This is a genomic window from Streptomyces sp. NPDC093795, from assembly GCF_044764665.1.
In the GTDB taxonomy this organism is placed as follows: Bacteria; Actinomycetota; Actinomycetes; order Streptomycetales; family Streptomycetaceae; genus Streptomyces.
Window position 1 is genome coordinate 1 of sequence record NZ_JBIWIO010000017.1, and the last position, 56257, is coordinate 56257.

The following is a 56257-nucleotide window of genomic DNA, read 5'->3' on the forward strand; positions in this document are numbered from 1 at the left end:
TTCTTCGCCCTCACCGCCACCACCACCGTCCCCACCCAGCAGGGCCCGTCCAAGGAGACCGTCCGATGAGCTCGATCACCCTCGCCGTCCGCGACTCGACCACGATGCTGCGGCGCAACCTCCTCCACGCCCGCCGCTACCCCTCCCTCACCCTCAACCTGCTGCTCACCCCGATCATGCTGCTGCTGCTCTTCGTCTACATCTTCGGAGACGTCATGAGCACCGGCATGGGCGGCGCGGACCGCTCCGCCTACATCGCCTACCTCGTGCCCGGCCTGCTCCTGATGACCATCGGCTCCACCACCATCGGCACCGCCGTCTCCGTCTCCAACGACATGACCGAGGGCATCATCGCCCGCTTCCGCACCATGGCCATCCACCGCGGATCCGTCATCACCGGCCATGTCATCGGCAGCGTGCTCCAGTCCGTGATCAGCGTGGTCCTCGTCGGCGCCGTCGGCGCCGCCATCGGCTTCCGCTCCACCGACGCCACCGCCCTCGAATGGCTCGCCGCCCTCGGGCTCCTCACCCTCTTCGCCCTCGCCCTCACCTGGATAGCTGTCGGCATGGGCATGGTCAGCCCCAACGCCGAGGCCGCCAGCAACAACGCGATGCCGCTGATCTTCCTCCCGCTGATCTCCAGCACCTTCGTCCCGATCGACGCGATGCCGGGCTGGTTCCAGCCCATCGCCGAGTACCAGCCCTTCACCCCCGCCATCGAGACCCTCCGCGGCCTCCTCCTCGGCACCGAGATCGGCCACAACGGCTGGCTCGCCCTCGGCTGGTGCCTCGCCCTCACCGCCCTCGGCTACTTCTGGTCCAAGGCCGTCTACAACCGCGACCCGAAGTAGCCGGAACCCCCGCCCCACGCACGAGGGCGGCGTACCCCGACAGATGTCGGGTACGCCGCCCTCTCCGCGTCCCCGGGACGCGGCACGAAGCTCGCCTGCCGGTCAGTTCCCGGAGATCGACGCCAGGTAGGCGTTCGTCTTCTCCGGCTCGTAGAAGAAGTTCTCGAAGTCGGCCGGGTCGTTGAAGCCGTTCGCGAAGCGGTCGGCGGCCGGCTGGAGCTGGCCGGCCGCGCCGAGCAGGTTCAGGACGTGCTCCGGCGGCGGGGCCAGCATCGCGTTCGTCCACTTGGTGACGTGCTGGGCGGTCTGCCAGTAGCGGTCGAAGGCGCCCTGCATCCACTCCTCGTCGAAGGGCTGCTCGCCGCGCTCGACGATGGCGGCGAGGTACGCGGCGGCGCACTTGGACGCCGAGTTGGAGCCCTGGCCGGTGATCGGGTCGTTGGCGACGACGACGTCGGCGACACCGAGGACCAGACCGCCGGAGGGGAGACGGCCGATCGGGTTGCGGACCGTCGGGGCGTACCGGCCGGCGAGGGTGCCGCCCGCGTCGGTCAGCTCGACCTTGGTGGCGCGCGCGTACTCCCAGGGCGTGAACTTCTCCATCAGCTCCAGCGTCAGGGAGAGGTGTTCCGCCGGGTCCTTGACGCCCTGGAAGGCGTCGAGCGGGCCGCCGGGGACGCCCTCCCAGAAGAGGATGTCGGCGCGGCCGCCCGTCGTCAGGGTCGGCATGACGAAGAGCTCGCCGACGCCCGGGACGACGTTGCAGCGGACCGCGTCGAAGTCCGGGTGCTCGGGGCGGGGGCCGAGGCCGTGGACGTACGCGACGGCCAGCGCGCGCTGCGGCTCGCTGTACGGCGAGCGGGACGCGTCCCGGCCGAACATCGAGACCAGCTCGCCCTTGCCCGCCGCGACCATCACCAGGTCGTAGCTGCGGGAGAAGTAGTCGAGGTCGCCGACGGCCGCGCCGTGTATCACCAGCTGGCCGCCGCGCTGGGCGAAGGTCTCCATCCAGCCGGCCATCTTGACCCGCTGGTCGACGGACTGGGCGAACCCGTCGAGCCGGCCGACCCAGTCGATCACCCGGCTGGAGTCGGGGCCCGCGACGGAGACGCCGAGGCCCTCGATACGGGGGGCCTGGGACTCCCAGAAGTCGAGGCCGAGGTCCCGCTCGTGCTGGAGCGCGGTGTCGAACATGCACTGGGTGGACATGACCCGGCCGGACCGGATCTCGTCCGCGGTCCGGTTCGACATGAGGGTGACCTCGTACCCCCCGGACTGGAGTCCGAGGGCGAGCTGCAGGCCGGACTGGCCGGCGCCGACTATGAGTATCTTCCGCATGGGTGGTGCTCCTGGCGTGACGGGTCGTGACGGGGAGAGCTATTCGGGGGTGGCTTCGAGCGCGTGCGCGACCGTCGCGAGCAGGCTCTCGACGACGCTGTACCGCTTGCGCGCGTCCATGATCACCACGGGTACGTGCGGGGGCACGGTCAGGGCCTCCCTGACGTCCTCCGCCTCGAACAGCTCGGTGCCCTCGAAGTGGTTGACGGCCACGATGTACGGAAGTCCACAGCTCTCGAAGTAGTCGAGGGCCGGGAAGCAGTCCGTGAGCCGGCGGGTGTCGGCGAGCACGATCGCGCCGATCGCCCCGCGCACCAGGTCGTCCCACATGAACCAGAAGCGCTGCTGTCCCGGCGTACCGAAGACGTACAGCACCAGGTCGTTGTCGAGCGTGATCCGGCCGAAGTCCATCGCCACCGTGGTGGTGAGCTTGTCCGGGGTGGCGGTGAGGTCGTCGGTGTCCTCGCTCGCCCGGGTCATCAGCGCCTCGGTCTGGAGCGGGGTGATCTCCGAGACCGCGCGGACGAAGGTGGTCTTGCCGACGCCGAAGCCGCCCGCGACGACTATCTTCGTCGCGATCGGGGCCCGGGTGTGGTCGAGCTGCCAGTCCTGCGCGCCGTCCTCGGCCGTGGGGCCGGCGGTATCCCGTTCGAACAGGTCGACCTGGGGCTGCGCGGGGATGGTCGCGGCCGCCGCCGGTGTTTCGGAGACGGCGGAGGCGTCAGAGACGACGGAGTCCACTCAGCACCCTTTCGAGGAGCGCGCGGTCGGGCTGCCCGGTGCCGTGACCGGTCCCGTACACACGGATCTTTCCCTGGTCGGCCAGGTCGCTGAGCAGCACCCTGACGACTCCCAGCGGCATCTTCAGAAGCGCCGAGATCTCCGCGACGGTCCGCATGCGGCGGCAGATCTCGACGATGGCCCGCATCTCCGGCATCAGACCGCGGGCGCCGGGCCCGCCGTCCGTCAGGACCTTGCGCACGGCGGGCGCTTCGAGCGCCGCCACGAAGGTCTCGACGAGCAGGACATGGCCGAAGCGGGTACGACCGCCGGTCAGCGAGTACGGGCGTACGCGCGCGGGGCGCCGCCCGTCTCCGCGTACCGGCAGGCGATGGGCGTGGTACGCCGGGGATGCTGACGTCACTGGGTGCTCTCCATCGATTTGCGCAGCTCACTGCGGACTTCGGGGGTGAGTACGTGACCGGCGCGGCCCACGAAGAGCGCCATGTGGTACGCGACGACGCTCATGTCGCAGTCGGGCGTGGCGTGCACGCCGAGCAGCGAGCCGTCGCTGATCGACATGACGAAGACGCTGCCCTCCTCCATCGCCACCATGGTCTGCTTGACCCCGCCGCCGTCCATCAGCCGGGCCGCGCCGATGGTCAGGCTGCCGATGCCGGAGACGATGGTGGCCAGGTCGGCGCTGGAGCCGCGCGGTCCGTCGGGACGGCCGGCGTCGGCGGCGGCCGTCGTGCTCTGTTGGATGGCCGGGTCGGACGAGAGCAGCATCAGGCCGTCGGAGGACACGACGGCGACCGAGCGGACCCCGGGTACCTCCTCCACCAGGTTCCCCAGCAGCCATTGCAGGTTGCGGGCTTCCGTGCTCAGTCCGAACGTTCCCGTCGCAGTCAACTGCGTGCCTCCTCGACTGTGTCCCCCGTCATCTCCTCTGTACGTGCAGGCTTTACGTCTTCTATCCGCGCCGGGTCCAGTTCCGCCTCGACGTCACGGCGCCCGGCCTCGGCGCCCTTGTGGAAGCCGCCGAGCCGGCGGCGCAGGGCCTCCGCGTCCACGCCGCCCTGGCGGGGCGCGGTGGCGGGGCCGGCCGGGCGGACCACCTGGGGGGTGCGCTTGGGCAGGCCCTTGTCCGTGACCCGCTCCCACTGGGCGGAGCGCGGGCCGGGAACCGGCTGGTCGGTGACCGGCTCGTCGGTGACCGGCTCGGCGTGCGGGGCGGGGTCGGCAGGGGCCTGGGGCTCCGCGTGGACGGGCTCCGCGTGGACGGGCTCGGCGTGCGGGGCGGGGTCGGCGGCGCGCTCGTGGGTGTCCGGCTCCGGCGGCGGGTCGGGCAGCCGGACCTGGAGCGTGGTCTCGGAGACGGACTCACCGAGGCGGGTGGGCTCTTCGGGTGCGGTCCCGGGCTCGTCGTACGGGAGCTCCTCGGGTGCGCTCCCGGGCTCGTACGGAGCTTCCGGTGCCGGCTCCGGCTCCCGCTGCTCCTTCGCCGCGTTCACCTCCGCCGCCAGGAACGCCCGCTCCGCCGCCTCCACGAGCGGGTCCCGGTTCCGGGACGGCAGCGTGTTGGAGTTGGCCTCCGCGGCCGAACCGGGCAGCTGGAGCGCGGGCGCCGCGCCCGCCACCCGTACGGGCTCCGTCACGGTGGCCGGAGGCGCGGTGGGCAGCAGGGGCTCAGGCAGGACCACGACCGCCGCCGTGCCGCCCGGCTTCTGCTCCCGCAGCTCGACGCGGACGCCGTGGCGGGCGGCGAGCAGGGCGATGACCCGCATGCCGAGGCCCTCGCCCTCGAAGGCGGCCGGGTCGGCGTCGGCCAGGCGCGCGTTCAGCTCGGCGAGGCGGGACGCGGTCATGCCGATGCCCGCGTCCTGCACGGAGAGCATCACCTCGCCGGACTCCAGGAGCCAGCCGGAGAGCTGGACCTCGGCGTCGGGCGGCGAGAAGGAGGTCGCGTTCTCCAGGAGTTCCGCGATCAGGTGGCTCAGGTCGTCCGCCGCGAAGCCGGCGATCTGGGCGTGCGGCGGCAGGGCCTGGATGGTGACCCGCTCGTACCGCTCGATCTCGCTGACGGCGGCGCGCAGCACGTCGACGAGCGGGACGGGCCCGGCGTGGCCGTGGACGTGCTCGTGTCCGGCGAGGACGAGGAGGTTCTCGCTGTGGCGGCGCATGACGGTCGCCATGTGGTCGAGCTTGAAGAGGGTCGCGAGGCGGTCCGGGTCCTGCTCGCGCTCCTCCAGCTTCTCGATGACGCCGAGCTGCCGCTCGACCAGCCCGAGGCTGCGCAGCGAGAGGTTGACGAAGGTGTGGTGGACGGTGCTCCTGAGCCGTTCGAGGTCGGCGGTGAGGAGCGCGACCCGGCCCTGGAGTTCCGCGCGCTGGGTGGCGAGTTCGGCGCCGAGTGCGTCCTTGGCGGCGGCGAGGTCGGCCTGTCCCTCGGTGAGCCGCTCGGTGTGCGCGGCGAGGCCGGAGAGCTTGCCGTGCAGGGTGTTGAGGGAGCGGACGACCTGGGCGAACTCGTCGTTGCGGCCGGTGAAGCGGACCGGCTCCTCGGCGTGCGGCGCGGGGGCGCCGGCGAGCCGGGCGGCGCCGAGACGGAGCACGGCGAGCGGCCGGGTGAGGGTGCGGGCGACGTAGGTGGAGATGCCGATCGCGAGGAGCAGGCAGCCGCCGAGGAAGGCGATGCGCACTTCGAGGGCGGTGACGTCGTCGTCGCGGAGCGCGCCGAGCTGTTCGACCCGCTCGGCGGCGAGGGCGGACTCGACGCCCCGCATCTGCTCGATACGGGCGGAGAGGGCGGCTTCGAGGCCGGCCCGGTCGGTCTCGCGCTCGGCCTCCGTCAGACGGGGCTGGTCGGTGAGGGAGGCGAGGGAACGCTCCGCGCTCTTGACGTCGGGTCCCGCGACGGTGGCGGCGAGGGAGTCGCGGGCGGCGGAGCCCGCGGCCTGGTCGAAGTCGCCGAGGGCGGCGAGTTCGCGGACCCGGGCCTGCTGGGCGGCGGCGGTGAGGATGTCGCGGGTGCGGTCGGCCTCTGCGGTGCCCTCGGGCACCTCGGGGACGTAGGTGTCGGTCTCGGGGTCGTAGACGACGTCCCCGGTGGGCTCGGGCCGCGGTACGGAGAGCGCGGCGAGCAGCAGGCCGCGGGTGGCGGAGGCCTGTTCGACGGCGCGGCCGAGGGCGGCGGGGGCGCGGGTCGTCTCGGTGAGCGCGGTGTCGGCGGCGCGGGCCGGGGTCTGGTCGGCCAGCTCGTCGGCGAGGGCCTGGAGCTTGGTGATGACCTCCGAGTACGCCCGGTGGGCCTCCAGGGCCGTGCCCTTGCCGGTGAGGGCGGCGCGGCGGACGGAGGGGACGCCCGCGAGGTCGCGGCGGAGCTCGGCGGAGGCGGCGGGGCGGATCTCGTCGATCTGCCGGTCGACGCGGGTGGACCGGGTGCTGGTGATCTGGCGCTTGTCCTTGGCGTCGCCGCTCTGGACGTCGCGGCCCGCGGCGATGAACGCGACGACCTCGTCGCGCTCGTCGGCGAGCGAGTGGGCCAGGGTGACGGCCTGCCGGTCGAGTTCGGCGAGGGTGACCAGGCTCTGGGAGTCGGTGAGCGTGGTGGAGGCGGCGAGGACCGCGGGGGCTCCGGCGGCGAGGACCGTGATGCCGACGAGGGCGACGCCGGCGACCAGGCGGTTACGGACGCGCTTGGGACGGCCGGTGGGGGCGCTGCCGGCGGGGGTGCCGGTGCTGCCCGTGGGGGCGCCGGTCGTCGCTCCGGGCGCGGTGGTGCCCCCGGCGGGCGCCGTCGCGGCGCCGTCGTCCGGGGTCGGAGTCACACCGGGGGTCTGGCTCCGCGCGCCGTTCTTGCTCCGAGGCCGCTTCATCTGCACCGGTGCTCGCATTCTTGACTCGTCCGCCCACAAAGCAGAGGTGACGGCCGGTCACATGGAGCGCCCCCACCCCTGGTACGGCTTCCGACCATTCCAGCGCTTCTGGGAAGGGGGCGCGCATCGGCCGCTCCGCCACCCGAACGAGTGAACAACACTCCTGAGTTGGCGAACAACTTCTCCGGGCGGGGCCAGAGGCCCCTGACGGGCCCCCGGTTGGATCTTCCGCGCGGGCTTTGGCAGGATGCCCGCCCGCAGCTCCTCGGAGGGGGCCGTTCCGCCTCTCGGGCCGCTTCCGTCAGGTTGGTACAGGCCTTTTCCGGTCATTTGCAGGTCCGGTGAAGGAGTACGCCGGACGGTTCGCCGGGCCGGGCACACTGGTCGTCATGCGCAGCGATGTCGCCTCCCTCCCCGGCACCCCCGAACGCCCCAACGAGGACTGGGTGGCCGCCGTCCTGCCCGCCTCGGGCAGCGGCGGAACCGTGGTCCTCCTCGACGGCGTCACACCCCCCGTCGGTGATGTCGGTTGTGTGCACACCGTGCCGTGGTTCACCGCGCGACTGGGCGGAGCTTTGACCGAACTGTCCGCTTCCCGCCCGGACATGCCCCTGTCCGGGATCCTGGCGCGGGCAATCCGGCGCACCGCGGACGCCCACCGCGACACCTGTGACCTTTCTCACGTACGTACGCCCCAGGCGACGGTGGTGCTCGCCCGCTGGGGCGCGACCTCGGTCGAACACCTCGTCCTCTCCGACTCCACCCTTCTCCTGGAATCACCGGACGGGACGGTACGGGCGGTGCTCGACGACCGGCTCGACCGGGTGCCGGACGAGATCCTGCGGTCCCGGGCCGCCACGGACCGGCTCCGGAACCAGGAGGGCGGCTTCTTCACGGCGGCGGCCGATCCGGCGGTCGCGGAACGGGCGGTGACCGGGACGACCCCGCGCGCGGAGGTACGGTCCCTGGCCGCGCTCACGGACGGGGCGAGCCGCTGGGTGGACCTGTTCGCCGAGGGCACCTGGACGGAGTGCCTCGGCGTCCTGCGCAAGGAGGGCCCGGTCGGCCTGCTGCACCGGGTGCGGGCCCTGGAGACGGCGGCCGAACGGACGGGCGGGGTGCCTCGCGGGAAACTCCACGACGACGCGACGGCTGCCTACGTGGAACTGCCCAACCTCTGAGCGTCAGCCCTCGAACCGGACGTTGAAGTGGTTCAGGAGGCGGGCGAGTTCGGCGACCTCGGCGCGGTCCCAGTCGGCGAGCTTGCGGACGTACCGCCCGCGCCGGGCGTCCCGTACGTGCCGGAAGCGGTTCCGGCCCTCCTCGGTGAGCCGGACCAGGGAGGCGCGGCCGTCGGCGGGGTCGGGGTCGCGGGCGACGAGCCCGAGGTCCTCAAGGGCCCGGAGCTGCCGGCTCATCGTCGCCTTGCCGACCCCGAAGTACCCGGCGAGCTCGGTGGCCCGCTGCGGCCCGGCGTCGTCGAGCCGTACGAACAGCCCGTAGGCGGCGGGCTCCAGCTCGGGGTGGACCTCACGGGCCATCTCACCGGACTGGGCGCGGGCCCGGCGCAGGAAGACGGCCAGCTCGCGTTCGAGCGCGAGGAAGACCCGGTCGACGCCACCGGCGGGCGGGGCGCCGTGCTCGGCTGCGGCGTCGGGCGGGGTGCCTGGGTCGGCTGCGGCGTCGGGCTGGGGGTCTGACTCGGGTCCGGCCGCGGGCGGGGTGCCGTGGTCATCGGATCCGGCCGCGGGCCGGGTGCCGCGGTCATCGATGGCGGGCGTCGTGTCGCCGACGCCTGCCGCGGGCGGCGGGACCCGGCCTTCACTTCCCGTACCGCTTCCGTGCACGTCAGCACCTCCCACGCGTTCTCCGGTGACCCTCCGGCAGCTTTCCGGCCGCTGAAAGTTTCCTCCGGCCGAGGCCATCGCCGCAGCTTCTCCAGAGTTTCGCAGGCGTAGACCAACGGCGGTGCCCGGACCCCCTTCCGCGTGCCGGGTCTACGTGCGTAGCGTCGTCCCCGGCAGCCGACCCTGACATGTTCACACCAGGGGCCGCCGACCTCGCTCCCCCACCGATCCTTTCGGAGGCACGGAATGCGTGTGCACAGACCCGGAACGACCCTCGCCGGCGCCGCCCTCGCGGCGCTGGCCCTCCTCCTCCCCCTCGCCGGGCCCGCCGGCGCCGCCCAGGACCCGGGCGTCCGCCAGGTGCCCGCGCGGGGCTCCGCCAGCATGGGCATGGGCGTGCTCAAGCACGACGGGCGTGAGGGCGCGCCCGGCGGCATCTCGGTCCAGGCCACCCAGACGGAGGGCGTGGACGTCTCCAGCCACCAGGGGAACGTCGCCTGGTCCACCCTGTGGAACAGCGGCGTCAAGTGGGCCTACGTCAAGGCGACGGAGGGCACCTACTACAAGAACACCTACTTCAACCAGCAGTACACCGGCTCGTACAACGTCGGCATGATCCGCGGCACGTACCACTTCGCCACCCCGGACACGACGACCGGCGCGGCCCAGGCCGACTACTTCGTCAACAACGGCGGCGGCTGGTCGAAGGACGGCAGGACGCTGCCGGGCGTGCTCGACATCGAGTGGAACCCGTACGGGGCGACCTGCTACGGCAAGACCCAGGCCGGGATGGTGGCCTGGATCCGTGACTTCGTGAACCGCTACAAGTACCGGACCGGCCGGGACGCCGTGATCTACACGGCGACGAGCTGGTGGACCCAGTGCACCGGCAACTACTCGGGCTTCGGGTCGACCAACCCGCTGTGGGTCGCGCGCTACGCCTCCACGGTGGGCGAACTCCCCGCCGGCTGGCTGTACTACACGATGTGGCAGTACACCTCGTCCGGCCCGACGGTCGGCGACCACAACCACTTCAACGGCGATCTCTCGCGCGTGCAGGCGCTCGCGAACGGCTGATCCCCGTCCCAGCGCGGCGGTCCCCGGGTGTGCGGTGCGGCACCCCGGGGGCCGCCGCCGCTTTTTCCGTACGCCCTCTTGCCCATTGGTATGGACCAATGCGAGGCTCTACGGCGGATCGCACGGGATTCAACTTCCGTGCGTCCAGCGCGCGTTGCTCGTCCCGTCCTCCCCACGCACGAGAGAGAGCCCCCGCATGCCGTCCTCCCGCCGCACCGCCGCCGGCGTCGCCGCCCTGTCCGCCGCAGCCGCACTCGTCAGCCTCACCCCGACCACCGCGAGCGCCCACGGGGCCGTCTTCAACCCCGTCAGCCGGGTGGCCGCCTGTTACGCCGAAGGCCCCGAGACGCCCAGGTCGCAGGTGTGCAAGGACCTCGTCGCCGACTCCGGCACCCAGCCGCTCTACGACTGGAACGAGGTCAACATCGCGAACGCCGCCGGGCAGCACCAGACCCTCATCCCCGACGGCAAGCTCTGCTCCGCGAACCGTGAGAAGTACCGGGCCCTGGACTGGGCGCGCACCGACTGGCCGGCGACTGCGGTCGCCGCGGGCTCCTTCGACTTCAAGGTCCGGGCCACGGCCGCCCACTCCGGCACCATGACCGTCTACGTCACCAAGCCGGGCTTCGACCCCACGCAGCCCCTGAAGTGGTCGGACCTGGACCAGACCCCCGTCGCCGTGTACAACACCACCCGCACCGCCACCGACGGCTACTACACCTTCACCGGCAACCTGCCCGCCCGTACCGGCCGCCACATCGTCTACAAGGTGTGGCAGCGCAGCGACAGCCCCGAGGCCTTCTACAGCTGCTCGGACGTCACCTTCGGCGGGACGGCGGCGCAGACCCAGGCGCAGACCCAGGCCCAGCCCAAGGCGCAGGCCGGGGCGCAGACCCAGGCGCAGCCCAAGCCTCAGGCCGAGGCCCCGACCGAGGCGGAGATCGCGGCGGGTGCGGCGCTGTCCACCGTGAGCCACGCGGGCCACGGCGGCGACGAGCAGGCGCCGGCCCTCTCCGCCGACGCCGCCGCGGCCCCGTCCTCACCGCTCCCCCTGGCCCTCGCGGGCGCGGGCGGTCTCGCCGTCTTCGCGGCGGGCAGCCTGCTGCTCGGCCGCCGCCGGAACTCGTCCGCCTCCTAGGAGCCGGACGTCCCGACCGGGAAGAGGGCGGTGAGCCGGGGTATCGCCTCCCCCTCCGGGCGAGCCCCCCGGGGCTCGTCGTCCTCTTCCCACTCCGCCGAGAGCTCGTCCGCGAGCTCTTCGGCCGCCTCCTCCACCGCGTCGAGGAACTCCTCGCCGTCGTCGTCCTCCTGGCCGGTCAGTTCGTCGAACGCGTCCTGGGCGACATAGTCGAGCTCCTCCCACTCCGGCCACTCGTCGTCGTCCCACTCGTCCCGGTGGCGCCCCGCGAGGGCCCGTATCCCGGGCAGGTCGGCCAGTGCGTCGGGATCGGCGACGACCGACTCGTACACCTTGCGTCCCTGGCCCACCAGCCACAGCGTGAAGTCGTGGAATCCGTCGTCGGTGCAGGCGCCGCCCTCGACCCGGTTCGCCACCTGCCACACCGCGCGCGTGTCGGCGGCCCCGCACGCGTCCTCGAGCCGCACCTGGAAGACCACGCTCTCGGCCGCCGGTCGCCGGAGCAGCTCCGCCCGCAGCCACTCCAGCCGCTCGTCCCGGTCACCGGGGCGGCGGCTCAACTCGTCGATGAGAGCCCAGAAGGCGTCGTCGTTCATGCGTACGAGCATGCCAGCCCCGACTGACATCCGGGTGGCCAATTACTTCCGGGTACGCGTCTCCCCCCGGGCACGCCGGAGCGGGGCGTCCGCGAAGGACGTCCCGCTCCGGCGCCGGGGAGTCGTCCGGTCAGGCCGCGACCCCTACCGGCACCGCCGCCGGCGTCAGGGCGATCTCCAGGACCTGGCGGACGTCCGTCACCGGGTGGACCTCCAGCTTCTCCAGGATCTCGGCGGGGACGTCGTCCAGGTCGGCCTCGTTCCGCTTGGGGATCACTACCGTCGTGATGCCCGCCCGGTGCGCGGCGAGGAGCTTCTGCTTCACGCCTCCGATCGGGAGCACCCGGCCGGTGAGGGAGACCTCGCCGGTCATGGCCACGTCCGTGCGGACCTGACGGCCGCTCAGCAGGGAGGCGAGGGCGGTCGTCATGGTGACGCCCGCGCTCGGGCCGTCCTTGGGGACCGCGCCCGCCGGGAAGTGGATGTGCACGCCCCGGTCCTTCAGGCCGGTGACGGGCAGCTCCAGTTCGGCGCCGTGCGAGCGGAGGAAGGAGAGCGCGATCTGAGCCGACTCCTTCATCACGTCGCCCAGCTGGCCGGTGAGGGTAAGGCCCGCCGCGCCGGTCTCCGGGTCGGCGAGGGACGCCTCGACGAAGAGGACGTCACCGCCCGCGCCGGTCACGGCGAGGCCGGTGGCGACGCCCGGCACGGCGGTGCGGCGCTCGGCCGGGTCCTGGGCCGACTCCGGCACGTGGTGCGGCCGTCCGATGAGGTCCCGCAGGTCGTCCGGGGTGACCGTGAACGGCAGTGCGCGGTCGCCGAGTTCCGCCTGGGCCGCGACCTTGCGGAGCAGCCGGGAGACGGCCCGCTCCAGGGTGCGGACGCCCGCCTCGCGGGTGTACTCGCCGGCCAGCTTGCGCAGGCTCGCGTCCTCCAGGACGACCTCGCCGGGTTCGAGGCCGGCGCGCTCCAGCTGCCTGGGCAGCAGGTGGTCGCGGGCGATGACGACCTTCTCGTCCTCGGTGTAGCCGTCGAGCCTGACCAGCTCCATGCGGTCGAGGAGGGCTTCGGGGATGGCTTCGAGGACGTTGGCGGTGGCGAGGAAGACGACGTCGGAGAGGTCGAGTTCGACCTCCAGGTAGTGGTCGCGGAAGGTGTGGTTCTGCGCCGGGTCGAGGACTTCGAGGAGCGCCGCCGCGGGGTCGCCGCGGAAGTCGGAGCCGACCTTGTCGATCTCGTCGAGCAGGACCACCGGGTTCATGGACCCGGCTTCCTTGATGGCCCGGACGATCCGGCCGGGGAGGGCGCCGACGTAGGTCCTGCGGTGGCCGCGGATCTCCGCCTCGTCCCGTACGCCGCCGAGGGCGACCCGGACGAACTCGCGTCCCATCGCGTGCGCGACGGACTCGCCGAGGGAGGTCTTGCCGACGCCGGGCGGGCCGACGAGGGCGAGTACGGCTCCGCCGCGGCGGCCGCCGACGACGCCGAGGCCGCGCTCGGAGCGCCGCTTGCGGACGGCCAGGTACTCGGTGATCCGTTCCTTCACGTCGTCGAGGCCCGCGTGTTCGGCGTCGAGGACGGCGCGGGCGCCGCGGATGTCGAACCGGTCCTCCGTCCGCTCGTTCCAAGGGAGTTCGAGGACGGTGTCCAGCCAGGTGCGGATCCAGGAGCCCTCGGGGGACTGGTCGCTGGACCGCTCCAGCTTCTCGACCTCCTTGAGGGCGGCTTCGCGGACCTTCTCGGGCAGGTCGGCCGCCTCCACGCGGGCGCGGTAGTCGTCGGACTCGTCACCCTCGGCCTCGCCGTTGAGGTCGCGGAGTTCCTTGCGGACGGCTTCGAGCTGGCGGCGGAGCAGGAACTCGCGCTGCTGCTTGTCGACGCCCTCCTGGACGTCCTTGGCGATGGTCTCGGCGACGTCCTGCTCGGCGAGGTGCTCGCGGAGCTGGGCGGTGGCGAGCTTGAGGCGGGCGACGGGGTCGGCGGTCTCCAGGAGGGCGACCTTCTGCTCGACGGTGAGGAAGGGCGAGTAGCCGGCGTTGTCGGCGAGGGCGCCGACGCCGTCGATCTGCTGGACGCGGTCGACGACCTGCCAGGCGCCGCGCTTCTTGAGCCAGCTGGTGGCGAGCGCCTTGTACTCCTTGACCAGGTCGGTGACCTGGCCGGGCAGCGGGTCGGGCAGCGTCTCCTCGACGGTGCCGCCCTCGACCCACAGGGCCGCGCCGGGCCCGGTCGTACCGGCGCCGATGCGTACGCGGCCGAGGGCGCGGATCAGTGCGCCGGGGTCGCCGTCGGAGAGCCGGCCGACCTGCTCGACGGTGCCCAGGACGCCGGTCGCGGCGTAGGTCCCGTCGACGCGGGGCACGAGCAGGACCCGCGGCTTGCCCGCTCCGGGCCGCGCGGCGGCCTGGGCGGCCTCCACGGCGGCCCGTACGTCGTTGTCGGAGAGGTCCAGCGGCACCACCATTCCGGGCAGCACGACCTCGTCGTCGAGCGGCAGGACGGGCAGAGTGAGCGGCACGGACGCCTTGGACTCAGAAGCCATGATCTCCCCTTCGGCAGTCAAGTTGAGCTATGTCGACTCAATGCATGTGAGCCCGTGGATGTTCCCGGACGCGCGTTCGCTCTGAGCGATCACCCCTCCCGCCTGCGGGACTCAGCCGCTGTAATGCCTCCATGGATATGGCGTCTATTACATCTGCGTGGGTGGCGGGGTGGACGGTCTCCCGGGGGACCCCGGCCGCCGTCGCCCAGCCCTGGGGGTACCGGATCGACGTGGGCCTCCCCCGGCATGTCGTACGGCACGTCCTGCCCGCCCCGGACGCGGCCTCCGTCGGGGCGCTCTGCACCCGGCTCACCGCCCCGTACAGCTGGCTCAAGGTCATGGCGGCGCCCGAGGACGTGGAGCCGTGGATCACCGAGGGGTGGACGGTCCCCGACGACCCGGGCTTCATGATGGTCAAGCCGCTCGACCCCGGGGCCCGGCCCGCGCCGCCCGAGGGGTACGCCAGGACCACCGAGGTCCGGGACGGTGTCATCCGGGTCCGGGTCCTCGCCCCCGACGGCACCCTCGCCGCGCGCGGCCAGATAGCCCCGACCGGCTCGACCGCCGTCGCCGACCAGATCGAGACCGACCCCGCGCACCGGCGGCGCGGCCTCGGCGCCAACGTCATGCTCACCCTTGAGGCCGCCGCCGCCCAGGCGGGCGCGGAGACCGGAGTGCTCTCCGCGACCACGGACGGCCTCGCGCTGTACGACTCGCTCGACTGGCGCTACCGGGGGCCGCTCACCGGCATCGTCCGCACGGAGCCCCCCACGGAGACCTGACCGCCGGACCCCGGAACCCTGGGCATCCGGCTGCGCGGGGCAGCCCGGACGGGGCATGCTCGGTCCATGGTGCGAGGCGTACGGAAGACTCGGCGAGGGGCACGGGACGCGGGGCGCGGCGTACGGACTCGGCGTGGGGCCCTGCTCCTCGCGGCCGCCCTCACCCTCGGCGCCGGCGGTGCCGTCGGCGCGACCGGCTGCGGGCCGGAGACATCTCCGGCGCCCGGCGGCCCGGCGTCGGCCACGAGCGCGCCGACCGGGCCCACCACCCCGGCCGCGTCCTCCGATCCGGCCACGAGCACGCCCCCCGCGCCCACCACTCCGCCCCGGACCGCCACCCCGCCCGGGACGATCGCGCCCACCGAGGAGCCGCGAGGCCAGGAGGTGCTCGTCGAGGTGGTCGTCAGCGGCGGGCTCGCCGGGGTCCGCAACCAGCTGATCGTCCACTACGACGGCACCTGGACCAGCCGCTCCGGCACGAAGCCGCCCCGGACCGGCCGGATGACGCCCGCCGAGGCCGCCGAACTGCGGGCGGCGCTCGAAGACCCCGCCTACGCGCGCGTGCCGACGCGTCCGACCGGCGACCCGGTCCCCGACGGTTTCCAGTACGTCCTCACCCACCGCCACCGGATCGTCGTCGCGGGCGACGGCGAGCGCCCGCCCGCGCTCCGGCGCGTCTTCGCCGCCCTCCCCGACGGCGGCCCGCCCACCCGTCCATGAGCGCGTGAACCGTACAAGACCCTCCCGGCGATAGAGAGGGCGTGAGACTGTCGCGCCCCACAGGGGGAGGCCCCTCCGGGGGCGACGAGGACGACTCCGCGCTGCTGCGCGCGGTCGCCCGGGGGGACACCGAGGCACTCGCCGTCCTCTACGACCGGCACGCCGGCTGGCTGCACGCCCGGCTCGCCCGGCGCTGCCCCGACGACGAGACCGTACGAGAGGTCCTCCAGGACACCTTCGTCACCGTGTGGCGCTCGGCCGGCGGCCACCGGGGCCGCGGTGAGGCCGGCGGCTGGCTCTGGGTGATCGCGGCCCGTCGCCTGGTGGACGCCCAGCGGGTCGGCGCCCGCGCCGACCGGGCCACCGCGCACGCCGCCGCCGTGCCCTCCGAGTCGCCGGGCACCGCGCCCTCCGCCGAGGAACGAGTGCTCGCGGGCCTGGAGTACGGGGAGGTGGGCGCCGCCCTCGACCGGATCTCGCCCGAGCTGGCGGAGGTCCTGCGGGCGACCGTCGTCGACGGCCTGACGACCCGTGAGACCGCCCGGCTCCTCGGCATACCCGAAGGCACCGTCAAGACCCGCGCCCTGCGCGCCCGCCGCGAGCTGCGTGCCGCCCTCGCGGCCGGGAACCCCGGGGGACCGCACGCCCTGGGAGGCACCGCATGAGGGAACCCCGATCCACACGCCGATCCACACCCGGATCGACACCCCGATACACACCCCCATCCACACCCGGATCCGCACCTCGATCCGCACCCGGCTCCACACCCCGTCTCTCCCGGCCGCCCTGGCACGTCACGGACGCCCTGGCGCTCCGGTACGCGGAGGGCACCGCCCCCGAGACGGACGCCTGGTCCCTGGAGAAGCACGTCGAGTCCTGCACGGTCTGCGCGGCCCGCGTCTCGGCCGCCGTCCGTGCCGGCGCCGCGGGGCCCGCCCTCGCGGCCGTCCGCGCCGAACTCCTGACCTCGCTCGGCCACCGGCCCGCCCCCGCTTCCGCCGACCCCGTACCCGCCGCCGCCATGTCCGCCGCCATGTCCGGTGCCGGAAGCCCCCTGGGGCGGTGGGCGCGGCTCTGGTGGGCCGTCGGGCCCGCCCTCCGCGGGTCCTGGCTGGTGGCCGTGCTCCTCGTCGTCGGCGGGGCCTTCGGCCTCGCCCACGGCGCCGGGTTCCGGGGCGCGGGCGGTCTGCTGCTCGCCGTCTCTCCGGTCCTCCCGCTCGCCGGTGTCGCCGTCTCCTACGGACGGCACGCCGACCCGCTGTACGAGATCACCGCCGCCACCCCCTCGGGCGGGCTGCGGCTGCTGCTCACCCGTACCGCCGCCGTACTCGCCGTGTGCGTACCGCTGCTCACCGCGGGCGGGGCGCTGCTGCCCCGGGCGGCCGGGGCCCCGGGGGCCGCCGCCTGGCTGCTTCCCGGCCTCGCGCTGACCCTGGCCGCCCTCGCGCTCGGCTCGTTCGTCGGCTGCCGGGCGGCGGCCGCGACGCTCGGCGGCGGATGGCTGCTCGCCGTCACGGGCCCTCTCCTGGGAGGGCCGGACGCGGGCGCGGGCCCCGGTTCGGGAGCCGCCGCGCTCGCCCCGTACTTCTCCGGTTCCGCCGCGCAAGGGGGGTGGGCCGCGGCGGCACTCGCCTGCGCGGCCCTCCTCGCGCTGCGACGCCGTTCCTTCGACCACCTGGAGCCCCGGTGAACCCCTCGACCGCCGTCGCGGTGACCGGACTGACCGTCCGTCACCGCCGTACCGTCGCCCTCGACCGGCTCGACCTGTCCCTCGGTCCCGGCGTCCACGGCCTGCTCGGCCCGAACGGAGCCGGGAAGACCTCCCTGATCCGGGTCCTCGCGACCGTCGCCGCGCCCACCTCCGGCCGGGTGGAGCTGCTCGGCGGGGACGCCACGAACCACCGCGACCGGACCGGCATCCGGCGCCGGCTCGGCTATCTGCCGCAGGAGTTCGGCTACTACCCGGCCTTCACCGTGCGCGAGTTCGTCGCGTACGTCGCCTGGCTCAAGGAGGTGCCGGCCGACCGGGTCCCGGCGGCGGTGGAGCGCGCGGTGCGGCGGGTCGGGCTCGCCGACCGGATCGACGCGAAGATGAAGACGCTGTCGGGCGGGATGGTCCGGCGCGCCGGGATCGCCCAGGCCCTCGTGAACGAGCCGGAGCTGCTGCTGCTCGACGAGCCGACCGCCGGGCTCGACCCGGAACAGCGGGTCGACTTCCGCGCGCTGCTGCGGGAGCTGGGCGCGGAGACGACGGTGGTGGTCTCCACGCACCTGGTGGAGGACGTGGCCGCCGCGTGCGGTGAGGTCACGCTCATCGAGGCGGGACGGCTCGCCTTCCAGGGCTCGACGGCCGAACTCACCGCGCTCGGCGGAAGGTCCGAAGGCCCGGACGACTCCACGACCCACGCCGTCGAACGCGGCTACACGGCGGCCCTGCGCGCCCACCGGACACCCGGGGCCCGGACCGGGACCGGGACCGGAACCGGGACCGGAACCGGGACCCGGGCCGGGACCGGGACCGGCACCGAGGCCGAGGCCGGGACTGAGGTCCGGACCGGCGCCCGGACCGGGACCAGGACCGGAACCGAGGCCGAGGCCGGGACTGAGGCCCGGACCGGGACCCGGGCCGAGACCGAGACCGGGACCCGGGCCGAGACCGAGACCGGGACCCGGGCCGAGACCGGGACCCGGGCCGAGACCGGCACCCGGGCCGAGACCGGCACCGACTCCCAGCCCGAGGGCCACTCCAAGGAGGCTCTCCGATGACCGCCACCCTCACCCCGCCCCGTACCGACGGAGCCACGCCCGCGCGTGGGCCCTCGCCGCTGCGGACCGAGCTGCGGCGCGGGCTCGGGCCCTGGGCCGGCGCCGCCGTCGCCCTCACCGTGCTGGTGACGATGTACGGCAAGGCTCCCGGCTGGCAGGGCCGCTGGGCCGACGCCACGAACCTGCTGCACGTCACCGCCGGGCTGCTCGCCGGGCCGCTCACGCTCGCGGCGGGCTGCTGGCAGGGAGGCCGGGACCGGCGGCGCGGCACGACGGACCTGTGGGAGTCCGTCCCTCGCTCGCCCCTGCGCCGTCTGCTGGTCACCGTGGCCCCGTCCGCGCTCTGGCCGGCCGCGGGCATGCTCCTCGCCTCCGCGATCTGTCTCCTCGCGACCTGGCCGTACGTCTCCGGTGGCCGCCCCTACCTGGAGCTCCTCGCCGCCGACGTGGTGGCCGTCGCCGCCCTCGGCGCGCTCGGCCATGTCGTCGGCCGGGTGGTCCACTGGCGGCTCGCCGCACCCCTCCTGGGGATCGTCGGATACGTGCTGCTGGGCTTCGGCGCCTATACGGAGGGCCCGGCGCGCTGGCTCGGTCCCGCGGGCGAGCACCAGTTCTTCTGGGACCGGCCGGTGTGGTGGTTCGGGCCGGTGTCGATGGCGTGGACGGCGGGGCTCGCGCTCACCGCGCTCCTCGCGTACGGGCTGCGCCCGGCCCGGCTGCGGCCGCTCGCCCTGGTCCCGTTGGCTGTCGCGGTCGCCGCAGCCGCCCTGATCCTGCGCCTGCCTGCGGACGAGGGGCCGTGGCGCCCGGACCCGGCCCTGGCCCGGCAGGTCTGCGACGACGGCACCCCGCAGGTGTGTCTGACGGCCGTCGACGCGGGACTCCTGCCGGACGTGTCGGCGGCGCTCGCCCCGCTGAACGCCCGCCTCAAGGGCCTCCCCGGCGCCCCGGTCCGCTGGGTGAGCGGCACGGGCGACACCCTTCCCGGCGACATCGGGCTGCCCGACGCCCGGCAGGACTCGGTGCGCGGCCGGCTCACCCGCCCCGACCTGTATCTGAACTCGGCCGTGAACTGGCTGTTCTCGGACAGCTGCCAACCGGGCGACGGCACGGGCCCGAACGCCGAGCGGGCGAGCGTCATCCACCTCGCCGTCGCCGAGTGGCTCGCGCCCACCCCGGACGACTACGGCCCCGACCCCACCGCCGCCAGGCCGTACATCGACCGGCTCGACGCCAAGTCCCCCGCCGCCCAGCGCGACTACCTGGCCCGTTATCTCGCGGCGAACAGCTGCCGTCCGGACGAGGTGCCGGTCCCGTGAGGCTGTATCTGCGCTCCCGCGCCCTGCCGGCCGCGCTCGCCGCCCTCGTGGGGACGGCGGCGGCCGCCGCCTGGGCGGCCCGGTGGCTGGTGTCGCTGCCCGACTTCGACCACACCGCCCGGCTGCCGGTCGTCGTCCTCGGCCCGCTGCTCGCGGCGGCCGCGGTCGGCGCGAGCCTGCACACCCCGAGCGACGAGCTGGACCGTACGGCGGTCCGCGCGTGGTGGCCGCGGCGGCTCGCCCACGTACTCGCCCCGACCGTGCTCGCCGCCGCCCTGTTCGCCCTGGCGCTGCCGGGCCACACGGAGGCGTACGGGGCGCCCGCCGCCGTACGGAACACGCTCGGGCTGGTGGGGGTGGCGGCCGCTTCCGCCGCGCTCGCCGGCGCCCGGCTGAGCTGGCTGCCGCCGACCTTCTTCGTGGGCGTGGTCTATCTCGCGGCCCCGTCCGAGGCGGGTGGTGCGGCGCAGTGGTGGGCCTGGGTGACGCAGCCGGGCCCGCAGGCCGGCGCGTGGACGGTGGCGGTGGTCGCGTTCGTGACGGGCGCGGGCGGGTACGCGTGGCGGGGCGCGCGGCACATGACCGGCGAGTCCTGAGGAACCGGGGAGTCGGCGACCCCTCCGCGTAACCCCGTGACTCCGTAACGTGTTTGTCCCCGCCGCCCCGCCCCGGGAGGATGGCGGGGACCGTCTGCCGAGCCGACGAAGAACGGAGTGACGAACGATGGCAGAATCCGTGACCCTCGACCGCCGTGTAGGACCGTACGGAGAGGTCGTGCTGCGCCGCCGCCACGAGCACTACGAGATCATCGCCAACGGCACCTTCCTGATGGACACCTCCGACGGGCGCTCCGAGCGGCTCCTGATCGACGCGGCGCGGGACGCCCTGCCCGAGGAGTCCCGGGTCGGGCCGTCCGTCCTGATCGGGGGTCTGGGGGTCGGCTTCTCCCTCGCGCATGCCGCGGCCGATCCCGGATGGAGCCGGATCGCGGTCGCCGAGCGTGAGGAGGCGATCATCGACTGGCACCGGCAGGGGCCGCTCGCCGCGATCTCCGGGAGGGCGCTGGCCGATCCGAGGACGGTGATCCTGCACACGGACCTCGTGGAGTACCTGCGTACCTCCACGGACACGTACGACGCCCTCTGTCTGGACATCGACAACGGGCCCGACTGGACGGTCACCGAGGACAACGAATCCCTGTACGCGGCCGGGGGTTTGGCGGCCTGCGCGGACCGCCTGAACCCGGGCGGAGTGCTCGCCGTATGGTCCGCCCGGCCCTCCGTCGATTTCGAAGGGTCCTTGCGGAATGCCGGATTCAGCGGGGTACGGACGGAAGAGGTCGCCGTTGCCCGGGGCGTCCCCGACGTGATCCACCTCGGCGTACGTCCCGGATAGCTCCTGAGCAGCTCCTGGATAGCCGGGACGCCACACGTACCTCTAGGCTGCTGCACCGACATCGGCGACGCGAGGCGGGGCAATGGAGCAGACACACACCACTCACCACGGTGCGGCGGCCACTCCGGGGGCTCAGCGACGTGTCCTGGTGGTCGAGGACGACGCGACGATCGTGGAGGCGATCTCCGCGCGGCTGCGCGCCGAGGGCTTCGTCGTGCAGACCGCGACCGACGGTCCCGCCGCCGTGGAGGCGGCGGAGGCCTGGCAGCCGGACCTGATGGTCCTGGACGTGATGCTGCCCGGTTTCGACGGCCTGGAGGTGTGCCGCCGGGTCCAGGCCCAGCGCCCCGTCCCGGTCCTCATGCTGACCGCCCGCGACGACGAGACCGACATGCTGGTCGGCCTCGGCGTCGGCGCGGACGACTACATGACCAAGCCGTTCTCGATGCGCGAGCTGGCGGCCCGGGTGCACGTACTGCTGCGCCGGGTGGAGCGGGCGGCGCTCGCCGCGGTCACCCCGCGCAGCGGCATCCTGCGCCTCGGCGAGCTGGAGATCGACCACGCGCAGCGCAGGGTCCGGGTGCGGTCCGAGGACGTGCACCTGACGCCGACCGAGTTCGACCTGCTCGTCTGTCTGGCGAGCACACCCCGGGCGGTCCTCTCCCGCGAGCAGCTCCTCGCCGAGGTGTGGGACTGGGCGGACGCCTCGGGCACCCGGACCGTGGACAGCCACATCAAGGCGCTGCGCCGGAAGATCGGGGCCGAGCGGATCCGCACGGTCCACGGCGTCGGTTACGCGCTGGAGACCCCGGCGCTGTGAGCCGGCGCGGGCCGGACGGCCGGGCGCGCAGGCCGCGCCGGATCGTGATCTCGATCAAGACCAAGCTGGGCGCGCTGGTCGTCGGCGCGGTGCTCCTGACCTCCTGCCTGGCCCTGGTCGCGATCCGGACGTCCACGGAGTTCCGGTACATCACGATCTTCGCGATGATCGCGACCCTGCTGATCACGCAGTTCGTGGCCCAGTCCCTGACGGCGCCGCTCGACGAGATGACGACGGTGGCCGGGACGATCTCGCGCGGGGACTTCAGCCGCCGGGTGCGGGGCGCGGACCGGCGGGACGAGCTGGGCGACCTCGCCTCGACGATCAACCGCATGGCGGACGACCTGGAGGCCGTGGACCGGCACCGCAAGGAGCTGGTCGCCAATGTGTCGCACGAGCTGCGCACCCCGATCGCCGCGCTCAGGGCCGTACTCGAGAACGTCGTGGACGGGGTGTCCGAGGCGGATCCGGAGACCATGCGGTCGGCGCTGAAGCAGACCGAGCGGCTCGGCCGCCTGGTGGAGACGCTGCTGGATCTGTCACGTCTTGACAACGGTGTCGTCGCGCTGAGGGCGAGCCGTTTCGAGGTCTGGCCGTATCTGTCGGGGGTGCTGCGGGAGGCGAACCTGGCCGCGTCGCAGCGCGGTCTCTCGTCGACCTCGGGGCTGCACAACCGTACGGACGTGCATCTGCATCTGGACGTGTCGCCGCCCGAACTGGTCGCGCACGCGGACGCGGAGCGGCTGCACCAGGTGATGGCGAACCTGATCGACAACGCGGTGAAGCACTCGCCGCCGCACGGCCGGGTCACGGTGCGGGCCCGGCGCGGCCCCTACCCGGACTCGCTGGAGCTGGAGGTCGAGGACGAGGGCCCCGGCATCCCGGAGTCGGAGCGGCACAAGGTCTTCGAGCGCTTCAACCGGGGCTCGACCCCGCACCGGCCGGGGCCGGGGAGCGACGGCGGCACGGGACTCGGTCTCGCGATCGCCCGCTGGGCGGTGGATCTGCACGGCGGCGGGATCGGTGTGGCCGAATCATCACGTGGATGCCGCATCAGAGTCACTCTTCCGGGCAGGCTTCCGGTGAGGGATTGACGTAGGGTTCGAACCGGAAGAGCTCGTTCTGCGTGTACGTGGGGGAGACCTCCGTGCAAGTGAGCGGGACGTGATCAGGGGTGCGGCCGAAGCGGGCCGTGCCTGCGCTTTTCCGTACCCTCACAGCAGCGGAACCACGCTTGTTTCCCGCCATTCACGGCTCCGAAACACGTCGTCAAGTGTGACTTGCGCGACGTTGGTGCGCCCGGCCTGCACCTCCCGGCCGGACAGGCGTAGCCTTTATTTCCGCTGTCCATCACCTTGTGAAGCGGAAGAGGGCGGTTGCCGCCGTGTCGTCTCAGTCCCCCAGTACCCCGAGCTCCCCGACCGACCAAGACGGGCAGGGCCAGAACCCTGCAACCGCCTTCGGTGCCAATGAGTGGCTCGTCGACGAGATCTACCAGCAGTACCTCCAGGACCCGAATTCGGTCGATCGTGCCTGGTGGGACTTCTTCGCCGACTACAAGCCCGGAGCGTCGGAGACCCCGACCGCCCCGGCACCCACCACTCAGCAGAGCGCGCCCGCCGCGCCGCAGGCGGGCCCCGCACAGGCCGCGCCTGCCGCTCCCGCGGCTGTTCCGGCTCCCGCGCCCGCTCCGGTAGCGGCCCCGGCTCCCGTGAAGCCCGCGGCGGCTCCTGCCGCCCCGGTCGCCGCGACGCCCGCCGCCGCCTCGCCGGCCCCGGCGAAGCCCGCCGCGGCCGCACCGGCCCCGGCCAAGGCCGCACCGGCCCCGGCGAAGGCCCAGGAGGCCACCACGGCCCCCGCCGGCCCGGAGCTGATCACGCTGCGCGGCCCCGCCGCCGCGGTCGCGAAGAACATGAACGCCTCCCTGGAGGTGCCGACGGCCACGTCCGTCCGCGCCGTCCCGGTGAAGCTGCTCTTCGACAACCGGATCGTGATCAACAACCACCTGAAGCGCGCCCGGGGCGGGAAGATCTCCTTCACGCACCTCATCGGCTACGCGATGGTGCAGGCGATCAAGGCCATGCCGTCGATGAACTACTCCTTCGCGGAGAAGGACGGCAAGCCGACCCTGGTCAAGCCGGAGCACGTGAACTTCGGTCTCGCGATCGACCTGGTGAAGCCCAACGGCGACCGCCAGCTCGTCGTCGCGGGCATCAAGAAGGCCGAGACGCTCAACTTCTTCGAGTTCTGGCAGGCGTACGAGGACATCGTCAAGCGCGCCCGCGTGGGCAAGCTGACGATGGAGGACTTCACCGGCGTCACGGTCTCCCTGACCAACCCCGGCGGCCTCGGCACCGTCCACTCCGTGCCGCGTCTGATGCCCGGACAGTCGGTCATCATGGGCGTCGGCTCGATGGACTACCCGGCCGAGTTCCAGGGCACCTCCCAGGACACCCTGAACAAGCTGGGCATCTCGAAGGTCATGACCCTGACCTCGACGTACGACCACCGGGTCATCCAGGGCGCCGCCTCCGGCGAGTTCCTGCGCGTCGTCGCGAACTACCTGCTCGGCGAGCAGGGCTTCTACGACGACATCTTCAAGGCCCTGCGCATCCCCTACGAGCCGGTCCGCTGGCTCAAGGACATCGACGCGTCGCACGACGACGACGTCACCAAGGCCGCGCGCGTCTTCGAGCTCATCCACTCCTACCGGGTCCGCGGCCACGTCATGGCCGACACCGACCCGCTGGAGTACAAGCAGCGCAAGCACCCCGACCTGGACATCACCGAGCACGGCCTCACCTTGTGGGACCTGGAGCGGGAGTTCGCGGTCGGTGGCTTCGCCGGCAAGTCGATGATGAAGCTCCGCGACATCCTCGGCGTGCTCCGCGACTCGTACTGCCGCACCACCGGCGTCGAGTTCATGCACATCCAGGACCCGAAGCAGCGCAAGTGGATCCAGGACCGCGTCGAGCGCCCGCACTCCCGCGTGGAGCGCGAGGAGCAGCTGCGGATCCTGCGCCGGCTGAACGCGGCGGAGGCCTTCGAGACCTTCCTGCAGACGAAGTACGTCGGCCAGAAGCGCTTCTCCCTGGAGGGCGGCGAGTCCGTCATCCCGCTGCTCGACGCGGTCATCGACTCGGCCGCCGAGTCGCGCCTCGACGAGGTCGTCATCGGCATGGCCCACCGCGGCCGGCTGAACGTCCTGGCGAACATCGTGGGCAAGTCGTACGCGCAGATCTTCCGCGAGTTCGAGGGCAACCTCGACCCGAAGTCGATGCACGGCTCCGGCGACGTCAAGTACCACCTGGGCGCCGAGGGCACCTTCACCGGTCTCGACGGCGAGCAGATCACGGTCTCCCTGGCCGCGAACCCCTCGCACCTCGAAGCGGTCGACCCGGTCCTCGAAGGCATCGTCCGCGCGAAGCAGGACGTCATCAACAAGGGCGGCACGGACTTCACCGTCCTGCCCGTCGCCCTGCACGGTGACGCGGCCTTCGCGGGCCAGGGTGTCGTCGCCGAGACGCTGAACATGTCGCAGCTGCGCGGCTACCGCACCGGCGGCACGGTCCACATCGTCATCAACAACCAGGTCGGCTTCACCGCCGCCCCGGAGTCCTCGCGTTCCTCGATGTACGCGACCGACGTGGCCCGCATGATCGAGGCGCCGATCTTCCACGTGAACGGCGACGACCCGGAGGCCGTGGTCCGCGTCGCGCGGCTCGCCTTCGAGTTCCGCCAGACGTTCAACAAGGACGTCGTGATCGACCTCATCTGCTACCGCCGCCGCGGTCACAACGAGGGCGACAACCCCTCGTTCACCAACCCGCAGATGTACAACCTGATCGACAAGAAGCGTTCGGTGCGCAAGCTGTACACCGAGTCGCTCATCGGTCGCGGCGACATCACCCTCGAAGAGGCGGAGCAGTCGCTCCAGGACTTCCAGGGCCAGCTGGAGAAGGTGTTCGCGGAGGTCCGCGAGGCCACCACCGCCCCGGCCCCGGCGCACGTCCCGGACGCCCGCGCCGAGTTCCCGGTGGGCGTCACCACCGCGGTCTCCGCCGAGGTCGTGAAGCGGATCGCCGAGTCGCAGGTCACCGTCCCGGAGCGGATCACGGTCCACCCGCGTCTGCTGCCGCAGATGCAGCGCCGTGCCGCGTCCATCGACGACGGCACCATCGACTGGGGCTTCGGCGAGACCCTCGCCATCGGCTCCCTGCTCATGGAGGGCACCCCGGTCCGGCTCTCCGGTCAGGACTCCCGCCGTGGCACCTTCGGCCAGCGTCACGCGGTCCTGGTGGACCAGGAGACCGGCGAGGACTACACCCCGCTGCTCTACCTGACCGACGACCAGGCCCACTACAACGTCTACGACTCGCTGCTCAGCGAGTACGCGGCGATGGGCTTCGAGTACGGCTACTCGCTGGCCCGCCCGGACTCCCTGGTCGTCTGGGAGGCCCAGTTCGGTGACTTCGTCAACGGCGCGCAGACCGTCGTCGACGAGTTCATCTCCTCGGCCGAGCAGAAGTGGGGCCAGACCTCCGGCGTCACGCTGCTCCTGCCGCACGGCTACGAGGGCCAGGGCCCGGACCACTCGTCCGCGCGTCCCGAGCGCTTCCTCCAGATGTGCGCGCAGGACAACATGACGGTCGCCATGCCGACGCTGCCGTCGAACTACTTCCACCTCCTGCGCTGGCAGGTGCACAACCCGCACCACAAGCCGCTCATCGTCTTCACCCCGAAGTCGATGCTGCGTCTGAAGGCCGCGGCGTCCAAGGTGGAGGAGTTCACCACCGGCGGCTTCCGTCCCGTGATCGGCGACACGACCGTGAACGCGGCCGATGTCCGCAAGGTCGTCTTCTGCGCCGGCAAGGTCTACTACGACCTGGAGGCCGAGCGTCAGAAGCGCGGTGACACGGAGACCGCGATCATCCGTCTGGAGCGTCTGTACCCGCTGCCGGGTGCCGAGGTCCAGGCCGAGATCGCCAAGTACCCGAACGCCGCGAAGTACATCTGGGCCCAGGAGGAGCCGGCGAACCAGGGTGCCTGGCCGTTCATCGCGCTCAACCTGATCGACCACCTGGACCTGGCGGTCGGCGCGGACATCCCGGCGGGCGAGCGCCTGCGCCGGATCTCGCGTCCGCACTCCTCCTCCCCGGCGGTCGGCTCGGCCAAGCGCCACCAGGCGGAGCAGCAGCAGCTGGTCAACGAGGTCTTCGACGCCTGACCTCGTACGGCCCGAGTTCCACGTACGGAGGCCCGGCACCCCACCAGGGGTGCCGGGCCTCCGGCGTTGCTCCTGACGCTCAGAGGTTGGCCTCGAAGTCCCAGTACGGGCGGTTGCGCTGACGGGCCGACAGGGTGTGGGGGTGCTGGGCGCCGAGGGTCCTGGTGAGGGTGTGCAGCGCGTCCTCCTCCAGTTTTCCGGCCTCGTCGGTCTCGCGCAGGCCACGCAGGTCGGTGGCGAGCGCGACCTGGCAGGAGAGGGTCAGCGGGTGCTCGTTCCCGAGGACGTGCCGGGCGCGGCGCAGGGTGTCGCGGCTGAGTTCGGCGGCTTCGACGACCCTGCCGTTGAAGTTGCGGGCGGCGGTGGCGTTGAGGGCGCAGCCGAGGACCCAGGGGTGGTCGGAGCCGAGGGTGGCGGTGAGTCCGGCGAGCGCCGACTCCAGCATGGTGAGGGCGGAGGCCCGGTCGCCGGATGCCTGCATGACGAGGGCGGTGTTGGCGAGGACGCCGGTGGAGACGGGGTGGGCGGGGCCGAGGAGGGAGCGGTAGCCGGCCTCGGCCTCGGTGATGAGTTCCCGTGCGAGGTCGAGGTCGCCGTGTTCGCGGAGGAAGTTGGCGTAGTTGGTGACGGCCGACAGGGTCACGTAGTGGTCGCGTCCGTAGGCCTGCTCCAGGTGGTCGAGGACGCCGGCCATCATCGTGCCGATGTCCTCCTTGAAGCCGCCTTCGCGGCGCCGGCAGAGCGCCAGCTGGCTGCGCGCGTACAGGGTGTGGAGGTGCTGCGGCCCGAGGATCTTGACGTGCAGCTTGACGTTGGCCTCCTGGCGGCCGAGCGCCTCGCGGTAGCGGCCGAGCAGCCGGAGGTCCTGGGCGACGGCGTTGTTGGAGTTGAGCGTGGAGGCGTGGTGGGGGCGCAGGACGCTCTCGCAGCGGGACAGGGTGTCGGTGTCCTGCTCGTACGCCTCCTGGTAGCGGCCCAGCATCCGCAGCACCACGCCGAGGTTGTGGCGGGCGACGAGGGTGAGGAACTGGGTCTCGCCGAGGAGGCCGCGGGCCTCTGCGAGGGCTTCCCGCTGGAGCTTCTCCGACTCCTGGTACTGGCCGAGGAAGCGCAGGTCGCGGGCGATGGAGACCTTGGTCTGGAGTTCGCCGAGCCGGTCCGTGCTGTCGGCGGCGGTCAGCCGCTCGCGCTGGGCGAGGTCGAGGTCGTACGCCTCACGGAACCGGCCGTAGCGGCGCAGGATGTCGCCTTCGAGGGTGGTGAGTTCCTGCATGTGCGGGGCGAGCGGTTCCATGAAGGAGGTCCACTCGTCGCGGATGCGTCCGGCGAGCCGGATGCCGGCCTTGTACTCGCCGCTGCGGTCGCAGAAGCGCAGGCAGTTGAGGACGGCGACCTGGATGCGCGGGTCGGTGCTGCGGAGGGCTCCGGACGGTTCCAGGTGCGGGAGGAGTTCGGAGTAGCGGGGCCAGTGCCTGCTGTCCGTGGGGTTGCCGGGGTCGGCCTCGGCGAGGAGGGTGCGGACGGCCTTGCGGTGGGCGTCGCGGTGCTCTCCGTCGGTGAGCCGGGCGACGATGTCGTGCACCAGGCGGTGCATGTGGATCGACTCCTGGTGCGGGCCGACCTCGTCGGTGGTCAGGGGGCCGCGGGTCTCGCGGGTGAGCACCGAGTAGTTGACGAGGGTGTCGAGGGCCCGGGTCCAGGCGGGCAGGTCGGTGGCCATCCAGCGGAGGTCCTCGGGCAGCTGGGCCTGGGGGTAGGCGCGGACGATGCCGAGGGGGATGCGGCCGGGGGCGAAGGAGGCGCACAGGCTGAGGATGTCGATGGCCTGCGGCTGGGCGCGGCGGAGTCGGTTGATCAGTATCGACCAGGAGGTGAGGGAGGCGTTGGGCATGCCGTCGCCCGCGGAGGGCTCGTCGACGGTGGAGAGCCGGCCGTCGCGGACCATGCGGAGGTATTCGGGGGCCTCCATGCCGGATTCGCCGAGCCAGGCTGCGGCCTGGACGAGCGGCAGGGGTACGTCTCCGAACTCGGCGGCGACCTCGTCGGCCTCGGCGGCGTTGATCTGGGGGGCCCGGCGCATCAGGTAACCGGTGGACTCGGCCCGGTCGAAGCTGGGGATCTCCAGGACGTCGGTGTGTTCCCGCCAGCCGCGGTTGCGGGAGGTGATGAGGACGTGGCCGGGTCCCTGCGGGAGCATGACGTCGATGCCGTCGGTGTCGTCCCAGCCGTCGAAGACGAGGAGCCAGCGTCCGTGCGGGTCGCCGCGGCGGAGGGCTTCCCGGACGGCGCGGATGCGTTCGCCGGGCTCGCTGCCGGTGGGCAGGGAGAGTTCGACGGCGAGTTCGCCGAAGCGGTCGCGCTGGATGTTCCGGTCGTCGGAGTTGACCCACCAGATGACGTCGTAGTCGGGGCTGAAGCGGTGGGCGTACTCGGCGGCGATCTGGGTCTTGCCGATGCCGGACATGCCGAGCAGGGTGCAGGCGGCGTTGCCGCGCTCGGCGTCCATGAGCCGTTCCTGGAGCTCGGTGAGGAGGTCGTCGCGGCCGGTGAACCGGGGGTTGCGGCGGGGGACGTCGCCCCAGATCTCCGGCGGGGTGTCGGGATAACAGACAGGTGTCCCGTCATCCAGCCGAATCCGAGCGATCCCGTGTGTCACAGCGCCCCCCGCTCCCCGAAACGATGATGGGGAAGGCTAGTCGGTGGGACTGACGGGCGACAGGGGACGGGAGAGGTACGGCCTATCCTTGGCGCATGTACTTCACCGACCGTGGCATCGAGGAACTGGAGAAGCGGCGAGGCGAGGAGGGGGTCACCTTCGAGTGGCTCGCCGAGCAGCTGCGGACGTTCGTCGACCTCAATCCCGACTTCGAGGTGCCGGTCGAGCGCCTCGCGACCTGGCTCGCGCGTCTGGACGACGACGAGGACGACGACGAGTAGGAGCGGGAAGCCGGGCCGCACGCGCGTGCGAGGGTCAGGCCTCCCGCACGCGCCTCCCGTCCCCGCGCGCGCGTCCCACCCGCCGGGTCACGCCTCCCGCAGCCGGTCGTAGGCGAGTCCGAGTGTTCCGTGCGCGACGAGCAGCGCCCCGGCCGTCGCCCAGCCGCCGCTGCGCCGGCCGCAGCCCCAGAGCAGCAGCGGCAGTCCCGCCGCGAGCTGCGCACCGCCGAGTACGCGCGCCTTGGGGCCGCGCAGGTACGGCCCGAGGGGACCGGCCTCCACCACGTCGAGTTCGGCGCGTACGGCGCTTCGCAGGCCGGACGGTTCGAGCTGCTCGGCGCCGTGGGCCAGGGCGACGGAACGGAGCCGGTCGGGGCTCTCGCCGGGGTGGAGTCCGGTCGGCAGGGTGAGCCCGGTGCGGCCGAGGACGGCGATGACGCCGAGGAGCCGACTGGGGGCGTCGGCGTCAGGATCGGGCACCGTGAGCGGTTCCAGGGCCTGTACGTCGAGGACGGGGTCGAGGGCGAGCCGGGCGGCGAAGGTGCGCATGGCCTCGTCCTCGCCGACGGGCGTGCCGTCCGCGAGCCAGGTGTAGCCGACCGCACGGCGGAAGCCAGTGGCGAGCGTGAGCCCGGCCCTGTCCCGGTCCCACCAGAGCGCGACGACGGGCCAGGTCGCGGCCGAGACGGCGAGGGCGGTGGCCCAGCCGGTGACGACCTGTTCGACGGCTTCGCCGCCGTGGAGCCAGGGCTTCCCCTCCGGGACGATCACGCTCCAGACGTCGCCCGCCGGGGCGAGGAGGAGCTGTTCCCCGAGCAGCTGGGCGGACGGGCGGACCGCGGGGGGATCGGCGCGGCAGAGCAGCAGCGCGCCGGCGGGGCTCGGTCCGGATGTCGCGTTCATGGGCCCCACGCTAGGGCAGTTTGTCCGCATTCGGTGGTGATTACGCACCCTGTCAGGGGGTCGGTCAGGGGAGAGTCAGGGTTGACTTCCCTTTGGCGCGATATATCGTGTCTATCGAGATACGCGATATGTTGCGTTGCCGAAACGGGAGGTCAGCACCATGACAGAGTGGTCCGTCACCGAGCCGACGAAGCTGGCACCGGCCGACCCCGTGACCCGCCTCCAGGTCCGCATCGTCAACGGCACGGTGAACGTGGTGGGGACGGACGAGAGTTCCGCCCGCGTGGAGATCTCGGAGATCGAGGGCCCGCCGCTGATCGTCTCGCAGGACGGCTCCACCCTGACCGTGAGCTACGAGGACCTGCAGTGGAAGAGCATCCTCAAGTGGCTGGACCGCAAGGAGTACCGGCGCCGGGCCGTCGTCTCCGTCGCCGTCCCCGCGGGCGTCGACGTCGAGGTGGGGGTGGTCGGCGCCGAGGCCGTCGTCACCGGCATCAGAGGGCGTACGGAGGTGCGCGGCGTCAGCGGCGACACCACCCTCCTCGGCCTCTCCGGCCCGGTCCGCGCCGAGAGCGTCTCGGGCAACCTGGAGGCCCAGTCGGTCACCGGCGCCCTCCGGGTCAACTCCGTGACCGGGGACGTGACGGTGATCGAGGGCGCGGGCGCCTCCGTGAAGGCGGAGACGGTCAGCGGCGACATGGTCATCGACCTGGACCCGGCCGACCTCGACGGGCCGCCGGCCGACATCCGGCTCGCCAGCGTCTCCGGCGAGGTCGCCATCCGGCTCCCGCACTCCGGAGACGCCCGGGTCGAGGCGAGCACCACGAGCGGCTCCCTGGCCAACGCCTTCGACGATCTGCGGGTCGGGGGACAGTGGGGCACCAAGTCCGTCACCGGCACCCTCGGTTCGGGCCGGGGCACCCTCAAGGCGACGACCGTCTCCGGCTCCATCGCCCTGCTCCGGCGCCCCGAGCCGGACGGCGACACCGACTCCACCTCCTCCCCCACCCCCTCCGCGACCGGAAAGGTGCTCTGACATGCCGCCCGTCTTCGCGCACGGCCGCCTCCGTCTCTATCTGCTCAAGCTGCTCGACGAGGCCCCGCGCCACGGCTACGAGGTGATCCGCCTCCTGGAGGAGCGCTTCCAGGGGCTCTACGCGCCCTCCGCGGGCACGGTCTACCCGCGCCTCGCCAAGCTGGAGGCCGAGGGCCTCGTCACCCACGCGAGCGAGGGGGGCCGGAAGGTCTACTCGATCACCGACGCGGGCCGCGCCGAGCTGGCCGGGCGCGGCGCCGAACTGGACGACCTGGAGCGGGAGATCCGCGAGTCGGTGTCGGAGCTCGCGGCGGAGATCCGCGACGACGTGCGCGGCGCGGCCGGCCGGGTGCGCAGTGAGATGCGCGCGGCGGCGGGCCGGACCCGGACGGCGGAGGCCTCCTCGTTCGCCGACGCCAAGGAGGAGCTGCGCCGGGTCGGGCAGGAGTGGAAGGAGCAGGCTCGCCAGGCCCGCGCCGAGGCGAAGTCCGCCCGCCACCAGGCGAAGGAGTTCCAGCGGATCGCCCAGCAGGTGCAGGAGGAGGTCCAGGACCGCTTCTCGCGGGGCGACTGGCCCAAGGGTGTCTGGGAGGGTCTCTCCGGCATCACGGCCCAGCTCGGCGACCTCGTGACGGGCACGACCCACCCGAAGGCCGCCGGTCAGGAGCCGCCGTTCACGACGGCCCCGGCCGGCGAGGTGCCGGAGTGGGCGCGGGAGACGGAGGGCTCGGGCGACCCGGCCCGTGACCTCGACCGGCTCCTCGACCGCTTCCGCGACGAGATCCGGGACGCGGCCCGCGACCACGGGGTGAGCCGGGACCAGCTGGCCGAGGCCCGCGACCAGCTGTCCACGGCGGCGATCAGAATCACCGGTCTGCTGGGGTCGCGCCGCCCCTCGGCGTAGCCCACGTGGCGGTCTCAGCCCCGGGTGGCCGTCACCGTCACCCGGGCGCCCGGGGCCGCGAGGACCAGGGCCCTGCCCGGGGACGTGCGGAGCACGAGCGCCCCGGTCCCGGCCGTCACCCGCCAGGTCCCGGGCGGCAGGGAGAGCTCGGTGACCCGGGGGCCGCGCCGCCCGGCGGAGTCGTACGACAGGCGGTAGGTCCCGGCCCCCGCGTCGTACGTGGCGGAGCGGACCGTCCCGGCGACCGCCTCGGCGTACGGCTCCGCGGTCAGCTCCTTGTTCGTACGGAAGGTCCCGGCGCCGTCCACCGCGCAGTAGCCGCCGCCGTAGCACCAGACGTAGCCCGCCCAGCCGGAGCCGTAGCGGCCGAGGGAGGCCATGGCCTCGCGGTAGAAGCGGTTCATGAGCGGCAGGGAGTTGTTCAGCGGCCCCCACTCCCCCACGACGACGGGCACCTTGTACTCCTGGGGGTACTGGGTGACGGCCTGCTCGTAGGTCTCGATCCAGCGGGCGGCGGGGTCGTAGTCGGCGCCCGCCTCCATGCCGGTGTTGTAGAAGTGCGGCGCGTAGACGATCTTCGGGTCGTCGATGCGCCCGAGTCCGGTGGGCACGCCCTCGCCCACGATCGGGGTCGGCTCGACGAAGACCCAGGTGGACGGGTCGACCGAACGGATCGCGTCCGCGAGGCGGTTGTACATGGGGGTGAGCTGGTCCCGTTCGATGCGCCGGGCCGCCGTCGCCAGGTCCTCGCCCTCCCGCACCTCACCCATCGGCTCGTTGATCAGGTCGTAGCCGATGACGGCCGGGTGGTCCTCGAAGCGGTCGGCGAGCAGCCGCCACATGCGGGCCTGGGCGCGCCGGAGGTCCTCGTCCTCGTAGAGGTGGGTGAAGGCGCGCTGGACGGCGGGTTCGAAGTACTCGGAGAACCAGTCGTCCGGGTGCGGGGTGAAGGGCAGCCCGTCGGTCCTGGTGGCCCACGCGGGCACGCCCCGGTGGCCGAACGCGGTCCCGAAGACGTCCTGGTGGGCGTCGATGAGGACCTTGACGTCGTGCTTCTCGGCCCAGTCCAGGATCCGTTCGATCTTCCGCAGATAGCCCTGGCTGTACTGGCCGGGGCGAGGCTCCAGATCGTCCCAGAAGACCAGGAGGCGGGCGAAGTTGAAGCCCTTGGCCCGCATGTCGCGGAAGTGCCGCTCGGTGATCGCGGAGAGTGCGGCGTCGCCGCGGTTCGCCTTGTCCTCGATGTTCCAGCCGCGCAGGGTGAGGGCGCGGCCGTGCTCGTCGGTGAGGACGGGAATCCCCCCGCCGTCGGGAGGACTCGCGACGGGACCCTCGGCGTGGGCGGCCGTCGGGGCGAGCAGCGCGGCCACCACCGCGCTCACGACCAGGGCGGTTCTCGATACTCGCAACATGCGCAACAAAGGGGACCTCCGGCACGACGAGGTGAGTGATGTTCACGTTTCGCGTTGCCGGAGATCCCATCAGTACTACTGACGAGTCATCAAGAGGTGTTTCAGGAGGTCTTCAGGACGATCTTTCCGAAGAGCTCGCCGGAGGCCATCTTCTGGAAGCCCTCCCGGGCCCGGTCGAGCGGCAGGATCTCGTCGACGACCGGCCGGACGCCCGTCGCCGCGCAGAAGGACAGCAGATCCTCCAGCTCGTCCTTGGAGCCCATGGTCGAGCCGACGACCTTCAGCTCCAGGAAGAAGATCCGGGTCAGCTCGGCGTGCGCGGGCCGGTCGCCGCTCGTGGCGCCCGAGATGACGAGCGTGCCGCCCGGCCGCAGCGACTTGACCGAGTGGGACCAGGTGGCGGCGCCGACGGTCTCGATGACCGCGTCCACCCGCTGCGGAAGCCGCGCGCCCGGCTCGTACGCCTCGACGGCGCCCAGCTCGACGGCCCGCTTGCGCTTGGCCTCGTCGCGGCTGGTGGCGAAGACCCGCAGACCCGCGGCCTTGCCGAGGGCGATCGCCGCGGTGGCGACACCGCCTCCCGCGCCCTGGACGAGCACCGAGTCCCCGGGCCGTACCCCGGCGTTGGTGAAGAGCATGCGGTACGCGGTCAGCCAGGCGGTGGGCAGACAGGCGGCCTCCTCGAAGGACAGCTCCTTCGGCTTGGGCAGCACGTTCCAGCGGGGCACGGTCACCCGCTCGGCGAAGGTGCCCTGGTAGCGCTCGGTGAGGATGGACCGGGGCTCGTCAGGACCGACGCCGTGACCCGTCTGGCCGATCACGGAGTGCAGGACGACCTCGTTGCCGTCCTCGTCGATGCCGGCGGCGTCGCAGCCGAGGATCATCGGCAGCTTCTCCTCGGGCAGCCCGACCCCGCGCAGCGACCACAGGTCGTGGTGGTTGAGCGAGGCGGCCTTGACGGTGACGGTGGTCCAGCCCGGGCGCGCCTCGGGTTCGGGGCGTTCGCCCAATTCGAGGCCGTTCAGCGGCTGGTCACGGTCGATTCGGGCAGCGTAGGCAGCGAACATGGCCCCGACCCTAGGGCGCCGCGGACGGCGAGGGGAACCACGCCCCGGTGTGACCCATGTCGCCCGGAGGCCGCCGCCGCCCCGCCCCACACGAAAGGGCCCCGTCCCGACGTACGGAACAGGGCCCTTCGACGTACCGGCAGACGCACCCACGCGAGCCACACCACCAGGCGCCGTGCCCGCACAAGGCACGCCACCAGGCGCCGCACCCGCACGAGCCACACCGCCAGGCGCCGTGCCCGCACAAGGCACAGCACCAGGCGCGTACCCGTATGAGGCACACCGCCGACCGCACGCGTCAGCGGCGGGCGACGCCCTCGGCGCGGGCCGCGGCGGCGACGGCGGCCGCGACGGCCGGGGCGACCCGCTCGTCGAACGGCGACGGGATGACGCAGTCGGCGGCGAGCTGGTCGGTGACGACGTCCGCGATCGCGTTGGCCGCGGCGATCTTCATGCCCTCGGTGATCCGGGAGGCCCGGACCTGGAGCGCGCCGGCGAAGATGCCGGGGAACGCGAGGACGTTGTTGATCTGGTTCGGGTAGTCCGAACGGCCGGTCGCCACGACGGCCGCGTACTTGTGCGCGACGTCGGGGTGGACCTCGGGGTTCGGGTTGGCCATGGCGAACACGAAGGCGTTCGGGGCCATGGAGGCGACGGCCGCCTCGGGGACCGTACCGCCGGAGACGCCGATGAAGACGTCCGCGCCGGCGAGGGCGCTCTCCAGGGAGCCGGTGAGGCCGGCCTTGTTGGTGAGCTCCGCGATCTCGCGCTTGACGTCCGTGAGGTCCTCACGGTCGCGGCTGACGATGCCCTTGCGGTCGGCGACGGCCACGTCTCCGAGGCCCGCCTCCAGGAGGAACTTGGCGATGGCGACGCCCGCCGCACCGGCGCCGGAGATGACCGCGCGCAGCTCGCCGAGGCCCCGGCCGGTCAGCTTCGCCGCGTTACGGAGGGCGGCGAGGGTGACGATCGCGGTGCCGTGCTGGTCGTCGTGGAAGACGGGGATGTCGAGGCGCTCCTGGAGCTTGCGCTCGATCTCGAAGCACCGCGGGGCCGAGATGTCCTCCAGGTTGACGCCGCCGAAGGACGGGGCGAGCCGGACGACGGTCTCGACGATCTCGTCGGTGTCGGTGGTGGCGAGCGCGATCGGGACCGCGTCCACGCCGCCGAACTGCTTGAAGAGGATGGCCTTCCCCTCCATGACCGGGAGGGAGGCCTCCGGGCCGATGTCACCGAGGCCGAGCACCGCCGTACCGTCGGTCACGACCGCGACGACCTGGGACTTCCAGGTGTAGTCGTTGACCAGCTCGGGCTGCTCGGCGATCGCGGTGCACACCTTGGCGACGCCGGGCGTGTACGCGAGGGACAGGTCGTCCTTGTCCCGCAGGGGGACGGTGGCCTGGATGGCCATCTTGCCGCCCCTGTGGAGGGCGAAGACAGGATCGAAGAGCTCCTCCGGAGCTCCTTCCGTACCACTGTCGTTGCGAGGATTGACGATCTCCGCTGCCATTGGGTTGAACCCCTTAAGTCTGCTTCATTTGAGGGTGGCCACTCCTGGTTGAGGAGGGGTGGGGAGGCACCGCGGCCGCCGTGTCTGGCAGCCGCTCGGGCGCGCCGCACAACGCGCCCTGAGCCCCGGATGAGGGGTGTAAGGATCCTTCTTACCGGACGGACGGCACCGCAGACGAGTCCATATCCGCTCGGTGACACGACTCATACCGAGCGCACCCGGACGGGGACGGAGAGCGACACGTCACCCGATGTCCCGATAGATGCTTTCCCCACCCGATTGGCGGTTTTCGGATCGTCCGAATGGCGAGATCAACAGAAGATTTTTCGGTGGCGGGGAAGGGATCCCGTAGAAGATCCGGCCCTGATGTACCGGCCTGTCGGCATTCGGCCGTCACCCGTTACCCGATTTTGACATCCGAGGCCGTCGGTTTGGGGCGGTCCGAATGGCAAGATGCCGTAATCACACGAGGTCACGACACTCGAAGAGATGTACGTGCCTGCTGGCAACTCCCTCACACGCCGGAGGAACCCGATCATGACCGCACGCTCCACGCGCTGTACGACCGCCAAGACCCGCACCTCCCGTCTTGCCGCGGTCGCCGCCGCCGCGGTCGTCGGCTCCGTGCTGCTGACCGCCTGCGGTGACCAGACCGAGGGCGGTTCCGCGACCCCGACGAAGGACGGCGGCTCCGCCAACGCGGCCCCGCTCTTCTCGAAGCTGCCCGCCGACATCCAGAAGGCCGGTGTCATCAAGGTCGGCACCGACGCCTCGTACGCTCCGATGGAGTTCACCGAGGGCGGCAAGATCGTCGGTGTCGACCCCGACATCGCCCAGGCCCTGAGCAAGCAGCTCGGCGTCGAGTTCAAGTTCACCTCGGGCACCTTCGACGGCCTGATCACCTCGATCTACACCGGTCGCCAGGACCTGATCATGTCCTCGATGACGGACAACAAGAAGCGCCAGGAGGGCCTGGACGACAGCGGGAAGAAGATCGGCAAGGGCATCGACTTCGTCGACTACTTCAGCTCCGGCGTCTCCCTCCTGGTCAAGAAGGGCAACCCGCAGGGCGTCAACTCCCTCGACGACCTCTGCGGCAAGACCGTCGCCGTCCAGCGCGGCACGATCTACGAGGACACCTTCAAGGCCCAGGCCACGAAGTGCGGCGCCAAGAAGCTGACGATCCAGGCCTTCGACAGCGACGCCGAGGCCCAGACCCGCGTCAAGGCCGGCGGCGCCGTGGCCGACCTGAACGACTACCCGGTGGCCGCGTACATCGCGAAGACCTCGGGCGGCGGCAACGACTTCGAGGTCGTCGGCAGCCAGAGCGACGTCGGCCTCTTCGGCATCGGCGTCTCGAAGGAGAACACCCAGCTCCGTGACGCCGTCAAGGAGGCGCTCGACGCCATCATCAAGGACGGCACCTACGCCGAGGCCCTGAAGAAGTGGGACGTCGAGGACAGCGCCGTCAAGTCGGCCACCGTCAACGCCGGCAAGTGACCTCCCCGCTCCACTGAAGGGCAGTCGTCGTGACTGACAAGATCAGCAAGGACCCGGCCGCCGCTCCGGCCGGGCCCGGCGCCTCGGGCAACCCGTACGAGGCGATCAAGGCCATCCCGGTGCGGCACTACGGGCGCTACATCAGCGCCGTCGTGGTCGTCGCACTGCTCGGCTGGCTCGTCTACGCCTTCTCCCAGGGCAACATCCTCTGGGACACGGTGTGGGACAAGGTGTTCGACACCTCGGTCATCAGCGGCCTGTGGAACACCATCATCATCAGCGTCGCGTCCATGGCCCTCGGCCTGGTCCTCGGCGTCGTCTTCGCGGTGATGCGGCTCTCCAAGAACCCGGTGACGGGCGCGGTCGCCTGGCTCTACATCTGGTTCTTCCGCGGCACACCGGTCTACGTGCAGCTGCTCGTCTGGTTCAACCTGTCGCTGATCTTCGAGTACATCGACCTCGGGCCGATCTACAAGAACGAGACCGTGGACGTCATGACGCCGTTCATGGTGGCGCTGCTCGGTCTCGGCCTCAACGAGGGCGCCTACATGGCGGAGATCGTCCGCGCGGGCATCCAGTCGGTCGACGAGGGCCAGACCGAGGCGGCGCACGCGCTCGGCATGTCCCAGACGAAGACCATGGGCCGCATCGTCCTTCCGCAGGCCATGCGGGTGATCGTGCCGCCGACGGGCAACGAGTTCATCAACATGTTGAAGACCTCGTCGCTGGTCTCGGCCGTGCAGTACACCGAGCTGCTCCGGGCCTCGTCGAACATCGGCAACACGGCCGGTGCCGTGATGGAGATGCTCTTCGTCGCCTCCATCTGGTACCTGGCGCTGACCAGCGTGTTCAGCGTCGGCCAGTACTACCTGGAGCGCCGCTTCGCCCGCGGTTCGATCCGTAACCTGCCGCCCACCCCGTGGCAGCGGGTCAAGACGAACATGACCACGTTCAAGCGTTCCCCGGAGGCATCGGCATGACCGGCCAGCCCATGGTCAAGGCGGAGGGCGTCCACAAGTCGTACGGCGCCGCCCACATCCTCCGTGGCATCGACCTCGAAGTGCAGAACGGCGAGGTCTTCTGCCTCGTCGGCCCGTCCGGCTCCGGCAAGTCGACCTTCCTCCGGTGCATCAACCACCTGGAGCGGATCGACGGCGGCCGGCTTTCGGTCGACGGCCGGCTGGTCGGCTACCGGCAGAAGGGCGACAAGCTCTACGAGCTGAAGGACAGCGAGGTCGCGGTCCAGCGCCGTGACATCGGCATGGTCTTCCAGCGCTTCAACCTCTTCCCGCACATGACGGCCCTCGGCAACGTCATGGAGGCGCCCATCCAGGTGAAGGGCGAGTCCAAGGCCGTGGCGCGCGAGCGGGCCGTGGGGCTGCTCGACCGGGTCGGCCTCGGGGACAAGATGGGCAACTACCCGTCCCAGCTCTCCGGCGGCCAGCAGCAGCGCGTCGCCATCGCCCGCGCGCTGGCGATGGAGCCGAAGCTGATGCTCTTCGACGAGCCGACCTCGGCGCTCGACCCGGAGCTGGTGGGTGACGTCCTCGACGTCATGCGCGACCTCGCCGAGTCGGGCATGACGATGATCGTCGTCACGCACGAGATGGGCTTCGCCCGCGAGGTCGGCGACTCGCTGGTCTTCATGGACGGCGGCGTGGTGGTCGAGTCCGGCAACCCGCGGGACGTCCTGGGCAACCCGCAGCACGACCGGACGAAGGCGTTCCTGTCGAAGGTGCTGTAGGCGGCGGTACGTGAGGAAGGGGCGGTACGGGATTCCCGTACCGCCCCTTCCCCGTGTCGGGCTACTTCACGGCGAGGAGCAGGGTGTCGGAGGGCGAGGCCCAGACGGCCCTGGCCTCGCCGAATCCGGCGGCGCGGAGGGTGTCGGCGTGCCAGCGCGGGGAGGGCATGTCGCCGTCGGCGTGCTCGCCGTAGATCTCGAAGCGGCGGGCGGTGGGCTCGGCGAGGACGGGGTCCTTGGCGGCGAGGGCCCACCACTCGGCCCAGTCGAGGACCCCGCCGGCCTTCGCGCGGTCCATGACGGCGTGGCGCCGCGCCCGCTCGGCGGCGTTGATACGGGGGGTGGTGCCGTCGATCATGTGGTCGGCGTTCATGAAGACGCCACCGTCGCGGACGAGACCGGCGACCTGCCCGTAGAGGGCGGTCAGGGGCTCGCTGTGGAGCCAGTGGAGCGCGGTGGCGGTCAGGACGGCGTCGTACGTGTCGTGGGGCAGCCGCTGGGCCCACGCGGGGTCCTTGAGGTCGGCGGTCACGAAGGTGACGCGCTCGTCGCCCTCGAAGTACCCCTCGGCGATGGCGAGCAGGGCGGGGTCGAGGTCGACGCCGACGCTGCTCGCCTCGGGGAACCTCTTGAGGACCCTGTCCGTGATACTTCCCGTACCGCACGCGAGGTCGAGGACGCGGGGCTTCGGCCCCACCACGGCCTCGACCATGTCGAGCATCACCCGGAACCGCTCCTCACGGTCCGGCATGTACCACTCCTGCTGACGGTCCCAGCTCTGCTGCCAGGCCGCCCAGTCGGTTCCGGTCATCGCCGCTCCTCCCCCTCACGTAATACCCTGATAGGGATAACAGTCGTTACCCCTTCCCGACCGAGACACTAGCCCGCCGGAGTAAGGACTACAAGTGGAACTGGCCTATTACTCGGATTACGCCGTGCGTCTGGTCAACACCGAGGAGCCGGCCCGCAGCAAGGACGCCCTCACCTCCGTCGACGTCATCCGGGAGCTCTTCGGCCCGGCGACCCAGATGGCCCGCCGGGCGACCGACTCCGACGTCACCCGCTTCCGCGCGGTACGCGCCCGGCTGCGGGCGGTCTTCACCGCGGCCGACGAGGGCGACCACACGGGCGCCGTGGACCTGCTGAACTCCCTGCTCCTGGAGTTCCCGGTCAGCCCGCAGATCTCGGGCCACGACATCCTCGACGAGGACGGCCGGCCGCGGTGGCACATGCACCTCGCCGACCACCCCTCGAACGCGACCGCGGGGTACGCGGCGATCGCCGCGATGGGCCTCGCCTTCCACCTGACGGAGTTCGGCGCGGACCGCCTCGGCCTCTGCCAGGCACCGCCCTGCCGCAACGCCTACCTGGACACCTCGACCAACCGCTCCCGCCGCTACTGCTCGGACCGCTGCGCGACCCGCGCCAACGTGGCCGCCTACCGGGCCCGCAAGCGCCTGGAGGCCGACCGGACGGACCGCACGGGCCGTACCGAGGAGACCAGCCAGGAGAGCATCACCCCGGCCGACCGCTGACGGCCCGGCGTCACCGGCCGGTACCGCGCCCGCACCCGCCCGAGAACCAGCTCGGGCGGTACGGCGCCGAAGACCCGGCTGTCCCCCTCGGCGTCCGGGTTGTCCCCCAGCACCCACCAGCCGCCGTCGCGTCGCTCGATCAGCCGCTTCACGATGAGCAGATCCTGCTGGAGCGGATGCCGCAGCACGGCCACGCAGCCGGCCCGCAGACGCCCTCCGTACTGCACGAGCAGCTGATCACCGTGCAGCAGCGTGGGCACCATCGACACCCCCGTGACCTCGGCGACCCCGAACGGAGCCCCGGCCTCCGCCCCCCGTTCCCGCCCCGATTCCGTCATCCGGCACCTCCCGATCCGCCCGCGCGTCCACTCGTCCACTCGTACACGAGTCCCATGGTGACCCTGGACTTTTGACCTAAGCCCCAGGGGGCGCCCGCGAAAACGCCCTTCTCACCGAGTAATGTCCCACCTGAGAAGACGATCACGAGGAAGGACGGCACAATGCTCTCCCGCCTGTTTGCCCCCAAGGTGAAGGTCAGCGCCCACTGCGACCTCCCGTGCGGCGTGTACGACCCGGCCCAGGCCCGCATCGAGGCCGAGTCGGTCAAGGCTGTCCAGGAGAAGTACCTGGCGAACGAGGACGCGCACTTCCGCGCCCGCGCCACGGTCATCAAGGAGCAGCGCGCGGAGCTCGCCAAGCACCACGTCTCGGTGCTCTGGAGCGACTACTTCAAGGCCCCGCACTTCGAGAAGTACCCCGAGCTCAACCAGCTGGTCAACGACACCCTGAAGGCCCTCTCGGCCGCCAAGGCGTCGACGGACCCGAAGACGGGCGAGAAGGCGCTGGAGCTCATCGCCGAGATCGACCGGATTTTCTGGGAGACCAAGAAGGCTTGATCTCCCTCTAGGCGGCCTGACCTGCACTTTCGCGGGTCGCGCCGCTTAGCTGTCCGCACCCGGTCCGCAGGCCGCCCAGCACGGCGTCCATGACGGCCCGGGTGCGGTCTTCTTCCCCCGGCCACAGGTGCGCGTAGATCCGCAGCGTGATGACGGCGGACGCATGCCCGAGGACCAGCTGCACCTGCTTGACGCTCGCGCCGCCGGCGATGAGCGCGGAGGCATAGAAGTGCCGCAGGTCGTGGGTGACCATGTGCGGCAGCTCGACGGCCTTACGGCCTTCCCGCTCGGCGGCCCCGTTCTCGGCCGCCTGGAGCGCCTTGCGAGCGCCATTCCACTCGGTCTTCCACCGCCGGTAGTTGAGCGGCTCCCCCTCCTCCATCGTGAACAGCCACTCCTTGGACGGACGTGCGGCGAGATGCGCGAGGAGCGCGTCGGTGACGACCTCGCCGGCCGGAACCGTACGCCGGGACTTGGCGGTCTTCGGCGGGCCGATCTTCCCGGACTGAAGCCGCTGCCGGTCGACCCGGATGGCGCCGGCCTTGAAGTCGACGTCCGACACCTTCAGGCCGAGCAGTTCGCCGATGCGCAGCCCTGATCCGGCGAGGGTGACGATCGCCGCGCGGATGTACGGCGGCATCACGCGCGCCATTGCCTGAACTTGCTCAACCGTGGGCGGGGTGACCTCTTCGTCCGGCATGGCCGGGAGGGTGATCCGGCGGCACGGGCTGGAGGCGATGACCTTGTCGTCCACGGCCGCCGTCATGACGCGAACGAGGACGTCATAGACGTTCCGCACGCTGCCGGGGCCGAGCTGGTCGGACAGGTGCTTGAAGAGCACCTGTATGTCGTTGCGGCGTATCGCCGCCATGGAGCGGGCGCCCAGCGCCGGTACGAGGTGGAGCCGGAGCGCATTGTCTGTGATGCGCTCGCCCGCCTGGCTGGCGATGAGCGAGCCTTCCCACTTCTCGGCGTACTTCTCGAACGTCACGCGGCCGGCGCGGGGATCAACGTACTGGCCTGTGACCATGCTGGCCGTGACCTCGTCGAGCCAGCGCTGAGCGTCGAGCTTCCGCTCGAAGTGGCGGGCGTGCTCCTTGCCGTCGAGGTCGCGGTAGCGGGCCCGCCATTTGCCGTTGGGGCGCTTCTGGATGTTGGCCAAGGGGCCTCTCCTTCGTGTCGGTTGTCAGTAGTGGCCGCCGTCCTCGATGTCGTTGCTGAGCGTGCGAGCGTCCCGCTCGTCGCCCATGAGGCGGAGGCACTGCTCGTGGATGGCCCGCGAGCTGTCGGGATGGGCCTTGATGTGGTCGGCGATGGCGACCACGGCCCGATGGAGGCGATCGCGCGCGTCTCGGGCCTCGTAGAACGCTTCGACGGCCTCCTGGACGAGGCGCCGACTGTCGATGTCGAGCCCCTCCAGGGGCGGGGACATCAGCTCTTCGAGAGGGAGCTCGAAGACGCGACTGAAGGCGAGAGCCTCATCGAGATTGATGCGCCGACGCGGCGTGCCGTTCTCGATGCGCCAGACCGCCGTCTGGTTCATCTTCACGCCGGCTCTGGTCACCCGATCCGCCAGCTCGGTCGTGCTCCACCCTCTGACCTCACGCTCCAGCGCCACGCGCGCGGCCACGTTCCCTTCGCTGTAGAGCAGCGGCACCTCGCCGCCCTCGGGCCTGTCGCCTGCCATCGAACCTCCATCGCCGCCATTGCTATCCCAATTGCAACATGGACTTCCCGATTTGGGTAACCGTCGATCCTGGGGTACAACTTTATGCAGATCGAATCGTCACCTAGCCGAATGGGAATGCATGCGATACCTGACCACCTCCGAGGTCGCCGAGCGCTACCGCACAGCCGAGAGCACCGTCCGCTACTGGCGCCACATCCAGAAGGGGCCGCGCGGCATCAAGGTCGGCAAGCGGGTGCTGTACCCCGAGGCCGAGCTGCTGCGGTACGAGCGCACGCTGATCGACGGCCAGGACGAATGGGGCCTGGCCTCCTGAGCCACCGACAGGCCCGGACACAGCAACGGCCCCCGGCGCGCCAACGCCGAGGGCCGGAGATTCCCCTGCACGTCGCCCATCCCTGAACGAACGAACTTGTGAAGGTCGGGACCTTGCCCGTCCCGTCCCTCACCTGAGAGGACCGTCGATGGAGGACTCTACGTCCCCCGCCACCTCGAACACATCCCACAAGGTCGTCTGGCCCACCCCCGCGGTCCCCGGCCAGGGCATCCCCTGGCACAACGGGGACCGAACGGAGTCACGGTCCCCGGCTGCAGCCACCAGCGGCGCTGCTTCGACGGGTGCTCCGGTCGGGAACCGAAACTCCGCCGGCGTGGAGCATGCGCAGGTCAGCGCCCCGGGGACCGGTCCCGCCGAACCGGAAGCCGGGGACCGGACGGAGACTTTCGGTCCGCCGGTCCCCGAACCCGGTCCCCGAATCCCGGACGAGCACAGCGCTCTCCGAGCTGATGGCGAGAGCCACGGTCTCCACATGTCTGCGGGGACCGTGGTCCCCAACGGCGGACCGGGGACCGGGGACCGCGTCGGTACGGGCGGCGAGATGGTCGAGGAAGGAGCCGCGCTGCTGGACGACCTACGTGCGGCGATCGGCCGGTACGTGGTGCTGCCGAGCGAGGAGATATTGACCGCAGTCACCCTCTGGGTGGCGGCCTCCCACATCCAGCCCGCCCTCCAGCACGCGCCGCGCCTGGCGGTGGTGGGGCCGACCAAGGGATGCGGCAAGTCCCGTGTCCTGGACGTGCTCCACGAGACCGTGTCCCGGCCGATGATGACGGTGAACACCTCGCCGGCGGTGGTCTTCCGGATCATCGGCGAGGACCCGCCGACGCTGCTGGTGGACGAGGCCGACACCATCTTCGGCCCGAAGGCAGGCGACAAGGAAGACCTTCGCGGCCTGCTGAACGCCGGACACCAGCGCAACCGCCCCGCCTGGCGGATCTCCGGCCCGGAGCACAAACCGACTGCGTTCCCGACCTTCGCCATGGCCGCGCTGGCGGGCATCGGCGACCTGCCGGACACGATCATGGACCGCGCCGTCGTGCTCCGCATGCAGAAGCGCAAGCCCGGCGAGAAGGTCGCACCCTTCCGCTCCCGGCACTCCGTCCCGGAACTGAACGCGCTGCGCGACCGACTGGCCGCGTGGCTGACACCACTGCGCGGGGCAGCGCACCGGCTAGTGCCACCGATGCCGGTCGAAGACCGAGCCGCGGACACCTGGGAGCCCCTGGTCATCGTCGCCGACCTGGCCGGCGGCCACTGGCCCGCCCAGGCCCGTGCCGCCTGCCTGGCGATGACCCGCAATGAGGTGGTCCAGGACGAGCAGACGACGCTGAAGACCCGGTTGCTCCGGGACATCCGCCGAGTCTTCGAGCAGCAGGGCAGCAGGGAGGCTCTGCGCAGCCAGGACCTGCTCGCCGCCCTGGTCCAGGACGCCGAGGCGCCGTGGGCCGAGTACGGGACGAAGGGCCTGAACGCCTACCACCTGGCCAACCTGCTGCGTGACTTCGGCATCAGCCCGGCCAACCACCGCTTCGAGAACGGCAGGCAGGCCAAGGCGTACGCCCGTAACCAGTTCCTAGACGCCTGGGCCCGCTACTGCCCCGACGCTGCCCAGCTGGCACCCGCAGCAGAGGAGACCGTGCCCGCACGTCGAGTCCCGGGCAAACCGCCGACCTTTCCGTCCGGGGCGCTGCCCATCGGCCCGCCCGGCGGGCCTTCCGGCCCCAGGCCCACTCGCTGACCCCAGCTCCGTATCAATCCGTCGCATCCGTCCCCGCGCAGGTCAGCGCGGGGACGGAGTTCCTCGCCGGTACGGATCACTCCGTACCTGCGACCGCCTCCGTACCTGTCCTGACCAGCTACGGGACGGATGCAACGGACGTGACGAAGCCCCACCCCCACACGACAACCGGAGCACCGCCATGCCCGAAACGAGCACCGACAACACCCCCACCCGCCGCCGCAAGGGATTCTTCGGCCTGACCCTCCGATCAGCAGCAAGCTGGAGCGAACGAGCCTCTAACGAGGCTTCGTCCGCGCTTGCCCCCGCCCCAGGGGTGGCGGAGGAGCAGGCCGAGCGCCAGGGGGCGCCCGAGCCGAAGGGGGTCATGGCCGACTCCGCCGCCTTCCGCCCCCAGCCACCGACCGATGTCCAACCGCCCGTCGAGCAGCTCTCCTGGCGGGATCTCGATGCCCCCGTCCTGCCCGCGCTGATGAACCGCAAGCGCACCGTGGAAAAGCGCGACCAGGAGAAGACCATCCGCTTCACGCGGACCGCGGTCGGCGTGATCAGCGCCGCCGCTCATCAGCGCGGTCAGAAGTTCGCCGGATTCGTCGGTGACGCCGCCCTCGCCGTCGCCCTCGGCAAGGCAGGACTGGTCGGCAGCCCGGAGGACGACCCGGTCCGCCCGCTGATCGAGGCCGTCGAAGCGCACACGGTCGCGCTGAACCGCATCGGCGGCAACCTCAACCAGATCACCGCAGCCATCCACCGAGGAACGGTGCCCGAGCGCGCCGAGGCGGTGCTGAAGCGCGTCGAGCAAGCAGCCGAGAGCAGCTACCAACTGATCGACCAGCTCCTGACGGAAGGCACCGCCCATGGTTCCTGACGTCTCCACCGGCTCCGACACCCGCGGACTGATCGTCTACCTCTTCGGCCCCGGCCGCCGCGACGAACACACCGACCCTCACATCGTCGCCGCCTGGGACATGGCCGGCGCCCCCGACCCCGGCCGCAACCCGGCAGCCACCTACACCCAGCTCGCCAAGCGCCTCGACCACCACGTCGACCTGCGCACCCGCGAACTGGGCGGCAAGAAACCACCCCAGCACGTCTGGCACTGCCCGGTCCGCACCGCACCCGGCGACCGCTACCTCACCGACACCGAGTGGGCCGAGGTAGCCCGCCGCATCGTTCACGCCACAGGCATCGCCCCCGAAGGCGACGAGAAGGCATGCCGATGGATCGCGGTACGCCACGCCGACGACCACATCCACCTCATGGCCACCACCGTCCGCGCCGACGGACGCCGCCCCCGCACCCACCACGACGGACAGCGCGCCCAAGCCGAGTGCCGCAAGATCGAGGCCGAGTTCGGCCTGCGCCGCCTGAAGTCCGGCGACCTCACCGCGCCCCGCACCCCCACCGGCGCCGAACGCGCCAAGGCCGAGCGCCAGGGCCAGACGGTCACGGCACGGCACTGGCTGCGCGAGCAGGCGTACGCGGTCGCCGCTGCCGTACGCAACGAAGCCGACTACTTCACCGTGCTGCAGTCCCTCGGCATCAAGGTCAAAACACGCCTCGGCCCCGAGACCGGCGACGTCATCGGCTACAGCCTCGCCGCCCCCGGCGACACCAACGCGGCCGGCGACCCCGTCTGGTACGGCGGCTCCAAACTCGCCCCCGACCTCTCCATCAACCGCCTACGCGAACGCCTCCCCGACCAGGAGGAAGCCGACCACCCCCGGTACATGGCGGACCGCACCGACCCATGGCGTCACACCACCACCGCCATCCACGCGGCACGCACCGTCCTCGACTCCGATGACGATCCCGCCGCCCAGGGCCACCTGGCCGCCTTCGGCGACGCCCTGTACAACATCGCCAGCGCCACGACCGGCCCACACCAGGCGGAACTACGAGCGGCGGCGATGGCGTTCAACCGCGCCCGCCGCTCCGCCACCCGCGCCGACCACCAAGCCGCCACCGCCCTACGCAAGGCCGCCAAGGAACTCGCCTACGCCTCCAACGAGCCCGGCGGACTCGCGATCGCCCTGCTCTTCGCCACCGTGCACCTGGCCCGCGCCGCCGCCAAGTGGCACGAACAGCGCGGCCACGAACAACAGGCCGCTGCAGCCGAAGAAGCCCTCCGCCACCTCCAGGCGGGCTACCAGCAGGCCGCCCCACCCGTCCTGGCTGACCTGACCCGCCGCGCACCACGAGCCGCAACCGCCCGCCGCTACGAGCAGGGCGTTCGCGCGGCCCTCCCCCACCACGCCGACCGGATCCTCGCCGACCCCACCTGGACCGCCCTGACCACAACCCTCGCCCAAGCCGAAACCGCCGGCCACAACCCCCGACGTCTCCTGGCCGAGGTGGGCGCCCAGCGAGAACTCGACAGCGCCGAGCGCCCCGCCGAGGTCCTCAACTGGCGCATCACCGCTCAACCGAACAGGCGGACGCAAGCAGCTCGCAGCCGAAGCACCACCAGCGGAACGTCGTCCATGCCCACCACGCCACACCCTCCGGCCACACCAGTGGCCACGAAGCCCGAAGAGCGCAGTCGGCACCGCTGACCCCGGTTTCTCCCAGTCAGATTCCCGACGAAGGGATCGGCAGGCGAAGGCCGGCGCAGCCCCCTGGTGCGACACGTTCCCCGAGGGAACATCGGAAGGGTTCCCTCGGGGGAAGCCCAACCCTGAGGAGACGGGGCTCCGTTCAGTTCCGGATGGCGTACCAGATCAGCTGGAGCGCTGAGCGGTTGCCTGAAGGTGCTCATAGAGGAAGGGGTCGTCGAGACGTGTGTCGATGACACGATCGCGCACGTCGGTGAGAAGCCAGCCCAGCAGCTCGGCAGTGGCGTCGTACTCATCGTAGAAGCCCATGCGCAAGTCGGTGATCTCGAACTCGAACATCACGTCGTTAACAAGGTCTGCCAAGTGCGCGTCTGCGGCTGGCGTATTGGTCATGGTCCATGTGCTCAGCCAAGGACGCAGGCTGTTGGTGGCCACGGTGATGAGGCTGAGGGAATCCCTGACGGGCACGGGGCTGGGGTGGGTATGCAGCGTGCTCTGCCACCAAGCGGACCAGACGTCCCGTAGGGCCTCGGCCAAGGGCAAGTCCCAGGTAGTCCAGCCCGCCTGAACCAGGCGGGAGGCGATGAGCTCCTCGTCGACGTGGAACTGGCCGGTGACGAGTGGGCGAATGATGCGCGGGACGAGGCGGCGATAGAGACGAGGGAAGTCCCCCCAATGATCAGGCACCTCTGCGGCAACCGAGGAGACCAGGTCGTCGGCTATGAGGTGCAGTGGCCCGGAGAGTTCGGCGAAGTCTTGCTCGACGTAGCAGTACGTGCACCCTGTGACGAGGAAGGGATCTTCTGAGGCGAAGGCGCGGTCCAGGGCATCGAGAGCTGTCGTGAGTTGCTCAGAGCAAGACATGAAGACCTGCCGGGGGACTCCGTCCGGGCGACCGGCGAAGATCGCAGGCTATCAGGCCGTGCCCCACCTCTCACGCAATGCCTTGATGGTCCGAGTGGAGGGGGCCGAGGGTCCGTGAAGGACCTATCTCCGATCCTCACACGGGCGAATCGATAGGATCGGGCCATGATGGAGAGTCCCGTGGTCGAGCTGCTTGAGGCCGAGTATCGACGCGTTTGGGACCGCTTCTACGACGAGTTCAAGTTCCAGCCGAGTACGAGTTCTTCCAAGTGGCCAGCCATCAAGGAGCCCGTCGCATCGGTTACCTGGAGCCTTGCCGCGCTTGACGATGACCCTGAATACGAGCGTTTGGACCGCCTGGTCGAGGTAGTCGAGCAGGGGCTGACTTCCTGCATTGGCCCGAGCGGAACGCTGCTCGCGCTCGACTGGCAGCACACGTCGTATCGCTTCGCACCGCAGGGCGTCGGTGACCCTGGGCAGCCGGCATGGCCTTTGAGCCCGTACCCCGACGGGGATTACTACATCTACCTCTCGGAAGACTTCCGTATAGGCAGTTTTGGGCACCCCTGGGAAGAGTCCCTCTGTCTGTTCGGTCAGGAACTCCTCGACGCCGCATCCGCGGAGGTAGAGAAGCTTCTCGGCCAGCCGATCCGTAGGTCCGGCAGGGCAGTCGGCACCGCCTGAGTTGGATCCCGACTCCAAAGGCATCCAGGTAGTCAGACCCAACAACGCACTCTGATGCCCTCGCTGCCCGTAGCAGCGAGGGCATCAGTCGTCAGGCGGCTCGGACTGTGGGTAACTGCGCGACCCACTTCGTCACCTCGGTCAGGTGGTCGGGCTGCAGCCCGAGGCGGGGGTCGGGCTGCACAAGGAGGGTCGGCGTTCCCCTGGCGGTACGCTCCGCCGCCCAGGCGTGGTCGAGGCTGGTGAAGTCGTCGTCGATCCACACAGCGGGGGCGTCGCCCAGCCATGCGTGGACGTGGTCGCGCTTCCACAGGTAGCCGTTGGGGTGGCTGGTGATGATCTGCAGACGCGGGAGGTCGACGTACGGCAGCGTCGGGAGGCCCAGGAGGGGCCCGATGAGGGCGGTGGCGTCCTGGCGCCAACTGGTGCACCAAACCGGGGTGAGCAAGCCGGTGCGGATGACGTCCATAAGCAGGCGGCCGTGGTCGGGGTTAAGCCAGACAGTGACCGGGTTGTCGGCGCTGCGGTCGGCGGGGACGACGTCGTGGCGGGCATGCGTGGCCGGGGTCGAGCCGTGCTCGTCAGGGAAGGGTATGAGGACGCCGTCGATGTCGAGGAGCAGGTAGGGCGGGTGCATCGGTCCTCCATAGGCTGGATGAACGCGGCTGTCAGAGCTTGCGGGCGCGGATCAGCAGGGTGGTGGGCCAGTGGCCCATGCGGGGGTCGTGGAACTCCTGGGCCGAAGTGAGCCAGAAGCCCGCCTGGCTGAGGCGCTTCTCCCACCGGTCCGTGGAGAACTCCCAGCGGGCGATGGGGAGCCGGGTGCGGTCGGGAAGGGTGACGTGGTCGCGGCGAGGACGGTCGTCACCCGAAGGGCTTGGGCCGCCACGCTGTGGGTGCGGGACGGAGAAGGCGAGCACCCGGCCGGGCGTGAGGCGCTGGGCGATGGCCGGGAGCAGGAGCTCGGGGGCGACGAGGCCGATGGCGCCGAAGACGGAGTAGATCGCGTCGAACTGCTCGTCAGAGGCGTGCAGGTAGTGCAGCGCGTGGCCGGCGACGAAGGTGAGGTTGTTCAGCCGTCCGTAGTGGGAGCGGGCGCGGCGGACCTGCAGGCCGACCAGGTCGACGCCGGTGACGTGGGCGCCGTGGCGGGTGGCGAGGTGGGCGGCGTTGTGGCCGGGGCCGCAGCCGAGTTCCAGGAGTCGCTTGCCGCGCAGGTCGGGGCCGAGGACGTCAGCCCCGGGCCCCTGGCCGGGTCTCGTGGTCCACTCCATCCGGGCGGGTACGGAGAGGGGTTCGGCGAGTCCAGCGGCGGTGCGCTGGAGCGCGTGGGCGTGCCAGGGGGATGCCTGGGCGAGCACGTCAGATCTCCAGGAGGTGGAGGACGTCGGTGAGGTGGCGGCGGACGGCCTTGATGTAGGCGGGGTCGGTGGCCGGGTCGTTGATCCAGCGGATGGACTGCTCCATGAACCACTCGACGGCCCACATGCGGTGCCAGCCCAGGGCCCAGTTCTCGGCGGTGAGCCCGCCGCGGGGGGCGAGGGCGTCGGGGGTGCCGCCGGCGGTGACGTACTGCTCCAGGAAGACACGCAGGCGGACGGGGTGTGGGGGCTCGATGGTGCCGTGCCAGCTGGCGAGGTCGAGCAGGCCGGGGCCGGTGAAGGCGCGGGCGAAGTCGAGGAGCCGCCAGCCGCGCTCGCCGATGTGGAGGCTGGTGGGGTGGAACTCGGAGTGCACCCAGCCGAACGGTTCCAGCGTCGCTCCGGCCGAGCGGGTCTCGGCGGCCTGGACGATCCGGTCGAGCGCGTCCTCGACGTCGTCGGCGTCCTGCCACCGGTCGGCCTTGCGCAGCCGTTCGAGGTGTTCCAGCGCCCGGACCGGAAGTGTGCGCAGGCGCTCCTGGCCGAGCACGGGCAAGGGCGGAGCCGTACGGGCGCCGTGCAGGATCACGGCCGCGGCGACACCGTCGAGGTCGTCGGCCTCGCGTACGGACGGTCCGAGGTCCTCCATGAGCATGCCGAGCCAGCCGTCCAGGACGGCGGAGGCGTGGACCTGGGGGACTGGTACGCCGAGGGTGTGGGCCAGGCGGAGGGCCTGGTCCTCGCAGTCGAAGGGCTTCTTGGCGTACTTGAAGATGGCCGTAGAGCCGTCGGGAAAGGCCACGCGCTCGACGCCGGACATGGACCACACGCGTACCTCCTTTCGTACGGCGGTGGTCTGGCCGGTCGCGGTGAGCAGGTTGTCGAGGAGTTCGGCGCTGGGGTTCGTGGTCACGGGAGGGCTCCGGGGATGGGTGGTGGCGTCCGGGGCGGGCGAGGGATGCCGGCCCGCCCCGGAGCCTGATCGGGTGGTGGTTACGCGGCGGGGTTCACGCGGTGGGCGTAGACCTGCTCGATCCAGCCCGCCTTGAACGCCGCGAGGTCGTCGCGGAAGTTCGCCATCGAGGCACCGTAGGGCGCGACCACGCCGCCGGACTGGTCCGGCACGGACTGGCAGCCGTGCACGAGCCGGCCGCCGAGCGCGGCGTGCGCCTTGATGGACTCGATCCGGCGGTGCTCGTTGAACCAGCCGCCGTGGTAGACCTCGTCGAGCATCCCGCCCACCTCGTCGTCCAGGTCGAAGACGACGGAGGTGGCGGCGGGGAAGAACCAGCACGGGCCGACGTTGGAGATGTGCCCGTCGAGCTCGACCTTGTTGAGAGCCATGAGCGTGGCGGCCTCGCGGAGCATCCTCAGGTGGTCGGCGGTGATCTGCGGGAGGCCGAGGCCGGCCAGGTGCTCGTCGCGGAAGAGGTACGCGTACACCTCGTACGCGGTGGCCACGACGCGGGCGGCGTCGGAGGTGGACTCGCTGTGCTGCTTGATGAAGTCGAGCGCGAGCTGCTCGACCGCGCTCTCGGTCGTCTCGTCCACGTCCAGGAGCTGGGCCTTGACCAGCTCCCAGTCGGCGACGAGCCAGGTGTTCGACTCGAAGCGGAAGAAGTACTCGGCCGGGTCGATGGTGATGCGCTGGCCGTCGATCTGGATGCCGGGCAGGCGGCTCCAGCGCGGGTCGAACGCTTCGGGCAGCTCGACCGTGATGGCCGTGGTGTCGATGGTGGTCACCGTGTTCTCCGTCTCTGATTGGCCGGGTTCTGGCACAGGAATGCCCGAACCTGGTGTGGGCGTACGGAACTTCGGGGTGCCGCCCGGACCAAGAGGGAGCCTGGATCGCGGTCGCGCCGTTCCGGGCGGCTGCTGATAAGTGAACCGGTGGTCACGCTCAGTGGGTACGGTGGAGGGCAGTTGAAGCGGTATACGCGGTTTACAACTCCGGAGTGGAGGCGATCGTGGCGGCGCAGAGAGAACCCAACTCCCGTCTGCGTGACGTCATCGCGGCGGTCGACTGCACCTACGAGGCCCTCGCCAGAGACGTGCGGCGCATCGCCGCCGAGAACGGCGAGATCCTCCAGACCAACAAGTCAGCCATCTCGCACTGGGTGAACGGCACCCGCGCCCCCTCGGGCCGGGTGGGCCAGTACCTGGCCGAGGCGCTGTCCCGCCGAGCGGGACGCACGGTCACCCAGACCGAGATCGGCCTCCAGACCAGCGATGACGAAGCGCCGGCGGAATCCGACCCTGTCCTCGCCGCCACCGACCTGGGCCGCGCCGACGTCGAGCGCCGCCGCTTCCTCGCCATCGCGGCCTTCACCACCGCCGGCGTTGCCATGCCGCTCGGATACGACCACGAAGCCACCGCCCGCATGCTCCGCGCCCGCACCGGCACGTCCCTGGTCGGGGCGGAGGACGTGGACGTCGTACGGCAGATCACCGCGGCCTTCAGTGCGGCCGACGAGCGCCTCGGCGGCGGGCACGGCCTGACCACCGTCACCGCATACCTCGCCGACACCGCCGCCCCCATGCTGCGCGGACGCTTCCCCAGCGAAGCCTTACGCCGGGCCGCCTTCGGCGCCGTAGCCGAACTCGCCTACCTCGCAGGATGGAAGCACCACGACCTCGGCCAGGAAGGCGCCGCCCAGCGCTACTACCAGGTCGGCTACAAGCTCGCCTGCGAAGCCGACCCCCACGGCCACGCCGCCTGGATGATGCGCGCCCTCGCCCACCAGGCCCTGAGCCTCAAACAGCCCCACCACTGCGTAGACCTCGTCGAAGGCGCCCTGAAGCGCGGCCTCGGCCACGTAGACGGCCAGACCGAGGCACTCCTCCACATCACCCACGCCCGCGCCTACGCAGCCACCGACGAGAACCCGTCGGCTGCGCGCGCCCTGCTCGCCGCCGAGGACGCCCTCCTACGAGACGACGGCCCCCAGCCCAGCTACTCCCGCGTCAGTGGTCCCGCCGCCGGCACCGTAGCCAGCCACACCGCCCGCACCCTGACCGACCTCGCGGACCACATCGGCACCGAACAGCAGCACCGAGACGCCCTCACCCGCTGGGACCCGGAGAAGTACAAGCGCGTCCACGCCCTCACTCACGCCGACCTCGGCGACAGCCTCGCCGCCCAGGCCCGCGCCGACGAGGCTGTCGCCGCCTGGACCCAGGCCCTGGTCCTCATGGAGGGCATGACCTCCGACCGCACCCGCAAGGCGATCACCTCAATCCGCTCCACCCTCGCGGTCTACCAGCGCCGCCGCGTTCCCGGCGCCGCCGATCTCGCCCGCCGCGCCCGCGAAGCCCTCGCCTAACATGCCCAACAATCCACCTGACGAAGGGAACACCGTGACCCAGCAGACCGACGACCAGCCGAAGGCCCTCAAGCCGGCGCTCGAATCGATGACCCTGCTGGTCGCGGCTGTCATCGTCCATGACAAGGCCACCAACCGCGTCGTCCTCCTCCAGCGCAGCGAGAACGCAAAGTTCGCCCAGGGGATGTGGGACCTGCCCGTCGGCAAGAGCGAACCGGGCGAGCCCATCACGGAGACCGCCGTCCGCGAGCTTTACGAGGAGACCGGCCTCACGGTGAAGCCCGAGTCCCTCAAGGTCGCCCACATCATCCACGGCGCCTGGGGCGTCGAAGCCCCCAACGGCTTCCTCACCGTCGTCTTCGCCGCCCACGAATGGACAGGCGAACCCGAAAACCGCGAACCCCGCAAGCACGCGCAAGTCCGCTGGGTCGACGCCGACGCCATCCCGGACGAATTCGTGGAGACCACCGCCAGCGCCCTCCACCGTTACCTCAGCGACGGTCCCCAGGTATCGCTGGACGGCTGGAAATAGCCGAGAGTTGCTAGGTACCCCGGGACGAGGCGGCGTGGGGGTTCCTGAGGACCGGCTCTACCCGCGCATCCGTGGATGCCGACAACCACAGCCTGATCAGTAGCCGTTGTTTTACCGATCAAGGGGGTACGGACCAATCAGAGGTCCCGGTCGCTAGGACAGCGGAATCTCAGCTCAATTTTTGACCCTACGTCAAAAAATACACTGCGGTCGTCGCCCGCCGTCGAGGCAGTGACGCACAGTCGCGTAGGAGGATGATGACATGGAGGGGAAGCGTGTGAGCAGCTCGATAGTTAACCACGGAGGATCTGATCTCGATGTCCTGCGCACGCCGCCGACCGGCGAAGGCGTACAGCCCCCAGTCGTGACGAAGGCCCCATATCTCCCACTGAACGACCTTATTTGGTCCGATGTCGAGCGGTTATTCCTCCGCCTTGTGGAACTAAAAGGAGGCAGGGCTGAGAAAGCGCAGCTGTATGGAACACACGGTCAGGGTCAAGCAGGAATCGACCTGTTTATCCGGAACGCAGCTACGCCCAACGCCGATGATTCGGTCTCAGCACGCCGCTACACCACACTGCAATCAAAGCGTGTGGCAACGCTCAGTATGTCGGAGATCAATAAGGCAGTCGAAAAGTTCCTTAAAGGCGAATGGGCCGCCCGCTCGAAGGTCTTCATCTACGCCACCACTCACGACCTGAGACCTACTCAAC

General features: G+C 71.3%; 52 protein-coding genes and 1 pseudogene (1 of these 53 cut by a window edge). 31 read left to right on the forward strand and 22 right to left on the reverse strand.

Annotated features, from left to right (window positions below):
• Nucleotides 1-65 precede the first annotated feature (65 nt).
• Nucleotides 66-851: an ABC transporter permease gene (locus ACIRB7_RS32650; protein ID WP_403606158.1), complete on the forward strand. Its 786-nt coding sequence runs from the start codon at nucleotides 66-68 to the stop codon at nucleotides 849-851.
• 102 nt (nucleotides 852-953) lie between these two features.
• On the opposite strand, the gene ACIRB7_RS32655 is transcribed toward ACIRB7_RS32650, so the two are convergent.
• The 5 genes from ACIRB7_RS32655 to ACIRB7_RS32675 form a co-directional block, all read right to left on the reverse strand.
• Nucleotides 954-2189 (reverse strand): styrene monooxygenase/indole monooxygenase family protein, encoded by a 1236-nt coding sequence (locus tag ACIRB7_RS32655; protein WP_403606161.1) that lies wholly within the window; start codon nucleotides 2187-2189, stop codon nucleotides 954-956.
• A 39-nt stretch (nucleotides 2190-2228) separates the two neighbouring features.
• The gene (locus ACIRB7_RS32660; RefSeq protein ID WP_403606352.1) at nucleotides 2229-2846 is read right to left on the reverse strand and encodes a GTP-binding protein; all 618 of its coding nucleotides are present in this window, start codon (nucleotides 2844-2846) and stop codon (nucleotides 2229-2231) included.
• A gap of 64 nt (nucleotides 2847-2910) precedes the next feature.
• A complete protein-coding gene (locus ACIRB7_RS32665) occupies nucleotides 2911-3333 on the reverse strand; it encodes a DUF742 domain-containing protein (protein WP_403606164.1) in 423 nt (140 codons plus the stop codon).
• Nucleotides 3330-3821 (reverse strand): roadblock/LC7 domain-containing protein, encoded by a 492-nt coding sequence (locus ACIRB7_RS32670; RefSeq protein WP_403606166.1) that lies wholly within the window; start codon nucleotides 3819-3821, stop codon nucleotides 3330-3332. Before ACIRB7_RS32670 ends, ACIRB7_RS32665 begins: the two co-directional genes overlap by 4 nt.
• Nucleotides 3818-6805, reverse strand: coding sequence for a nitrate- and nitrite sensing domain-containing protein (locus ACIRB7_RS32675; RefSeq protein WP_403606169.1), 2988 nt, complete (start codon nucleotides 6803-6805; stop codon nucleotides 3818-3820). The genes ACIRB7_RS32670 and ACIRB7_RS32675 overlap by 4 nt, the downstream gene beginning before the upstream one ends.
• A gap of 371 nt (nucleotides 6806-7176) precedes the next feature.
• On the opposite strand from ACIRB7_RS32675, the gene ACIRB7_RS32680 reads away from it, so the two are divergent.
• A complete protein-coding gene (locus tag ACIRB7_RS32680; protein WP_403606171.1) occupies nucleotides 7177-7968 on the forward strand; it encodes a hypothetical protein in 792 nt (263 codons plus the stop codon).
• A 3-nt stretch (nucleotides 7969-7971) separates the two neighbouring features.
• Here ACIRB7_RS32680 and ACIRB7_RS32685 read toward each other — a convergent pair whose 3' ends face one another.
• The gene (locus ACIRB7_RS32685) at nucleotides 7972-8370 is read right to left on the reverse strand and encodes a MarR family winged helix-turn-helix transcriptional regulator (protein WP_403606355.1); all 399 of its coding nucleotides are present in this window, start codon (nucleotides 8368-8370) and stop codon (nucleotides 7972-7974) included.
• A gap of 510 nt (nucleotides 8371-8880) precedes the next feature.
• Here ACIRB7_RS32685 and ACIRB7_RS32690 point away from each other — a divergent pair.
• Both ACIRB7_RS32690 and ACIRB7_RS32695 read left to right on the forward strand, forming a co-directional pair.
• Nucleotides 8881-9711: a lysozyme gene (locus ACIRB7_RS32690; protein ID WP_403606174.1), complete on the forward strand. Its 831-nt coding sequence runs from the start codon at nucleotides 8881-8883 to the stop codon at nucleotides 9709-9711.
• Between the two features lie 196 nt (nucleotides 9712-9907).
• Nucleotides 9908-10849 carry a lytic polysaccharide monooxygenase gene (locus tag ACIRB7_RS32695; protein WP_403606177.1) on the forward strand — a complete coding sequence of 314 codons (942 nt, stop codon included), beginning with the start codon at nucleotides 9908-9910 and terminating at the stop codon, nucleotides 10847-10849.
• On the opposite strand, the gene ACIRB7_RS32700 is transcribed toward ACIRB7_RS32695, so the two are convergent.
• The gene (locus ACIRB7_RS32700) at nucleotides 10846-11445 is read right to left on the reverse strand and encodes a DUF4240 domain-containing protein (protein WP_403606180.1); all 600 of its coding nucleotides are present in this window, start codon (nucleotides 11443-11445) and stop codon (nucleotides 10846-10848) included. The genes ACIRB7_RS32695 and ACIRB7_RS32700 overlap by 4 nt on opposite strands.
• Before the next feature lie 130 nt (nucleotides 11446-11575).
• A complete protein-coding gene (gene lon, locus ACIRB7_RS32705; RefSeq protein ID WP_403606183.1) occupies nucleotides 11576-13987 on the reverse strand; it encodes an endopeptidase La in 2412 nt (803 codons plus the stop codon).
• A 131-nt stretch (nucleotides 13988-14118) separates the two neighbouring features.
• Between lon and ACIRB7_RS32710 the strand changes: the two genes are divergently transcribed.
• The 11 genes and pseudogenes from ACIRB7_RS32710 (at nucleotide 14119) to ACIRB7_RS32760 (ending at nucleotide 27016) form a co-directional block, all read left to right on the forward strand.
• Complete coding sequence (locus ACIRB7_RS32710; RefSeq protein WP_403606186.1) at nucleotides 14119-14769, forward strand: GNAT family N-acetyltransferase; 651 nt, start codon at nucleotides 14119-14121, stop codon at nucleotides 14767-14769.
• Nucleotides 14770-14835: 66 nt separating this feature from the next.
• Nucleotides 14836-15489: a hypothetical protein gene (locus tag ACIRB7_RS32715; protein WP_403606189.1), complete on the forward strand. Its 654-nt coding sequence runs from the start codon at nucleotides 14836-14838 to the stop codon at nucleotides 15487-15489.
• Between the two features lie 41 nt (nucleotides 15490-15530).
• Nucleotides 15531-16154, forward strand: a complete 624-nt coding sequence (locus ACIRB7_RS32720; protein ID WP_403606192.1) for an RNA polymerase sigma factor — start codon at nucleotides 15531-15533, stop codon at nucleotides 16152-16154.
• Nucleotides 16151-17179: a zf-HC2 domain-containing protein gene (locus ACIRB7_RS32725; protein ID WP_403606195.1), complete on the forward strand. Its 1029-nt coding sequence runs from the start codon at nucleotides 16151-16153 to the stop codon at nucleotides 17177-17179. The genes ACIRB7_RS32720 and ACIRB7_RS32725 overlap by 4 nt, the downstream gene beginning before the upstream one ends.
• 20 nt (nucleotides 17180-17199) lie before the next feature.
• A pseudogene (locus ACIRB7_RS32730) lies at nucleotides 17200-17952 on the forward strand (ABC transporter ATP-binding protein); the annotation flags it as partial.
• A gap of 299 nt (nucleotides 17953-18251) precedes the next feature.
• Nucleotides 18252-19574: a hypothetical protein gene (locus ACIRB7_RS32735; protein ID WP_403606198.1), complete on the forward strand. Its 1323-nt coding sequence runs from the start codon at nucleotides 18252-18254 to the stop codon at nucleotides 19572-19574.
• Entirely contained in the window at nucleotides 19571-20170 is a 600-nt protein-coding gene (locus tag ACIRB7_RS32740) for a hypothetical protein (protein WP_403606201.1), read from the forward strand. Before ACIRB7_RS32735 ends, ACIRB7_RS32740 begins: the two co-directional genes overlap by 4 nt.
• A gap of 127 nt (nucleotides 20171-20297) precedes the next feature.
• Nucleotides 20298-20969 carry a spermidine synthase gene (locus tag ACIRB7_RS32745; RefSeq protein ID WP_403606204.1) on the forward strand — a complete coding sequence of 224 codons (672 nt, stop codon included), beginning with the start codon at nucleotides 20298-20300 and terminating at the stop codon, nucleotides 20967-20969.
• Between the two features lie 82 nt (nucleotides 20970-21051).
• Complete coding sequence (locus ACIRB7_RS32750; protein ID WP_403606207.1) at nucleotides 21052-21789, forward strand: response regulator transcription factor; 738 nt, start codon at nucleotides 21052-21054, stop codon at nucleotides 21787-21789.
• The gene (locus ACIRB7_RS32755) at nucleotides 21786-22883 is read left to right on the forward strand and encodes an ATP-binding protein (RefSeq protein WP_403606210.1); all 1098 of its coding nucleotides are present in this window, start codon (nucleotides 21786-21788) and stop codon (nucleotides 22881-22883) included. Before ACIRB7_RS32750 ends, ACIRB7_RS32755 begins: the two co-directional genes overlap by 4 nt.
• 290 nt (nucleotides 22884-23173) lie before the next feature.
• A complete protein-coding gene (locus tag ACIRB7_RS32760; RefSeq protein ID WP_403606213.1) occupies nucleotides 23174-27016 on the forward strand; it encodes a multifunctional oxoglutarate decarboxylase/oxoglutarate dehydrogenase thiamine pyrophosphate-binding subunit/dihydrolipoyllysine-residue succinyltransferase subunit in 3843 nt (1280 codons plus the stop codon).
• A gap of 79 nt (nucleotides 27017-27095) precedes the next feature.
• Here ACIRB7_RS32760 and fxsT read toward each other — a convergent pair whose 3' ends face one another.
• Nucleotides 27096-29672 carry an FxSxx-COOH system tetratricopeptide repeat protein gene (gene fxsT / locus ACIRB7_RS32765; RefSeq protein ID WP_403606216.1) on the reverse strand — a complete coding sequence of 859 codons (2577 nt, stop codon included), beginning with the start codon at nucleotides 29670-29672 and terminating at the stop codon, nucleotides 27096-27098.
• Nucleotides 29673-29767: 95 nt separating this feature from the next.
• On the opposite strand from fxsT, the gene ACIRB7_RS32770 reads away from it, so the two are divergent.
• The gene (locus ACIRB7_RS32770; protein WP_403606219.1) at nucleotides 29768-29953 is read left to right on the forward strand and encodes a DUF6104 family protein; all 186 of its coding nucleotides are present in this window, start codon (nucleotides 29768-29770) and stop codon (nucleotides 29951-29953) included.
• Between the two features lie 87 nt (nucleotides 29954-30040).
• Here the strand turns inward: ACIRB7_RS32770 and ACIRB7_RS32775 are convergent, their stop codons facing one another.
• Complete coding sequence (locus ACIRB7_RS32775; RefSeq protein WP_403606222.1) at nucleotides 30041-30856, reverse strand: hypothetical protein; 816 nt, start codon at nucleotides 30854-30856, stop codon at nucleotides 30041-30043.
• Nucleotides 30857-31016: 160 nt separating this feature from the next.
• Here ACIRB7_RS32775 and ACIRB7_RS32780 point away from each other — a divergent pair, with 160 nt between their 5' ends.
• Both ACIRB7_RS32780 and ACIRB7_RS32785 read left to right on the forward strand, forming a co-directional pair.
• Entirely contained in the window at nucleotides 31017-31892 is an 876-nt protein-coding gene (locus ACIRB7_RS32780) for a DUF4097 family beta strand repeat-containing protein (protein WP_403606225.1), read from the forward strand.
• Between the two features lies 1 nt (nucleotide 31893).
• On the forward strand, nucleotides 31894-32796 hold the full coding sequence (locus ACIRB7_RS32785; protein ID WP_403606228.1) for a helix-turn-helix transcriptional regulator: 903 nt from the start codon (nucleotides 31894-31896) through the stop codon (nucleotides 32794-32796).
• A 14-nt stretch (nucleotides 32797-32810) separates the two neighbouring features.
• On the opposite strand, the gene ACIRB7_RS32790 is transcribed toward ACIRB7_RS32785, so the two are convergent.
• The 3 genes from ACIRB7_RS32790 to ACIRB7_RS32800 form a co-directional block, all read right to left on the reverse strand.
• Nucleotides 32811-34208, reverse strand: a complete 1398-nt coding sequence (locus tag ACIRB7_RS32790) for a cellulase family glycosylhydrolase (RefSeq protein WP_403606231.1) — start codon at nucleotides 34206-34208, stop codon at nucleotides 32811-32813.
• Nucleotides 34209-34309: 101 nt separating this feature from the next.
• A complete protein-coding gene (locus ACIRB7_RS32795; RefSeq protein WP_403606234.1) occupies nucleotides 34310-35275 on the reverse strand; it encodes a zinc-binding dehydrogenase in 966 nt (321 codons plus the stop codon).
• 298 nt (nucleotides 35276-35573) lie between these two features.
• The gene (locus ACIRB7_RS32800) at nucleotides 35574-36785 is read right to left on the reverse strand and encodes an NADP-dependent malic enzyme (RefSeq protein ID WP_351218841.1); all 1212 of its coding nucleotides are present in this window, start codon (nucleotides 36783-36785) and stop codon (nucleotides 35574-35576) included.
• Between the two features lie 537 nt (nucleotides 36786-37322).
• On the opposite strand from ACIRB7_RS32800, the gene ACIRB7_RS32805 reads away from it, so the two are divergent.
• The 3 genes from ACIRB7_RS32805 to ACIRB7_RS32815 are packed head-to-tail and all read left to right on the forward strand — an operon-like array spanning nucleotide 37323 to nucleotide 40029.
• Complete coding sequence (locus ACIRB7_RS32805; RefSeq protein WP_403606237.1) at nucleotides 37323-38285, forward strand: ABC transporter substrate-binding protein; 963 nt, start codon at nucleotides 37323-37325, stop codon at nucleotides 38283-38285.
• Nucleotides 38286-38314: 29 nt separating this feature from the next.
• Nucleotides 38315-39265: an amino acid ABC transporter permease gene (locus tag ACIRB7_RS32810; protein ID WP_403606240.1), complete on the forward strand. Its 951-nt coding sequence runs from the start codon at nucleotides 38315-38317 to the stop codon at nucleotides 39263-39265.
• Nucleotides 39262-40029 (forward strand): amino acid ABC transporter ATP-binding protein, encoded by a 768-nt coding sequence (locus tag ACIRB7_RS32815; RefSeq protein WP_403606243.1) that lies wholly within the window; start codon nucleotides 39262-39264, stop codon nucleotides 40027-40029. Before ACIRB7_RS32810 ends, ACIRB7_RS32815 begins: the two co-directional genes overlap by 4 nt.
• Nucleotides 40030-40090: 61 nt before the next feature.
• Here the strand turns inward: ACIRB7_RS32815 and ACIRB7_RS32820 are convergent, their stop codons facing one another.
• Entirely contained in the window at nucleotides 40091-40840 is a 750-nt protein-coding gene (locus tag ACIRB7_RS32820; RefSeq protein WP_403606246.1) for a class I SAM-dependent methyltransferase, read from the reverse strand.
• A 94-nt stretch (nucleotides 40841-40934) separates the two neighbouring features.
• Between ACIRB7_RS32820 and ACIRB7_RS32825 the strand changes: the two genes are divergently transcribed.
• On the forward strand, nucleotides 40935-41564 hold the full coding sequence (locus ACIRB7_RS32825) for a CGNR zinc finger domain-containing protein (protein WP_403606249.1): 630 nt from the start codon (nucleotides 40935-40937) through the stop codon (nucleotides 41562-41564).
• Here ACIRB7_RS32825 and sodX read toward each other — a convergent pair.
• Entirely contained in the window at nucleotides 41468-41902 is a 435-nt protein-coding gene (gene sodX / locus ACIRB7_RS32830) for a nickel-type superoxide dismutase maturation protease (protein WP_351218829.1), read from the reverse strand. The two genes, ACIRB7_RS32825 and sodX, sit on opposite strands and share 97 nt — an antisense overlap.
• A gap of 162 nt (nucleotides 41903-42064) precedes the next feature.
• Here sodX and sodN point away from each other — a divergent pair, with 162 nt between their 5' ends.
• The gene (gene sodN / locus ACIRB7_RS32835; RefSeq protein ID WP_015036129.1) at nucleotides 42065-42460 is read left to right on the forward strand and encodes a superoxide dismutase, Ni; all 396 of its coding nucleotides are present in this window, start codon (nucleotides 42065-42067) and stop codon (nucleotides 42458-42460) included.
• A 7-nt stretch (nucleotides 42461-42467) separates the two neighbouring features.
• Here the strand turns inward: sodN and ACIRB7_RS32840 are convergent, their stop codons facing one another.
• Both ACIRB7_RS32840 and ACIRB7_RS32845 read right to left on the reverse strand, forming a co-directional pair.
• Nucleotides 42468-43622: a tyrosine-type recombinase/integrase gene (locus tag ACIRB7_RS32840; protein ID WP_403606252.1), complete on the reverse strand. Its 1155-nt coding sequence runs from the start codon at nucleotides 43620-43622 to the stop codon at nucleotides 42468-42470.
• A 24-nt stretch (nucleotides 43623-43646) separates the two neighbouring features.
• Nucleotides 43647-44147, reverse strand: coding sequence for a helix-turn-helix transcriptional regulator (locus ACIRB7_RS32845; protein ID WP_030207231.1), 501 nt, complete (start codon nucleotides 44145-44147; stop codon nucleotides 43647-43649).
• Between the two features lie 121 nt (nucleotides 44148-44268).
• Here ACIRB7_RS32845 and ACIRB7_RS32850 point away from each other — a divergent pair, with 121 nt between their 5' ends.
• From ACIRB7_RS32850 to ACIRB7_RS32865, 4 genes are all read left to right on the forward strand, one after another.
• Entirely contained in the window at nucleotides 44269-44463 is a 195-nt protein-coding gene (locus tag ACIRB7_RS32850; protein ID WP_310871442.1) for a helix-turn-helix domain-containing protein, read from the forward strand.
• A 493-nt stretch (nucleotides 44464-44956) separates the two neighbouring features.
• The gene (locus ACIRB7_RS32855) at nucleotides 44957-46225 is read left to right on the forward strand and encodes a DUF3631 domain-containing protein (protein ID WP_403606257.1); all 1269 of its coding nucleotides are present in this window, start codon (nucleotides 44957-44959) and stop codon (nucleotides 46223-46225) included.
• A gap of 316 nt (nucleotides 46226-46541) precedes the next feature.
• Complete coding sequence (locus ACIRB7_RS32860; protein WP_403606358.1) at nucleotides 46542-47093, forward strand: hypothetical protein; 552 nt, start codon at nucleotides 46542-46544, stop codon at nucleotides 47091-47093.
• Complete coding sequence (locus tag ACIRB7_RS32865) at nucleotides 47083-48780, forward strand: relaxase/mobilization nuclease domain-containing protein (RefSeq protein WP_403606260.1); 1698 nt, start codon at nucleotides 47083-47085, stop codon at nucleotides 48778-48780. The genes ACIRB7_RS32860 and ACIRB7_RS32865 overlap by 11 nt, the downstream gene beginning before the upstream one ends.
• 165 nt (nucleotides 48781-48945) lie before the next feature.
• On the opposite strand, the gene ACIRB7_RS32870 is transcribed toward ACIRB7_RS32865, so the two are convergent.
• Nucleotides 48946-49644: a hypothetical protein gene (locus tag ACIRB7_RS32870; RefSeq protein ID WP_403606263.1), complete on the reverse strand. Its 699-nt coding sequence runs from the start codon at nucleotides 49642-49644 to the stop codon at nucleotides 48946-48948.
• Nucleotides 49645-49809: 165 nt separating this feature from the next.
• Between ACIRB7_RS32870 and ACIRB7_RS32875 the strand changes: the two genes are divergently transcribed.
• A complete protein-coding gene (locus ACIRB7_RS32875; protein WP_403606266.1) occupies nucleotides 49810-50328 on the forward strand; it encodes a DUF2716 domain-containing protein in 519 nt (172 codons plus the stop codon).
• A 91-nt stretch (nucleotides 50329-50419) separates the two neighbouring features.
• Here the strand turns inward: ACIRB7_RS32875 and ACIRB7_RS32880 are convergent, their stop codons facing one another.
• The 4 genes from ACIRB7_RS32880 to ACIRB7_RS32895 all read right to left on the reverse strand — a co-directional run bounded on the left by ACIRB7_RS32880 (nucleotide 50420) and on the right by ACIRB7_RS32895 (nucleotide 53432).
• On the reverse strand, nucleotides 50420-50965 hold the full coding sequence (locus ACIRB7_RS32880) for an HAD domain-containing protein (protein ID WP_403606269.1): 546 nt from the start codon (nucleotides 50963-50965) through the stop codon (nucleotides 50420-50422).
• A 31-nt stretch (nucleotides 50966-50996) separates the two neighbouring features.
• A complete protein-coding gene (locus tag ACIRB7_RS32885) occupies nucleotides 50997-51689 on the reverse strand; it encodes a class I SAM-dependent methyltransferase (protein WP_403606272.1) in 693 nt (230 codons plus the stop codon).
• A 1-nt stretch (nucleotide 51690) separates the two neighbouring features.
• Nucleotides 51691-52602, reverse strand: coding sequence for a phosphotransferase family protein (locus ACIRB7_RS32890; protein ID WP_403606275.1), 912 nt, complete (start codon nucleotides 52600-52602; stop codon nucleotides 51691-51693).
• An 80-nt stretch (nucleotides 52603-52682) separates the two neighbouring features.
• On the reverse strand, nucleotides 52683-53432 hold the full coding sequence (locus tag ACIRB7_RS32895; protein ID WP_403606278.1) for a hypothetical protein: 750 nt from the start codon (nucleotides 53430-53432) through the stop codon (nucleotides 52683-52685).
• 224 nt (nucleotides 53433-53656) lie between these two features.
• On the opposite strand from ACIRB7_RS32895, the gene ACIRB7_RS32900 reads away from it, so the two are divergent.
• The 3 genes from ACIRB7_RS32900 to ACIRB7_RS32910 all read left to right on the forward strand — a co-directional run.
• Entirely contained in the window at nucleotides 53657-55012 is a 1356-nt protein-coding gene (locus ACIRB7_RS32900) for a tetratricopeptide repeat protein (protein WP_403606281.1), read from the forward strand.
• Nucleotide 55013: 1 nt separating this feature from the next.
• The gene (locus ACIRB7_RS32905; protein WP_403606284.1) at nucleotides 55014-55544 is read left to right on the forward strand and encodes an NUDIX domain-containing protein; all 531 of its coding nucleotides are present in this window, start codon (nucleotides 55014-55016) and stop codon (nucleotides 55542-55544) included.
• A 262-nt stretch (nucleotides 55545-55806) separates the two neighbouring features.
• Nucleotides 55807-56257, forward strand: the start of a protein-coding gene (locus tag ACIRB7_RS32910) for a tetratricopeptide repeat protein (RefSeq protein ID WP_403606287.1). It continues 2570 nt past the right edge of the window; the window shows 451 of its 3021 coding nt (coding positions 1-451); the start codon lies at nucleotides 55807-55809; its stop codon lies off the right edge, out of view.

Bases quoted from the DNA above. Each gene is read 5' to 3' on its own strand.
- ACIRB7_RS32850 (WP_310871442.1), top strand. From the start codon at position 44,269: ATGCGATACCTGACCACCTCCGAGGTCGCCGAGCGCTACCGCACAGCC.
- ACIRB7_RS32745 (WP_403606204.1), top strand. From the start codon at position 20,298: ATGGCAGAATCCGTGACCCTCGACCGCCGTGTAGGACCGTACGGAGAG.
- ACIRB7_RS32790 (WP_403606231.1), bottom strand. From the start codon at position 34,208: ATGTTGCGAGTATCGAGAACCGCCCTGGTCGTGAGCGCGGTGGTGGCC.
- ACIRB7_RS32715 (WP_403606189.1), top strand. From the start codon at position 14,836: ATGGTGCGAGGCGTACGGAAGACTCGGCGAGGGGCACGGGACGCGGGG.
- ACIRB7_RS32735 (WP_403606198.1), top strand. From the start codon at position 18,252: ATGACCGCCACCCTCACCCCGCCCCGTACCGACGGAGCCACGCCCGCG.
- ACIRB7_RS32800 (WP_351218841.1), bottom strand. From the start codon at position 36,785: ATGGCAGCGGAGATCGTCAATCCTCGCAACGACAGTGGTACGGAAGGA.
- ACIRB7_RS32905 (WP_403606284.1), top strand. From the start codon at position 55,014: ATGCCCAACAATCCACCTGACGAAGGGAACACCGTGACCCAGCAGACC.
- ACIRB7_RS32700 (WP_403606180.1), bottom strand. From the start codon at position 11,445: ATGAACGACGACGCCTTCTGGGCTCTCATCGACGAGTTGAGCCGCCGC.
- lon (WP_403606183.1), bottom strand. From the start codon at position 13,987: ATGGCTTCTGAGTCCAAGGCGTCCGTGCCGCTCACTCTGCCCGTCCTG.
- ACIRB7_RS32680 (WP_403606171.1), top strand. From the start codon at position 7,177: ATGCGCAGCGATGTCGCCTCCCTCCCCGGCACCCCCGAACGCCCCAAC.
- ACIRB7_RS32820 (WP_403606246.1), bottom strand. From the start codon at position 40,840: ATGACCGGAACCGACTGGGCGGCCTGGCAGCAGAGCTGGGACCGTCAG.
- ACIRB7_RS32880 (WP_403606269.1), bottom strand. From the start codon at position 50,965: ATGCACCCGCCCTACCTGCTCCTCGACATCGACGGCGTCCTCATACCC.
- ACIRB7_RS32710 (WP_403606186.1), top strand. From the start codon at position 14,119: ATGGATATGGCGTCTATTACATCTGCGTGGGTGGCGGGGTGGACGGTC.
- ACIRB7_RS32695 (WP_403606177.1), top strand. From the start codon at position 9,908: ATGCCGTCCTCCCGCCGCACCGCCGCCGGCGTCGCCGCCCTGTCCGCC.
- ACIRB7_RS32775 (WP_403606222.1), bottom strand. From the start codon at position 30,856: ATGAACGCGACATCCGGACCGAGCCCCGCCGGCGCGCTGCTGCTCTGC.
- ACIRB7_RS32650 (WP_403606158.1), top strand. From the start codon at position 66: ATGAGCTCGATCACCCTCGCCGTCCGCGACTCGACCACGATGCTGCGG.
- ACIRB7_RS32875 (WP_403606266.1), top strand. From the start codon at position 49,810: ATGATGGAGAGTCCCGTGGTCGAGCTGCTTGAGGCCGAGTATCGACGC.
- sodN (WP_015036129.1), top strand. From the start codon at position 42,065: ATGCTCTCCCGCCTGTTTGCCCCCAAGGTGAAGGTCAGCGCCCACTGC.
- ACIRB7_RS32785 (WP_403606228.1), top strand. From the start codon at position 31,894: ATGCCGCCCGTCTTCGCGCACGGCCGCCTCCGTCTCTATCTGCTCAAG.
- ACIRB7_RS32870 (WP_403606263.1), bottom strand. From the start codon at position 49,644: ATGTCTTGCTCTGAGCAACTCACGACAGCTCTCGATGCCCTGGACCGC.
- ACIRB7_RS32770 (WP_403606219.1), top strand. From the start codon at position 29,768: ATGTACTTCACCGACCGTGGCATCGAGGAACTGGAGAAGCGGCGAGGC.
- ACIRB7_RS32690 (WP_403606174.1), top strand. From the start codon at position 8,881: ATGCGTGTGCACAGACCCGGAACGACCCTCGCCGGCGCCGCCCTCGCG.
- ACIRB7_RS32780 (WP_403606225.1), top strand. From the start codon at position 31,017: ATGACAGAGTGGTCCGTCACCGAGCCGACGAAGCTGGCACCGGCCGAC.
- ACIRB7_RS32865 (WP_403606260.1), top strand. From the start codon at position 47,083: ATGGTTCCTGACGTCTCCACCGGCTCCGACACCCGCGGACTGATCGTC.
- ACIRB7_RS32655 (WP_403606161.1), bottom strand. From the start codon at position 2,189: ATGCGGAAGATACTCATAGTCGGCGCCGGCCAGTCCGGCCTGCAGCTC.
- ACIRB7_RS32725 (WP_403606195.1), top strand. From the start codon at position 16,151: ATGAGGGAACCCCGATCCACACGCCGATCCACACCCGGATCGACACCC.
- ACIRB7_RS32750 (WP_403606207.1), top strand. From the start codon at position 21,052: ATGGAGCAGACACACACCACTCACCACGGTGCGGCGGCCACTCCGGGG.
- ACIRB7_RS32805 (WP_403606237.1), top strand. From the start codon at position 37,323: ATGACCGCACGCTCCACGCGCTGTACGACCGCCAAGACCCGCACCTCC.
- ACIRB7_RS32675 (WP_403606169.1), bottom strand. From the start codon at position 6,805: ATGCGAGCACCGGTGCAGATGAAGCGGCCTCGGAGCAAGAACGGCGCG.
- ACIRB7_RS32845 (WP_030207231.1), bottom strand. From the start codon at position 44,147: ATGGCAGGCGACAGGCCCGAGGGCGGCGAGGTGCCGCTGCTCTACAGC.
- ACIRB7_RS32795 (WP_403606234.1), bottom strand. From the start codon at position 35,275: ATGTTCGCTGCCTACGCTGCCCGAATCGACCGTGACCAGCCGCTGAAC.
- sodX (WP_351218829.1), bottom strand. From the start codon at position 41,902: ATGACGGAATCGGGGCGGGAACGGGGGGCGGAGGCCGGGGCTCCGTTC.
- ACIRB7_RS32855 (WP_403606257.1), top strand. From the start codon at position 44,957: ATGTCTGCGGGGACCGTGGTCCCCAACGGCGGACCGGGGACCGGGGAC.
- ACIRB7_RS32815 (WP_403606243.1), top strand. From the start codon at position 39,262: ATGACCGGCCAGCCCATGGTCAAGGCGGAGGGCGTCCACAAGTCGTAC.